The organism is Cecembia rubra (genome assembly GCF_003014575.1).
Classification (GTDB): Bacteria; Bacteroidota; Bacteroidia; order Cytophagales; family Cyclobacteriaceae; genus Cecembia_A; species Cecembia_A rubra.
Map to the genome: position 1 here is coordinate 230,687 of NZ_PYGF01000007.1, position 45,893 is coordinate 276,579.

General features: G+C 42.7%; 33 protein-coding genes (1 of these 33 cut by a window edge). 16 read left to right on the plus strand and 17 right to left on the minus strand.

All coding sequences use genetic code 11. The features are described 5' to 3' along the window. Nucleotides 1-220: the 5' portion of a hypothetical protein gene (locus CLV48_RS13740; RefSeq protein ID WP_106567863.1), read on the minus strand. The gene continues 446 nt to the left of window position 1, outside the view; only the first 220 of its 666 coding nucleotides appear in the window; its start codon is at nt 218-220; its stop codon lies off the left edge, out of view. 163 nt (nt 221-383) lie between these two features. On the opposite strand from CLV48_RS13740, the gene wecB reads away from it, so the two are divergent. The 6 genes from wecB to CLV48_RS13770 all read left to right on the plus strand — a co-directional run bounded on the left by wecB (nt 384) and on the right by CLV48_RS13770 (nt 7,259). After that, nucleotides 384-1,478 carry a non-hydrolyzing UDP-N-acetylglucosamine 2-epimerase gene (gene wecB / locus CLV48_RS13745; RefSeq protein ID WP_106567864.1) on the plus strand — a complete coding sequence of 365 codons (1,095 nt, stop codon included), beginning with the start codon at nt 384-386 and terminating at the stop codon, nt 1,476-1,478. Next, a complete protein-coding gene (locus tag CLV48_RS13750) occupies nt 1,478-1,957 on the plus strand; it encodes a cupin domain-containing protein (RefSeq protein WP_106567865.1) in 480 nt (159 codons plus the stop codon). Before wecB ends, CLV48_RS13750 begins: the two co-directional genes overlap by 1 nt. A 27-nt stretch (nt 1,958-1,984) precedes the next feature. Next, nucleotides 1,985-2,677 carry a response regulator transcription factor gene (locus CLV48_RS13755; RefSeq protein WP_106567866.1) on the plus strand — a complete coding sequence of 231 codons (693 nt, stop codon included), beginning with the start codon at nt 1,985-1,987 and terminating at the stop codon, nt 2,675-2,677. Then, on the plus strand, nt 2,674-4,050 hold the full coding sequence (locus CLV48_RS13760) for a HAMP domain-containing sensor histidine kinase (protein ID WP_106567867.1): 1,377 nt from the start codon (nt 2,674-2,676) through the stop codon (nt 4,048-4,050). The genes CLV48_RS13755 and CLV48_RS13760 overlap by 4 nt, the downstream gene beginning before the upstream one ends. Before the next feature lie 186 nt (nt 4,051-4,236). Beyond that, entirely contained in the window at nt 4,237-5,721 is a 1,485-nt protein-coding gene (gene omp85, locus CLV48_RS13765; protein WP_106567906.1) for an Omp85 family outer membrane protein, read from the plus strand. Between the two features lie 110 nt (nt 5,722-5,831). Further along, nucleotides 5,832-7,259: a pyruvate kinase gene (locus CLV48_RS13770; RefSeq protein ID WP_245889561.1), complete on the plus strand. Its 1,428-nt coding sequence runs from the start codon at nt 5,832-5,834 to the stop codon at nt 7,257-7,259. A 48-nt stretch (nt 7,260-7,307) separates the two neighbouring features. Here CLV48_RS13770 and CLV48_RS13775 read toward each other — a convergent pair whose 3' ends face one another. Then, nucleotides 7,308-8,081 (minus strand): polyphosphate kinase 2 family protein, encoded by a 774-nt coding sequence (locus CLV48_RS13775; RefSeq protein ID WP_106567869.1) that lies wholly within the window; start codon nt 8,079-8,081, stop codon nt 7,308-7,310. 2 nt (nt 8,082-8,083) lie between these two features. Further along, nucleotides 8,084-8,929: a polyphosphate kinase 2 gene (ppk2, locus tag CLV48_RS13780; RefSeq protein ID WP_106567870.1), complete on the minus strand. Its 846-nt coding sequence runs from the start codon at nt 8,927-8,929 to the stop codon at nt 8,084-8,086. 220 nt (nt 8,930-9,149) lie between these two features. On the opposite strand from ppk2, the gene CLV48_RS13785 reads away from it, so the two are divergent. The 5 genes from CLV48_RS13785 (at nt 9,150) to CLV48_RS13805 (ending at nt 16,156) form a co-directional block, all read left to right on the plus strand. Then, on the plus strand, nt 9,150-9,509 hold the full coding sequence (locus CLV48_RS13785; RefSeq protein WP_146140104.1) for a hypothetical protein: 360 nt from the start codon (nt 9,150-9,152) through the stop codon (nt 9,507-9,509). Nucleotides 9,510-9,659: 150 nt separating this feature from the next. Next, nucleotides 9,660-10,118 (plus strand): hypothetical protein, encoded by a 459-nt coding sequence (locus CLV48_RS13790; RefSeq protein WP_106567872.1) that lies wholly within the window; start codon nt 9,660-9,662, stop codon nt 10,116-10,118. Nucleotides 10,119-10,140: 22 nt separating this feature from the next. After that, nucleotides 10,141-12,636, plus strand: coding sequence for a YbcC family protein (locus CLV48_RS13795; RefSeq protein WP_106567873.1), 2,496 nt, complete (start codon nt 10,141-10,143; stop codon nt 12,634-12,636). A gap of 3 nt (nt 12,637-12,639) precedes the next feature. Next, nucleotides 12,640-14,517, plus strand: coding sequence for a proton-conducting transporter transmembrane domain-containing protein (locus tag CLV48_RS13800; RefSeq protein WP_106567874.1), 1,878 nt, complete (start codon nt 12,640-12,642; stop codon nt 14,515-14,517). A gap of 13 nt (nt 14,518-14,530) precedes the next feature. Then, nucleotides 14,531-16,156 (plus strand): SulP family inorganic anion transporter, encoded by a 1,626-nt coding sequence (locus tag CLV48_RS13805; RefSeq protein WP_106567875.1) that lies wholly within the window; start codon nt 14,531-14,533, stop codon nt 16,154-16,156. Here CLV48_RS13805 and CLV48_RS13810 read toward each other — a convergent pair. The 14 genes from CLV48_RS13810 to CLV48_RS13870 all read right to left on the minus strand — a co-directional run bounded on the left by CLV48_RS13810 (nt 16,153) and on the right by CLV48_RS13870 (nt 38,800). Continuing rightward, on the minus strand, nt 16,153-16,422 hold the full coding sequence (locus CLV48_RS13810) for a hypothetical protein (RefSeq protein ID WP_106567876.1): 270 nt from the start codon (nt 16,420-16,422) through the stop codon (nt 16,153-16,155). The genes CLV48_RS13805 and CLV48_RS13810 overlap by 4 nt on opposite strands. Nucleotides 16,423-16,490: 68 nt before the next feature. Beyond that, nucleotides 16,491-17,657, minus strand: a complete 1,167-nt coding sequence (locus tag CLV48_RS13815) for an MFS transporter (RefSeq protein WP_106567877.1) — start codon at nt 17,655-17,657, stop codon at nt 16,491-16,493. A 34-nt stretch (nt 17,658-17,691) separates the two neighbouring features. Further along, a complete protein-coding gene (locus tag CLV48_RS13820; RefSeq protein WP_106567878.1) occupies nt 17,692-20,172 on the minus strand; it encodes a cation-translocating P-type ATPase in 2,481 nt (826 codons plus the stop codon). A gap of 6 nt (nt 20,173-20,178) precedes the next feature. Continuing rightward, entirely contained in the window at nt 20,179-20,895 is a 717-nt protein-coding gene (locus CLV48_RS13825; protein ID WP_106567879.1) for a VIT1/CCC1 transporter family protein, read from the minus strand. Nucleotides 20,896-20,953: 58 nt separating this feature from the next. Next, nucleotides 20,954-22,087, minus strand: coding sequence for an efflux RND transporter periplasmic adaptor subunit (locus tag CLV48_RS13830; RefSeq protein WP_106567880.1), 1,134 nt, complete (start codon nt 22,085-22,087; stop codon nt 20,954-20,956). A gap of 2 nt (nt 22,088-22,089) precedes the next feature. Continuing rightward, nucleotides 22,090-23,298 (minus strand): TolC family protein, encoded by a 1,209-nt coding sequence (locus CLV48_RS20770; RefSeq protein ID WP_106567881.1) that lies wholly within the window; start codon nt 23,296-23,298, stop codon nt 22,090-22,092. Then, nucleotides 23,291-26,419 carry an efflux RND transporter permease subunit gene (locus tag CLV48_RS13840; RefSeq protein WP_106567882.1) on the minus strand — a complete coding sequence of 1,043 codons (3,129 nt, stop codon included), beginning with the start codon at nt 26,417-26,419 and terminating at the stop codon, nt 23,291-23,293. The genes CLV48_RS20770 and CLV48_RS13840 overlap by 8 nt, the downstream gene beginning before the upstream one ends. Before the next feature lie 382 nt (nt 26,420-26,801). After that, nucleotides 26,802-28,634, minus strand: a complete 1,833-nt coding sequence (locus tag CLV48_RS13845) for an alpha/beta hydrolase-fold protein (protein ID WP_106567883.1) — start codon at nt 28,632-28,634, stop codon at nt 26,802-26,804. Between the two features lie 297 nt (nt 28,635-28,931). After that, the gene (locus CLV48_RS20775; RefSeq protein WP_245889562.1) at nt 28,932-29,855 is read right to left on the minus strand and encodes an OmpA family protein; all 924 of its coding nucleotides are present in this window, start codon (nt 29,853-29,855) and stop codon (nt 28,932-28,934) included. After that, on the minus strand, nt 29,852-31,342 hold the full coding sequence (locus tag CLV48_RS20780) for a tetratricopeptide repeat protein (protein WP_245889563.1): 1,491 nt from the start codon (nt 31,340-31,342) through the stop codon (nt 29,852-29,854). The genes CLV48_RS20775 and CLV48_RS20780 overlap by 4 nt, the downstream gene beginning before the upstream one ends. A gap of 464 nt (nt 31,343-31,806) precedes the next feature. Continuing rightward, nucleotides 31,807-32,661 (minus strand): formyltetrahydrofolate deformylase, encoded by an 855-nt coding sequence (gene purU, locus CLV48_RS13855; protein WP_106567884.1) that lies wholly within the window; start codon nt 32,659-32,661, stop codon nt 31,807-31,809. 77 nt (nt 32,662-32,738) lie between these two features. Continuing rightward, nucleotides 32,739-35,669 (minus strand): DEAD/DEAH box helicase, encoded by a 2,931-nt coding sequence (locus CLV48_RS13860; RefSeq protein ID WP_106567885.1) that lies wholly within the window; start codon nt 35,667-35,669, stop codon nt 32,739-32,741. 157 nt (nt 35,670-35,826) lie between these two features. Beyond that, entirely contained in the window at nt 35,827-38,079 is a 2,253-nt protein-coding gene (locus CLV48_RS13865) for a lipid-A-disaccharide synthase N-terminal domain-containing protein (protein WP_106567886.1), read from the minus strand. Beyond that, nucleotides 38,072-38,800: a glycosyltransferase gene (locus CLV48_RS13870; protein WP_106567887.1), complete on the minus strand. Its 729-nt coding sequence runs from the start codon at nt 38,798-38,800 to the stop codon at nt 38,072-38,074. Before CLV48_RS13870 ends, CLV48_RS13865 begins: the two co-directional genes overlap by 8 nt. A 184-nt stretch (nt 38,801-38,984) precedes the next feature. On the opposite strand from CLV48_RS13870, the gene CLV48_RS13875 reads away from it, so the two are divergent. The 5 genes from CLV48_RS13875 to CLV48_RS13895 all read left to right on the plus strand — a co-directional run bounded on the left by CLV48_RS13875 (nt 38,985) and on the right by CLV48_RS13895 (nt 45,239). Then, entirely contained in the window at nt 38,985-39,848 is an 864-nt protein-coding gene (locus tag CLV48_RS13875) for a LytTR family DNA-binding domain-containing protein (protein WP_245889564.1), read from the plus strand. Between the two features lie 85 nt (nt 39,849-39,933). Next, nucleotides 39,934-40,617: a DUF2306 domain-containing protein gene (locus CLV48_RS13880; protein WP_106567889.1), complete on the plus strand. Its 684-nt coding sequence runs from the start codon at nt 39,934-39,936 to the stop codon at nt 40,615-40,617. Nucleotides 40,618-40,723: 106 nt separating this feature from the next. Further along, nucleotides 40,724-42,202: an APC family permease gene (locus CLV48_RS13885; RefSeq protein WP_106567907.1), complete on the plus strand. Its 1,479-nt coding sequence runs from the start codon at nt 40,724-40,726 to the stop codon at nt 42,200-42,202. Next, on the plus strand, nt 42,199-43,659 hold the full coding sequence (locus CLV48_RS13890; protein WP_106567890.1) for an aldo/keto reductase: 1,461 nt from the start codon (nt 42,199-42,201) through the stop codon (nt 43,657-43,659). The genes CLV48_RS13885 and CLV48_RS13890 overlap by 4 nt, the downstream gene beginning before the upstream one ends. Nucleotides 43,660-43,736: 77 nt before the next feature. Next, nucleotides 43,737-45,239: a S10 family peptidase gene (locus tag CLV48_RS13895; protein WP_106567891.1), complete on the plus strand. Its 1,503-nt coding sequence runs from the start codon at nt 43,737-43,739 to the stop codon at nt 45,237-45,239. Nucleotides 45,240-45,893 lie beyond the last annotated feature (654 nt).

Below are 45,893 nucleotides of genomic sequence, written 5' to 3' on the forward strand. Positions count from 1 at the left end.
TAGTCACCGAAACTTCCTCATTGTTATAAAAACCTAATAATGTATCGCCATAGAAAATAAAAAGTCTTCCGTTTTCAAAGCCAGCAAGATCTAACTGGCCAAAATTATTGGAATAAACCACTACTTGGGATTCTATTTCATCAGAGCAGGATGAATAGATTAATACAGTACATGAAAAGATCAGAACAAACAATAAATTCCTTAAATAACTGAAAAGCATTGCGATGATACTTAAATAACCAATAAATATATGAGCCAAAACTACCTAATCTCTACAAATAAACGAAATTATCTGAGAAAATGCCCAGGATGTTGATCATGGGAATAATTGGCTATCCTGATTGGAATGTGTAACTTGCCGTAGTTTTAATTAAGACTTTTCCATGATAAAGATCACTTTGGTGGCTGGTGCCCGCCCAAATTTCATGAAAATTGCTCCCATTGTCCACGCAGTTCAGTCCAAACAAAAAGAAGGCTTCCCTATTTCATACAGGCTTGTTCATACAGGACAACATTATGATAAAAAAATGTCCGGGGATTTCTTTGAGCAGCTGAATATCCCTGAACCAGATGCCAATCTTGGAGGAGGCGGTGGCACCCAAGCTGAGCAAACCGCGTCCATTATGGTAGCATTTGAAAAAGAATTGATGGCCAACAGGCCTGATTTGGTGATAGTGGTCGGTGATGTGACCTCCACTTTGGCATGTTCGATTGCAGCAAAAAAACTGGTGATTGATGTAGCCCATGTAGAAGGAGGCATCCGATCAGGGGATTTAAGCATGCCTGAAGAGATCAACAGAATGGTAACAGACAGCATTACGGATCACTTCTTTACAACTTCTGAGATAGCCAATAATAACCTGAGAAAACTAGGGTTTTCTGAAAATCAAATCCATTTTGTAGGAAATACTATGATTGATACCCTCATGGCCAATATGGAAAAATTAAAAAGGCCTGAAGGGGAAGTCTTTGATGGATTAATTCCTGGCCAATACTTTGTAATGACCATGCACAGACCTGCCAATGTAGATCAGGAAGAAAAATTAAAGGAAATGATCAATGCCATTATGGAAGGCACCCAAGGTCTTCCGGTCATTTTCCCGGTTCATCCAAGGACTGCCAAAAATCTCCAGAATTTGGGTATAAATGACCCTAAATTGTACATGACAGAACCGCTGCCCTACCTGGAGTTTAATTATTTGGTTAAACATGCCAAGGGGGTAATTACCGATTCGGGAGGGATAACCGAAGAAGCTTCTGTCATGGATGTACCCTGCATTACCCTTAGGAATAATACTGAAAGAGCGGAAACAATTGAATTGGGCACAAATGAATTGGTAGGTACCAATCCCCAAAATCTTCAACCCTATTTGGAAAAGCTGATGCGTGATGAATGGAAAAAGTACAAAGGTATTCCTTATTGGGATGGAAAGACGGCTGAAAGAATTGTGGATAAAATCATTGAAATTTATAGCTAATGCACAAGAGGATAAAAGAATTGGTGGAGCAACTTCAGTTGAAACCCCATCCAGAGGGGGGTTATTATGCTGAAACTTACAGGTCTGAATGGGAAGTTTCTACAGATCATGGAGGCAGGAGCCTGATGACCTGTATCTATTTTTTGTTGACCTCCGATAACTCCTCCAAATTCCATCAGATCAAAAGTGATGAAATGTGGTTTTTCCATGAGGGAAGCCCCCTTACCGTTCATGTGCTTTCTGACAATGGCTATGAAAAACTATTGGTCGGGCCATCCGATAAGGAGGGTCACCTGCCCTATCAATTGGTAAAATCGGGAGTCATTTTTGGTTCCACAGTGGATAAGGAGGAAAGCTACAGTTTGGTTTCCTGTGTGGTAGCCCCTGGGTTTGATTTCGAAGATTTCAAATTGTTTACGGCTGAGGATCTTTTGGAGAAATGGCCGGAAGAGGCGGACATTATCTATAAATTGACTTAATTGGATTACATCCGCAGCCAGAACCCTATGTCCAGAGCACAGATTTTACTGATTGAAGATGACGAGAGGTTATCCACAGTCCTTAAAAAAGGTCTGGAGGAGAAGGGATATGCAGTGACCCAAGCTTTTGATGGGGAGATGGGGCTCCGATTGTATGAAAAGGGAGGTTTTGAACTGGTCATTACAGATCTGATATTGCCCAAAGTCAATGGCCTGGATGTCTCCAAATCCATCAGGCAGAAAGATACCCATATTCCTATCATCATGTTGACGGCTTTAGGAGCTACAGACGATAAGGTAGAGGGTTTTGATGCAGGGGCCGACGATTACCTGGTAAAGCCTTTTGACTTTAGGGAATTGCATGCCCGTATCAAAACCTTGCTGAAAAGATCTGGTAGGGTTGCAGCCAAAGATGAAAAATCCACCTATGTTTATGCTGATCTGGAAATAGACAGCCAATTGAAAATGGCCAGCCGTGCAGGAATCAGCCTGAACCTGACGCCCAAAGAGTACAGTCTTTTGGAGTACATGGTAAAAAACCCGGAGAGGGTTCTTTCCAGGGAGGAGATTGCCAGGGAGGTCTGGGGGGTTAATTTCGATACCGGTACGAACTTCATTGATGTCTACATCAACTATATCCGAAAAAAGGTGGATAAACCTTTTGAGGATAAGTTGATACACACAAGGCCAGGGATGGGCTTTTTATTACAGAAAACATGAGGATACAACAGCAGATATCGCTCATGTTTACAGCGCTGGCAGCGGGAATTCTTCTGGTATTTATGGGCATTGTCTATTTTTCGGCTTACACCAATAGAATCAATGAATTCTATAACATATTGGAGAAAGAGGCCATTACAAAGGCGAATCTTTTATTGGAAACCCAGTTGGATGCTGGTACCCTTCAGACCATTTACCGAAACAACAGAGAAATTCTCTATGAAGTGGAGGTGGCCATTTATGACGCAGGTCAGAAGCTTATCTATCACGATGCGGTGGATATTGATTTTGTGAAAGAAACCCCTGAAATGCTTCTGGAGATTGGGAGAAAAAAGAAAATAAATTTCATCCAGGACAAATGGCAGGTCATTGGTTTTGTATATCAGCAGGCAGAGCAGCAGTATTTCATTACTGCTGCAGCCTATGATTTTTATGGTTTTAGTAAGTTGGAAAACTTGAGAGACACCATGTTGGTGAGTTTTTTCTTCGGCCTTGCTATCATTTTCCTGATAGGGAAGTATTTTTCAAGAAAAACATTAGCCCCTATAGCAGGGATTATCAAGGAAGCCCAAAATATATCTGCCTCTAACCTTGATCTTAGGATCCAGGAATACAATTCAAAGGATGAACTAGGACAATTGGCTCAAACTTTTAACCAAATGCTGGAAAGACTGGAAAAGTCTTTTGATTCCCAAAAGCAATTTGTGTCCTATGTGGCCCATGAATTGAGAACCCCACTTTCGGCTATTATTGCCGATCTAGAATTAAGTCTGGATAAGGAAAGGACTGCACAAGAGTATCAGGCAACCATAAAGGACGTCTTATCGGACAGCCAAAAAGTGGCAAGATTGGCCAGTACCTTATTGGACTTTGCCAAAGCGAGTTATGACAGGACGGAAATTACTTTTAAACCTGTAAGAGTAGATGAGATTCTTTTGGAAGCGAGCCATCAATTGCAGGCAAAAAACCCCGGATATAAAATCCAACTCGACTTTGTAGGTGATTTGGAGGAAGAGGACATTACGGTGAAGGGCAATAATTATCTTCTTGGAATAGCTTTCTCCAATCTGATGGAAAATGCCTGTAAGTTTTCAGAGGATAAATGCTGTGATGTTTCCATTTCTTCATTCCTTTCCGGTGTCATGATCAAATTCAAGGACAGAGGCATTGGAATTTCTGAAGAGGATCAGGAAGAAATTTTCAATCCTTTTTTCAGGGGAAAAAACAAAGACTATTCTAATGGAACCGGAATCGGACTTACCTTAGTACAGAAGATTATCCATCAGCATGATGGAGAGATAAGATTAGATTCTAAAACAGGACAGGGCTCAATTTTTTCCATTATTCTGCCCAAGGCGGAACAGCCAATCTAATGGTTTTCTAATTTTTTTCTAAGAACATTCTAAAATCAGGAGGCTCTCTGGTCCTCTACCTTTGTACCCATAAAGAAAATGCTTATGGATTATTGTCCCTATGGTTATTTATCCACAATCTGATTTTTACCATGACCTTTCCAGGCGATGGTAAAATCATCACCAACTATTAAGAAAGGAGTTGTCATGAAAAAATTACTGGTTCTTTTTATAACTGTTATTATCCATAGTTTCCTTTTGGCTCAGACAGATGGCTTAAAAAATGCTGATAGACTGGCCATTTTGGACACAATTTCCCTGCCCTTCGAAATTTCAGAAGAAAAAAGACTCTCCAAAGAAGACATCCTTACAAAGAAAGAAGGTTTTTTTGTCACCGGTCTTCCCAGGTTCGAGTTTGACCCTATCCGAGGATTTGGTGTGGGTGGAAATGTGTTCTTTTTTCAAAATAAGACCAAAGAAGATCCTTTCTTCTATTATACCCCTTACCGCTACAGTGTCAATACGGAGTTTTTTGTCTTCCAAAACGGCAGGGTGAAAGCAGCCATCAACTTAGACGTGCCCTATGTCTTCAATTCCAAATGGAGATTCAGGGCAGATGCGGTTTTCTGGGAGGATCCCAATGCACAATACTGGGGTATTGGAAGGCAATTCTTAGATAGGTTGAGTTTCGCAGACAAGTCAGAAGAACAGGATGGCCCGGTCCGTCAGTTCAACAGGGTGAATGCATACGAGGACAATCTTAAAATAGCCGTTCCAGGTAATGGCGGAAGATTGCAGACAGACACCCATTTCAACCAGTTTATCCAGAGGGAAAAGCTGTTCAATTTCTTGGGAGAACGTGTGGAGATGGGAGGAAAACTGAGACTGATGTTCGGTTATGAAATGTTATTTACTGCCTTTGAGGACTACACAGGAAGAATAGCAGAGACGGCATTTCTGCCCAACGGAACAGAGGTAGAGGCTGTCCAAAGGGAAACACTGGTCAACCGTCAAAAAAATGATGGTACCTGGGACCGTTTCAATTTGGCGGGCTTTGAAGACAGGTTCCAGTTTACCAGCATGCTTGCCGGTGCCATCATCTATGACACCAGAGACCTGGAACCTGATCCTTCAAAAGGAGTCTTCCTACAATATTCCCATGAATATTCAGCTCCTTGGCTGGGGTCCCAGTTCAATTTCAACAAATTTATGCTGCAGGGCCAGTTTATCCACACCTTTCACCGATGGAAAAATGACCGCAACAGACTGACTTTTGCAGGACTGGCAGCTTTTGGGCATATCTTCGGTTCCAGGATTAACTTTATTGAAATGTGGGATCTGTCTTCTCAGGCCGAGGCTGGTGGTATCCTGGTGCTGGGAGGAGGGAGATCTGTACGTGGATTCAGGGAGGCCAGGTTTCTGGCGCCCACCGTCGGATTGGTCAATTTGGAAATGCGTGCTAGGCTCCATGATTTCAATGCCTTCAACCAGCACTTTGCCCTTGGTCTTACGCCCTTCTATGATTTTGGTACCGTATGGGAAGGTTTAAGAGATGTGCAACTGAACAATTTCAGAGGTGCACCAGGAATCGGAGGTAGGATTGCCTGGAACCAGTCCACCATTTTGAGACTGGATTATGCCCAGAGTAGGGAAGGTGGACAGTTCTTCTTCGGATTTGGGCATATTTTCTAAAAACATAACAAGGTTTTTTTCATGGGAAGTCCAAATATGGGTACCTTAGTACATGCTATTTATCCTCCATGGACTCCCAACCTGATTTAGATTATATCAAAGCACAAATCATGCACTTGGAAAGTAGCATGAATGAATTTGTTGACTCCAAAGCAAGTCTCTTGAAAGCCTTGCACGAGGAACAGGTTGTTTCCGCAAGAAACCTTTTATCCTACCTTGCCCTTCGCAATCAGGACATCAGGGAATTGCAGGACCTGCTGCATATCTATGGGCTTTCTTCTTTGGCAAGTTCAGAAGGACATGTCCTGAGACAGGTTCAGGCCATAAGGGAGAGGTTGGGTCATATTTACCAAAAGGAAGAACTGGATCATTGTACTTTTGCCTTCAGCAAACTGAAAATGGGAGAGAAAAGCCGTCTGCTTTTTGGACAAAAGGCCGAAGCCAATATGCCCTATCTGATGGTCACTTTTGATGCCGAATTTGCAGATGATTATGCCAAGGTGAAAAGTCTCCTCCAAAACGGGATGAATGTGGCCAGAATCAATTGTGCCCATGATGATGAGGATACATGGTCCAGAATGATCAATCAGGTACGAATTGCTTCTGAGCAGACGGGGATTCCCTGCAAGATTTATATGGACCTCGCAGGGCCAAAAATCAGGACCCAGATTCTTGGCAAAGGCAGGGATAAGGGTAAAGTGAAAATCAGGGAAGGGCAGCTCATTTGGATGATTGAAGATGATTTGGATGTGGATAAATCCGAGACGGTCATCAGTCCCAATGAGTCAGGAATTATCCAACAGTTAAGAAAGGGTGACCGGGTTTTTATAGACGATGGGGCAATCCGATGCATTGTGGAAAAAGTTAAGAAGGAAAAAATTGGGTTAAGAATAGTAAGGATTTCTTCCAAAAAGGATTTGCTGAAAGAAGGGAAGGGGATCAATTTTCCTGATTCTTTTTTACAGGTTCCATCTCTGACAGATTTTGACAGAGCGTGCCTTCCGTTTATCTGTGAAAATGCCGATTTGGTGGGATATTCATTTGTCAAAACAGCAGGGGATATTGCAGTCCTACGGCAGGCACTTCAGGAAAAATCCGAAAGTTATCCACAGTTGATAATTAAAATAGAGACATTGGAGGCTGTGGAAAACCTCCCTTCCCTATTGCTTGAGGGCATGAAGGAACAGGCATTCGGTGTGATGATTGCAAGGGGAGATCTGGCTGTGGAAATCGGTTTTGAGCGATTGGGAGAAATACAGGAGGAAATCTTGTGGATATGTGAATCGGGGCATGTGCCTGTAGTATGGGCTACCCAGGTTTTGGAGACTTTGCATAAATCCGGGATGGCTACCCGATCGGAGATCACAGATGCAGGACATGCGGCTATGGCAGAATGTGTCATGATCAATAAGGGTGATTATACCATAGAGGTCATGGAAACCCTTCGTGATGTTATCCATAGGACCTCCACGCATAGGGTCAAAAAGCGTTTTACCCTGAGGCCATTGAAAATTGCCCAAAAGTTTCTTTTAGGTTGAAATATTCACAATTTGCAATATTAGTACTTTCATGAATTTTTTGGAAAATCAACCCTTGTCATAAGGGATGAGCTGAAGGAGCTGTCTTGCTGCTTCTATCATTTCCTCTTCTCTTTTCTCTTTATTGATTTCTATCCAAGGTGTCAATTCGGTATGGGTGTGGGCAATCATTTTCTCCTTGTAGGATTTATAATCTGCCCATAGTTCTTTGGATTGTTCGTCAAATGGGGTCATTTTCCATTTGGTCAATGGACTTGATTTGACATCTTCTAATCTTTTGGTCTGTTCCTTCATGCTGATATTCAGGTAAAATTTGATCAACTGAATCCCTGACTCATGAAGCATTCTTTCAAAATCATTGACCTGACCCATAAATTGATCATATTCTTCCTGGGTGCATAGACCATGCACAGGCTCAATGATGGCCCTGTTGTACCAGCTTCTGTCCCAAAATACCATTTCTCCCCCTTGGGGAAGTTTTTCCACAAATTTTTTAAAATACCACTCCCCATTGTTGCTGCTTTCCTGATGGGGAAGATTCACTTCAACCCTGTAATGTCTTGGGTTGTTATGAGAAAGGATTTTTCGGATGACCCCACTCTTTTCAGAGGAATCGCCCCCATGGAAGAGCACCATTACTTTTTTTTGGTTTGCAATTATCCACAATTGCATTTTGACCAATTCAGCCTGGATTTCCCTCAAGGCCAATTCGTACTTTGCCCCCGACAGGGCTTTTTCCAGGTTGATTTTTTTATGGGCAAGCAAGTGCTTGAGGCCTATATTCGAGTTTAAAATTTTCAGATCTTCTTTGGAGAGTTCCATGGCTACAGGTCAAGGTTTTTGTTCTTTCTAAAATAACGGTAGACCACATTTGGGTCGGTGTGTAGATTGGCCCCTGAACTCCCCTTTCCTTCATAATCAAATTGAGAAAGGACGTGCCGGAGACTTTCCAGCCTGGCAGTTTCTTTATCATTCGTTTCTACGATAATCCAAGGGCAAAAAGCAGTGTGGGTATTAGTAAACATTTTTTCCTTGTACTTGGTATTATCTTCCCACATTTCCTGGGCCTTCATGTCTACAGGGCTGAATTTCCACTCTTTAAGAGGATTATTTTTTCTGGCATCAAAACGCTTCCTCTGTTCTTCTTTGGTGATGTCAAACCAAAACTTGATGATTTGTATTCCGTCCTCGTACAGCATATGCTCAAAATTGGGAACCTGAGCCATAAATGTATTATACTGATGAGTGGTACAAAATCCCATCACAGGTTCCACCACAGCTCTATTGTACCAGCTCCTATCAAAAAATCTGATTTCTCCTCTATTTGGAAGAACCTCAATATACCTTTGAAAATACCACTGCCCGCGTTCTACTTCAGTGGGCTTGTTAAGTGCTACCACTGCGGAAGTATGGGGGTTTAGGTGCTCTACAAAGCGCTTTATGGATCCTCCCTTTCCCGCTGCATCTCTTCCTTCAAAAAGAATGGCCACCCTTAATTGATTTTTTTCAATATGCTTTTGAAGGTAAGCCAATTCGATTTGAAGCAGCTTCAATTCATCTTCATATTCAGCTCTTTTGATGGATTTTTTGATTTTTATTTTTTTCTTTTTGGCCAGAGCCACCAGTTCCTTTCTGGTCTGTACTTGTAAGAGGTCTTCTTTGGTAAACATGGGCTTTTAATAAAGCGAAAAACAAAATTCAATTCCTTTTTAAGTTAAGGATTTAGCCAATATGAAGTGTAGTAAATAGAAAAATTTTAAGCAAAACCCCGTTTTATAATTTTATTTTGATGTTTTGAAATTCTTTTGGGTATAAAACTTGTTTAAGTTATTATTGAATTAACTTTGTATTGTATTTGACATCAAAATGAATGATCAATCCAGATTTCTGATGAATAGGCAGATTGTCCAAATGTTCATTTTGGTACTTTTTTTCTCCTATAATTATTTATCTGCTCCAAACAATGAGCTCTTTACTCAGGTCTTTTTTGGATCTGATACCAAGATCGATATACCACATCATGATTTTTTAAAGGATTTTGCACCATCCAACGCCCTGATTACAGAGGAGGTTAAAGAAACTGAGGAAAAATCAGATTTTCCAAGCAGCCCTGGATTCCAAAAAAGCGCAGCAAATCCTTTATCAAATGGCTTATGCCTTCCTATTTCAGTTCCATCTTTTGAAGTTTTCTTTCAAAAAGTCCCGGGTTTTATTTTGTACCATAACCTGAAAATACCCCTTTCTATTTAATATTTCCCCTATATCTCCTCTAGTCCTCTCCGGAGAACAAGAATAGATATGGGCTGATTTCCTGAAAGATTGAGCCTTCAGGATAAAATTCATAATGGGCTTCCATTAATGTCCCAACTAGAATTTTGGATTTATTAAATGAAACATACAATGATTAGCATATATAACATCTCTCTTAAAAAATACCTTGAGAATATAAAAGAGAAAAGCCTGTTATTGATACTCGAAGATCAAAATGGGTTTAGTCTACCAATCAAAAACCGAAACCTTGTCCTAACACGTGAAAAAATTGCCATTGACTTGGTTCTTTGCAATGAGTTCTTAAACAGAATTGCCCTGGGTATTGAAATATTTAAGTACGACTCTTTGGTGATTTATCCAGCGTTTTTTTATTCAAGGGCGTTCCCTTTACCTGATAAAAATTCTTCTAAAGTCAGGGAAGAAATGGTTGAAATAGGAAAAGAGTTGATATTCCAGGTAAGGAAATACCTTGAGTCCTATAGTCCCCAATTTATATTTAATCTTCCTGAAGTAATGGCCGTATTTGAAGATCCATCAGGAAAGTTAACGGAATTGAAGAAGCTTACTGTTGATTTTAGTCTAAACTGAACACTTCTAAGCGGTAAGCATCATGAGGAGTAATTCCACTGATGACAGTATTCATGTTGTTTTGCATGAACTGTCACATTATTTGCCTGCACAGTCTCCTTTGAAGGATTTTGTGCACCACAATACGCTACATGCTTTTCAACACATGCCGTTTCATGAGGCATTGCAACAGGCATCCGAAAATTTCGGTTACAAAGTTTACTGGAACCTCCAAACCTTCAGAGGTCTTTACCACCAGAAAAAAATCAACTCTGACATCCTGGAGAGGGTCATTGATGAACATAAGGGAACAGAGCAACGCGCTTATTGGAAAAGCTTGCTTTTGGATCTTCCCATAGAGGATTATCCAGAACCAAAGATCGGGCATATCCGAAAGCTTTGGAGAAAAGCATACAACCTTAACTTGGACAAGGAAGTGCACCAAACACTTTTCCGTCTGATCTCTGCCTACTTGGACCAAGGGATAGCTATCTGGAAATTTCCTTTAGAGGGCAAAGGCATACTGAGCAGCCTTAGGACCTTGGAAAAAAACAGTTTCAGCACCCTGATCAAAAGCGAAAGGGCAAGAGAACTTCTGATGGATAAATCCACCTTTTTGGAAGACCTGCTCCAATTATTGGTAGGAGACCCCAAATGGTACGGGCAATACCTCTTTGACCAGCAATTTGCCCATCCGGGTTGGTCGGGCATGGTCGCTGTCCTCGAGCATCAGGAAGTTTCGCTGCTCGACAAGAGAAAGGTCTCCCTTCATGACCTGGTCTTTGTGGAATGTATCCTGGAGATCGATGCCTTGGACCGCAGAAGGGATGGCAACTGGTCTGCATTGGCGCCCCATATTCCAGCTGATCTTCCACGACTCTTGGAGCAAAGCAGCTATTCGCAATGGTTTGACATCCATCGTCTCTGGCAGGAAGCCATGGAATGGACCTATTACGATCAGGTGGTCAGGGGGCTTCAACTCAGCCATGCAGAGGACTTTAGCAAAAGAAGGCCCTCTTTCCAGGCCATGTTTTGTATTGATGACCGTTCCTGTTCCATCCGCCGCTATGTAGAGCGTTTTGCGCCGGATGCACAGACCTTTGGTACTGCAGGCTTTTTCAACCTCCCCTTCTATTTCCAACCTGAGCATGGGAAGTTTATGACCAAAGTATGTCCCGCTCCTGTTACGCCCAAGCATGTGATCAAAGAGACGGAATCCAAAATCAGACATGAAAAAGATGCCCATTTCAGCAAGCACAGCAAAGGCGTATTTAGGGCTTGGGCCATCTCCCAGACCATGGGCTTTTGGTCTGCACTGAAAATGGCCAAGAGCATTTTCTACCCCTCCGAAACCCCTGCCATGGTGTCTTCCTTCAAGCACATGGATCCCAAGGGAAAATTGAGCATTGTCTGTCACCATCCGGAGCATACGCATCATGGTCTTCAGGTTGGCTTTACCCTGACCGAGATGGCCGATGCGATGGAGGGTTTGCTGAAAAGTATCGGGCTTGTCAAAGACTTTGCTCCTTTGGTCTATGTCCTGGGTCATGGGGCAAGCTCGGTGAATAATACCCACTACGCGGGCTATGACTGCGGAGCCTGCAGTGGACGTTCGGGTTCAGTCAATGCCCGTGTGGCAGCATCCATAGCCAACAATCCTGAAGTCCGCCAATTGCTGTCCGGGCGAGGGCTGCCCATTCCGGCAGACACCCATTTCGTGGGAGGCCTCCACGATACTACCCGGGATGAGATGGAGTTTTACGACCTGGACCAACTGGATGAGTCCCATCGCCTGCTGCATGAAAGGAATGTGCAGACCTTTGAAATTGCCCTGGCTTACAATGCCAAAGAGAGATCCAGAAGGTTCCACACCATTGATTCCTGCCAAGAGCCGCAGAAGGTCCATGAGCAGATCAAAAAAAGGGCACTGTCCCTTTTCGTGACGCGTCCCGAATGGAACCATGCCACCAATGCGCTTTGCGTCGTGGGCAAAAGGGAAAACAACAGACACCTTTTCTTGGACAAGAGGGCTTTTCTCAATTCCTATGATTACAGCATAGATCCTGACGGCAGATACCTCTTTGGCATCCTAAAAGCAGTAGCGCCTGTCTGTGGAGGGATCAATTTGGAGTACTATTTCTCCAAAGTGGACAATGACCGCCTGGGTGCGGGAAGTAAATTGCCCCATAATGTCATGGGCCTGATCGGGGTAGCCAATGGAATGGACGGAGACCTGCGTACCGGACTGCCCTTGCAGATGGTGAATATCCATGACCCTTTGCGCATCCTGATTACAGTGGAACATTATCCAGAGGTGGTCCTGCAGACCATACAGTCCCATGCACCAACTTACGAATGGTTTGCAAATGATTGGGTGAAACTGGTCTGTATCCATCCCGAAAATAAGGAGGCTTATGTTTTTAAGCAGGGATCTTTTATGCCTTATGTGCCACTGACAAGGCATATCGAGTACGTGCATAACCTGGAGGCCATCTTGGAGGCCAGTTCAGAAAATCTACCCGTTTACATCATTGCTTAAGCCATGGGAAATCAATTGATCATCAGTGCTTTCGTCCTTTTGCCTTTCCTGGCTTTTGCAATTTCCCTGCTGCTTCCCGAAAAAAAGGAGACAGGTTTTTCCAACCTGGCCTTTGGGACAGCCACTGTGCAATTGCTGGCCATCACAGGCTTTATTGGGTATTGGATATGGGAAGGGATGAACCCCCTCAACATCCCCGAACTGGAAATCTACAACAATAGACATTACCGGTTTCTGCTGGATTTCTATTTCGACAAAACAACAGCCGTTTTTCTCTGGGTGGGAGCCTTTGTGACCTTCCTGATCACCCGCTACAGCAGGTTTTACATGCATATGGAGGAGGGCTATAAGCGATTCTTCAATACCTTGCTGTTCTTCTTTCTGGCCTATAACCTGACAGTATTGGCAGGTAATTTCGAAACCCTTTTTCTGGGCTGGGAGATGTTGGGGATTTCCTCTTTCCTCCTTATCGCCTTTTACAGGGAAAGGTATCTTCCTGTGAGAAATGCTGTGAAGGTATTTACCGTGTACCGTATTGGGGATATCGGGATTATCCTTGCCATGTGGGCGAGCCATCATCTCTGGCATGAAAACATTACATTCATCAAGCTGTTGGATGAGCAACTGGTATCTGAACAATTGGCAAGCCATAGCGGAATAGGGCTGTTCATTGCCATCAGTCTACTGATTGCAGCAGCTGCCAAATCCGCCCAGTTGCCCTTCTCCTCCTGGCTACCCCGTGCCATGGAAGGGCCTACTCCTTCCTCGGCCATCTTCTACGGTTCCCTATCGGTGCATTTCGGGGTATTTCTCTTGCTGAGGACCTATCCCTTTTGGGAGCATCAGCTGGCGGCCAGGATCTTGATAGGTTTGACAGGTATGTTGACCGTGTTGATCGCTTATCCTATCGCCCGGGTACAGTCCACGATCAAGACGCAGATAGCCTACGCTTCCATCGCACAGATAGGCATCATGTTCATCGAAGTGGCCTTGGGCCTGGAGACCTTGGCCCTGATACATTTTGCAGGCAATGCCTTCTTGAGGACATACCAGCTTTTGGTTTCCCCATCGGTGGTGGCCTACATGATCCGGGACCAGTTTTACCACTTCAAACCCCAGCAGGTGACGGTGGAGGATACCCTGCCCAAGCGATTGGAATATAGCCTGTACCTGCTTTCCCTGAAAGAATGGAACACGGATTATTTCCTCAACAGGTATGTCTTCCATCCTATCAAAAAGCTGGGCAGAAAGCTGGATTTCCTTACCCCAAAAAACCTTTTGCTTTACTTCCTTCCTGTGTATGCTTTGGGGCTTTACCTGTATTTTCAGCAGGAACTGATTCCTGAAGGACTAAAGGAATGGCTGCCCGAGATATTTGGTTTGATGGGCCTGCTCATGGTATTCAAGGCATTTTCTGAAAGGATTTACCCAAGATTGGCGCTGATGCTGGTCATGGCCAACCATTTCTGGATTGCTTTGGCAGTATCTTTCAATGAGACCTTTGATTACAGCGAAACGCTCATCTACTTGAGTGGGGTGTCGGTCGCAGGGATTATCGGATATGCGGTTTTGGAGCGTTTGAGAAGGAGGGAACCTGCTTTTTTCGACCTGAACAAATACTATGGACATGTCTATGAGCATCCCAGGTTGGCCATGATATTCCTCTTGGCAGCATTAGGGGTGATGGGATTTCCTATTTCTCCCACCTTTATTGGGGTGGATCTCCTCTTCAGCCATATCCATGAGGACCAATACTTGCTTGCAGCATTTAATGCCATCAGTTTCATTTTCAGGGGCATTGCCCTTATCAGAATCTATGCGAGGCTTTTCTTGGGCCCCCATATAAAAAATTATCATCCTACTGCTATACAATCTTCTTAATCATAACTGGATTATGAAAACAAAAAAAATTGAAGTTCCACAGGCTGGCCTGTCCGGACTTCGACAATACTGGAAAGCTGATCTTATTTCCGGCTTTTTGGTATTCCTTATCGCCCTTCCTTTATGTCTCGGTATATCTATGGCCTCAGGCTTCCCGCCTGTGGCAGGAATTTTCACAGCCATTATTGGCGGAATAGTGGTGAGTTTCTTTGGAGGGTCCCAATTGACCATTAAGGGTCCGGCGGCAGGTCTAATTGTGATCGCTTTAGGGGCAGTGACCGAATTGGGCCAAGGTGATCCTATGTTGGGTTATAAACTGACTTTGGCGGTGATTGTGGTTGCAGGTATTCTGCAGATGATCTTTGGCTGGGTAAAGTCCGGAATCTTGGCCGATTTCTTTCCTTCCGCTGCTGTGCATGGGATGTTGGCGGCCATTGGGGTCATCATTGCCGCCAAGCAGTTGTTTACGCTTATAGGGGTTAAACCTGAGGCCCATGAGACCTTGGATCTATTGGCGGAACTCCCTTCAGGATTTGCCCAGCTCAATCCGGAGATTGCTTTGATCGGGCTGATCAGTTTGCTGATCATGTTCAGCTTTCCGCTAATCAAGCATCCTTTGTTAAAAAAAATACCTGCTCCCTTGGTGGTTATTTTGGTAGCCATTCCATTGGGTAGGATCTTTGACCTGGAGCATGAACATACTTATTTGTTTTTGGACGGACATGAATACAGCATTGGGCCCAAATTTCTGGTGACTTTGCCCGACAGCTTGTTGGCTGCGGTTACTTTCCCAGATTTTTCCCAGCTGTTTTCTGGTACCTCTATCAAATACATCATCATGTTTGCGTTGGTGGGAAGCCTGGAATCGCTATTAAGTTCCAAGGCTATTGATTCCCTGGATCCTTACAAAAGAAAATCCAATATGAACAGGGATCTCTTGGGTGTAGGTGTCGGCAATACATTAGCAGGCTTGATTGGTGGGCTTCCGATGATTTCAGAAATCGTGAGGAGCTCTTCCAATATCAACAACGGCGGGAAAACCTGGTGGTCCAATGTCTTCCATGGCCTGTTTCTTTTGATTTTCGTGGCTTTCTTCCCTTTTCTGATACATCAGATTCCGTTAGCTGCTTTGGCCGCTATGTTGATTTATACTGGCTACAGGTTGGCCTCGCCCAAGGAGTTTTATAAAACTTACCAGATCGGGAAAGAGCAGTTGGCCATTTTCCTGATCACCATTGTCGTCACTTTGGGAACTGACCTGCTGTTAGGCATTGCTGCGGGGATCCTTACAAAAATTATCATGCATCTCAAAAATGGTCTGCCCTTGAAAAACATCTTTAAGCCTCTTTTCACAGTAACGGTAGAAGGTGATTCTTATGTGGTAGATGTTTTTCACTCCGCAGTTTTCAGCAATTACATTTTGCTGAAAAAATCCCTTGATGCTTTACCGCGTGGCAAGCACCTGATCTTGGATTTTACCAATGCCAACCTGGTGGACCATACGGTGATGGAAAACCTTCACCATTACCAACACGATTATGAACATGAGGGAGGGAAATTTGATATGAGGGGTATGGAGCACCTGGAGAAGCGGAGCAGCCATATTTTGGCTGCAAGAAAAGCCAAGAAAACCGCTTAAGCACACGTGCCAGTATAAGTTTGTAATAAAGCAATGGTCCCCGATTCGGGAACCATTGCTGCTTTTTCAAAGGGCTGGTCAGCATGTAGGGGTTCATCTGCTGCAAACCGCTCATTACCTTCCAGCAAAAAGTCCAACACATATTCTTGGGGCACTTCTTCAGCCGATGGAACTACAGACGCTTTTTTGTATCCAAACAGGAAAATGAGTAGCCCGATAGGTATCAACCAGATCAATTGGGTGTATTTTTTGGTATACCTGATCATTAGGGTGCAGTTTATTATAAAACTGTCCATTTCATTAAGGAAATCTTCGGGAGAAATATCAATTGGGGTTACATTTTGGAGAAATTTAGATAAAGGCCTATCAGTAATGCTACAGTTCCTGAAACCAAAAATAAAAACTCCGGACCAAGACTGTACCAGACAAATCCGGCAAAGGAGCTGGCCATCAATGCCGCTATACTTTGGAAGGCTGTGTAGGTTCCTATGGCGGTTGCAGTGTCTTTTGGCTGACTGATATTGGTAACCCAGGCTTTAGCCACCCCTTCGGTTGCCGCTGAAAACAAACCGTACAAGAGAAACAATGCGATAAACATCCAGAAATGGTCCGCGTAACCCATCCCCAAATACACCGCTGCAAAGATGAATAGACCAAAAGCAAAGACCCTTTTCATCCCCCATCTGTCGGCCAATGAACCCAAGGGATAAGCAAACAGCGCATACACCAAATTGAAAAAAATATAAAGACCGATGACATGGGTATCCCCCAGACCCGCTTCTTTAAGCTTGAGCAAAAGAAAAACATCAGAATGGTTGAAAAGTGAAAATATCAGCAGGGGAACAAGCAGTTTCCTATAGGCAGCAGGACTTTCTTTCCAATACCGGATAAAATCAAGAAAACTTGTTTTTGAGATTTGCTGTGGTTTTTCCCGCTTCTTTTCCCGGATAATAAATGTAAAACTTATGGCCAGAATGCCTGGAAGAAAAGCCAGCAGGAACAGCATTTTATAATCCTCGGGACGATAGGCTAAGTACAGCAACGCCAACAAGGGACCTACCACAGCCCCTAGGGTATCCATAGCCCTGTGAAATCCAAAGACACGGCCTTTGGTAGCATTAGTGGCTTCATCGGACAAAAGCGCATCCCGGGCACCTGTTCTTAGTCCTTTACCAAACCTGTCCAAAGTCCTTGCAAAAAACACCCAAAGCGGAAAAACATAGGCCACCAACAAGGGTTTGGAAATAGCGCTGAGCGTATAGCCCAACTGAACAAAAGGCAACCGCTTTCCTTGATTGTCACTGAGTTTGCCAAAGTATCCCTTGCTCATACCTGCTGTTGCTTCAGCCACCCCCTCTAGGATCCCTATCAAAAGGACAGAAAATCCTATACTGCTCAAATAAATCGGCATGACCGGATACAGCATCTCACTGGCCACATCTGTGAAGAAACTGACCAAGGAGAGGATGATAACGTTTTTTGTCAGGAGGGAGGATTTCATTTGAAACAACCTAAAGATTACTGTCCAAAATCTCTTAACTATTTACCGGCTTCTGTCTGATTATTTTTATTAATTCCAATAAGATAAGCATCAATACTCCCCCAAGTAATGAAGGTATAAAATGATAGTAACCAGGGAAATCAAAACTGAAAATCTTTTGCAACCAGGTAATCTTAATGGTCAACAACAACATGGTAAATGCAGTCAGTGAAATGATCCAGATTGCCACATTTTTTTCAAAAATTACGGACAAAAAGTTCCTCGAATCAGACAATGAAGTAAGTATCAGAAACACATTTCCCATAATCAACAAAGAAAAAGCGATGGCCCTTACCTCTCCGTCGGAATGCCCTTCGTTGATGGAAAAAAAATAAACAATGACTACCATAGCCAAGAGTAATAAACCTTTGAGCAAACTGAATAATATTTTTCCCCATCCGAAAAACAGTTCATCTGGATTTCTTGGTGGCCGATTCATGATTCCTTTCTCTTCCTGCTCTGATTCAAAAGCAATAGAACATACCGGATCAATGATTAACTCCATAAATACTATATGAATAGGCATCAAAAGAATGGGTAGGGAAGGGAAAAAGGCAGGGAGAAGGACCAGGCCAATGATTGGAATATGAATAGCAATGATATATGACATTGCTTTTTGCAGATTGTCAAAAATCTTTCTTCCCAAACGTATTGCGCTTACTATTGAAGCAAAATTATCATCAAGCAATACTAAAGATGATGCTTCGCGGGCTACATCTGTGCCCTTTAAGCCCATGGCTACGCCAATATCCGCTGCCTTGAGGGCAGGGGCATCATTGACCCCATCTCCTGTCATAGCGACTATTTCGCCATTTGCTTTAAGAGCCTGAACAATTTGTAGTTTTTGCTCGGGAACAATTCTCGCAAATACGCTGGTATGTTTTATTCTTTCTTTTAACTCAGCCGTATCCATATCCCGCAGTTCCGTACCCGTTAACACATTATCATTATGAATTAAACCTATTTGGCTGGCAATGCTTTTTGCAGTTGCCGGATAATCACCGGTAATCATGATGACTTTTATCCCTGCTTCATTACAATCTTTGATGGCTTGTGGAACCTCAGGGCGTATGGGGTCCTCAAAGGCTACTAAACCGGTAAATTCAAAATCAAAACCGCTCTGCTTGTCAGGTAAGGCAGCACCTGAAGAACAAATGCTTCTTGCTGCAGCAAGAACCCTATACCCCTTTTCGGCCAGTTTTTGTACAAGTTGTTTTTTTCCGGCCGTTACAGCCTCTGAAAATCCGCACAATTGAAAAACCGTTTCGGGAGCCCCTTTGCAATAAGCCGTAACAATCTGGTTATTTTCAGACCCCAAGACCCTTGTCATGGCAATAAACTCTTTGGATATTGGATATTCTTTCAAAATTTTACCTTCATCCAAATGGATTTCCAAATCATTCAAAGTGCTGTTGATCGCTTTTTCCATCGGGTCAATGGAGTTGCTGGGTGAAGCGAGATACAGGATCCTTAATAATTCTTCGATTTCTTTTCCTTGGGTCTTAAAATCTGGTTTATAAGAGATAATATCATTATAGGCCAAAGCTGCTATTTCCATTTTGTTCTGTGTAATGGTACCCGTTTTGTCCGAGCATAATACTGTGGCAGAACCGAGGGTTTCAATGGCCGATGGTTTTCTGGTCAGTACTTTATTTTTCGATAAACGCCATCCCCCTAAAGCAAGAAAAATAGTCAGTACTACAGGAAACTCTTCTGGCAGCAAAGCCATGGCAGCGGCAAGTCCATTGAGAAGTGAGAATAAAAAATTGCCTCTTGTAAAGTAAAATGCCAAAATCACTCCAGCACTGATGATTGCACCTCCTAAAAATAGGTTTCGGATCAGTGTTTTCATCTCCCGCTGTAAACGTGTGCTTTCTTGCTGAATAGTCTGTAAAGAAACGCCGATTTTCCCAAACTGGGTTTTGGTTCCGGTAAGGACCACTTTGGCAACTCCTGTTCCCTGAACCACTAATGAGCCACTAAAAACCTGAGTATCGGAATGCTCAGTCTTAATGACGGGAATAGATTCCCCGGTTAATAGTGATTCGTCTACAGTTAGGTTGTTGCTTTCAATAACCAAAGCATCTGCAGGAACCCGGTCTCCTTCATGAAGGATAACGATGTCCTCTAGTACCACCTCCCTGCCTGCAATACGGATCTCTATTCCATCGCGGATCACTAAAGCACGGGGAGAGGAAAGCTGCCTCAATGCCGCTAAAGATTTTTCAGTCTTCCGGTGTTGGTAGAAAGTGATAAAAATGATGATGAATACCCAACAAAAAAGTATTGTCCCCTCAGAATAGTCCCCTAAAACAAAGTAAACCAAACTACAACTGATCAGTAAAAGAAACAAGGGCTCTCTGATTACCTCAAGGGCAATCTGCCAAACATTTTTCGGCTTAGCAGAGGGCAATTCGTTGTAGCCGTGATTTTTAAGTTTTTCAGAAGCTTCTGCACTTGTTAATCCTTTTACCATTTTGCTTTACACGCTTACCCCAAACAGATATCCGACCAGTCCGGAAAGCACCATGGCTATAGTTCCCCAAACGGTAATTCTTAGGATAGCTTTTTTGATGCCCGAGCCACCTGTCCTGGCGGAAACAGCTCCCAAAATGACAAGGAAAAGGATAGTGAATCCATAAAGGAAATACTCCAGGTTGGTCACAGGGAGCAGCAGGATCACCAAGAGTGGTAAAATCCCTCCGGCAGTGAATGCGGCTCCAGAAGCCAGTGCTGCCTGAATGGGGTTGGCCTGACTGATTTCATTGATACCCAACTCATCCCTTATATGGGTCCCCAGGGCATCTGCCGCCGTGAGCTCTTTGGCTACCTGCTTGGCAGTGGCTTTGGTCAGGCCCCTTTTTTGATAGATCTGTGCCAGGATTTTTTCCTCTTCCTCAGGCATATCCTGAAGTTCCTGTATCTCCCTTTCTATGTCGGACTTTTCAATATCCGTCTGGGAACTTACCGACACGTATTCTCCTGCCGCCATGGATAATGCCCCTGCTACTAAGCCTGCCACCGTAGCCAAAACGATGGGGTCTTTGGTAGTACTGGCGGCAGTGACACCTATGGCAAGGCTGGAAATGGAAATAATACCATCATTGGCGCCCAATACCGCTGCCCTTAGCCAATTGCTGCGGTGGATATAGTGGCTTTCCAAATAGTTTTCTATGGTGAGCTTTTTGTTATTTTCCATGGAGAATGAGGTCTTGTGGTTTATTGGTTTTTAAATGTTTTTATCGAATACAGCATTTTTACTTGACAATCTGAAAGCCTCCTTTGGAGAGGAATTGACTTCCTTTGGGGAATTTTTCGGGATTGGCAATGGCAGACATTCCCTCATCCTGTGAAAGTAACTCTACTTCCATTTTCCTGAAATGGTAGGTATCTGCTTCTTTTTTCTCCAGAAGGAGTACATAGTTTTTACTGTCCGCATTGAGAACTGCAGTGTTGGGAAGGGCTGATTGGGTACTGGAAGTCTGCCCGATTTTGGCTTCCACAAACATTCCCGGCACTAGTGCCTGTCCTTCCTTTTCATCTTTCAAATGGACATGGATTGCCAACATTCTCTTTTCGTTGATGGATTGCCCAAGAAGGAAAATCTCTCCCTCAAAGACTTTCGACTTGTTGTCGGGCAGGTAGAAGGTCACGGGCTGCCCGATTTCCAGGGCAATGGCATCTTTTTCAAATACGTTCAGCTCGATGTGCAGATGGGCTTTGTTCACCAGGGTCAAAGCTACATCCGATGCATTGAGGTAGGTGCCCTGATTGACTTTGATGGATTCTATATAGCCGGAAATCGGTGCAAAAACAGCCGCTTTGGAACTGATGTTGGAAGCCGTGGTTTTGTCAGCAGCGATATTGATCAAGGCCAGCTTTTTTTTCAAACTCTCCGCTTTGGCCAACATGCTTTTGTAATCGGATTCTGCTTTCAGAAAATTCTTCTGAGAAGTGACATTTTCCTCATATAGGGCCTTTTGCCTTTCATAATCGGATTTCAGATAGCTAAGTTGGCTTGAAGCGTCCAGATAGTCCTGCTGCATCTGCACGAATTCCGGGTTTTCCATGACAAAAAGAACCTGCCCCTTGTTGACTTTCTGTCCTACCAAAAGATCAAATTGGACAATATTGCCCCCGAAATAGCAGCTTACTTCAAAGCGTCCTTCTGCAGGGATGTTGACAATTCCATTGGAAAGGATGAAGGTGGTAAAAGGATACTCCTGAAGACTTGTCATTTCCATATTGGATTTGTCGTACTGCTCCTGTGTGATGAGGATGACATCAACATCAGCTGCTTCCTCATTGCGCTGTGTCTTTTGTTCTTTGGAGCCACAAGCCACAAAAATTCCCAAGAGGACAATCGAAAGGATATAGGATAGTATTTTCATAATCAGGGTTGGATCAGGTAATTGATTTCCAGGACAGTCATGTTGTAACCTTGTAAATTGAACAGGTAGTCCAACTCGATATTTCTGGAACTTTCAATCAGGAGTACATATTGAAGGAAGTCTATTTCCCCGTTCTGAAATGCCAAGGTTCCCTGGTTGATCAGCTGACGGCTGAGGTTCTTTCCCTCGTTTTGATAGAATGAAATGGCTTCTTGGAATTTTTGTAACTCTATTTCCAATTGATGCCTTCTGTTCTCCAGCTGGAAACTGTAGTTTTCCAACGCAAAGGTTGCTTGGTTCCACTCAAGTCTGGAGGCCTGGATTTTGGCTTTCTGCGGCGCAAACCACAGGGGAACCGCTACACCAAACTGTACACCGGGATATACTTTTGCATTCATACCATTGTTTGTTCCTCTGAACACCTCTGCGCTCAGATCGGGCAGCAAGCGGTTTTTTTCCAGTTGCATGTTGTCTTTCCTCAGCTCCAGGTTCTTTTGGAAAAGGCCTAACCCTGGATGATTGGTCCAGATGGCATCCTGAACAGGCAAAGGCTCCAAGGGAATGCGTTTGATCACAAAATTGCTTTCGGTCTGTATAAGCTGTTCCAGTCTTTGGTAGGTCTGTCTCTTACTTTCTGAAGCTTGGGCCAACTTGACGGCCATTTCCCTTTTTTTGGTTTCTGCGGTAACCTTTTCGAGGTAGTTGGTCTCTCCTGTCGTAAACCTGAGATTGGCTGCTTTGGAAAACTGGGCATATAGGCTGTCCAGAAAGCGGAAGTTATTTTCCATTTCTTCCCAATAGAGGATGGTATAATAGGTTTGGGAAACTTCCTTGAGCAACTGGGTTTTTTCCATTTCAAATTCCTGATAGCGGACTTCAGATATATCACTTAGTACCCGCTTTTGAAGTCCATAAACGGTTGGGAACTGCGCACTTTGGCTCAGGCCCCATACCCTGTTGGAAATGCCGTTTTCAGCAATGTCATTTTGATCATGCCGGTAAAAAACCTGTGTTTTTTCAATGTTGACTCCCGCACCCACCATAGCACGGGTAGCTTCCAGGTTTTGGTAGGAGGCTTTCAGCCCGCGGTTGTTTTCTATGGCAGCCTGCATGGCGGTTTCCAGATCGATGACTGTTGTCTGAGACTTTCCCACCAAAGGGAAAAGACCGATAAAGGCGATAAGTATCCCTATTTTAAGGATATTATTCATGGGAACTTGATTTAGAATGGAACATGCTGTACAGGACAGGCAAAACCACCAGGGTCAATAAGGTAGCAGATACCAATCCTCCGACCACTACTGTGGCCAAAGGCCTTTGCACTTCCGCACCGGCAGAGGTAGAGATGGCCATGGGCAAAAAGCCCAGTGCTGCAGCGGCAGCGGTAAGCAATACCGGCCTCAGCCGTTCTTTTGTGCCTTTTAAAATCAGGGACTGAAGATCACCAGTGTGTATGTGTTTTAGCTCTTTGAAGTGCTCAATCAAAACGATCCCGTTGAGAACTGCGATACCAAAAAGTGCAATGAAGCCTACTCCTGCCGAGATACTGAAGGGCATGCCTCGGATAAACAGCAACAGAATACCGCCTACTGCAGAAAAAGGAATGGCCGTATAGATCATCAGGGCTTCCTTGATGGAGGAAAGGGCAAAAAAGAGCAAGAGGAAAATCAGGGCCAGGGCAATAGGAACAGCGATCATCAGCCTGGCCTTGGCCATGTTCAGGTTTTCAAATTGGCCCCCGTAATCCAGGTAGTAGCCTTCGGGGAGTTTGACTTTTTCGGTCAATCTGGTCTGAATGTCATCTACCACGGATTGAAGATCCCTGTTTCTGACATTGACCCCGATCACCACCCTCCGTTTGGAAGCGTCCCTGGATATTTTGGCAGGTCCACGGTCCATGTAAATTTCCGCAAATTCACTTAATGGAAGGGAGCTCCCATCCGGTAGACCTACAGCGGCCAAGCGTATATTGTCCAAGTTGACCCGGTATTCTTTATCAAAACGGATGACCAGGTCAAACTGCTTTTCACCTTCGAATACGACTCCTGTTTTCATTCCTGCAAAACCCATGGTGATGATGTCGTTCAAAGTAGAAATGTTGACCCCGTATTTGGCTATTTTCTCCCTGTCATAGCGGATTTTCATTTGGGGGAGTCCGGCGGTTTTTTCCACAATGATATCAGCTGCCCCTTCCACTCCTTGGATGGCCGCCTCAATTTCCCTGGCTTTTTGGTTGAGGATCTCCAGGTCCTCACCGAACAGCTTGATGGCCAGATCTGCACGTACCCCGGTTATCAGTTCGTTGAAACGCATTTCTATGGGCTGGGTAAATTCAAACTCCAGTCCGGGGATCACAGAAAGCGCCTTTTTGAAAGCATCCGCCAGTTCATCTTTTGTGCTGACCGTCTGCCATTCTTTGGGAGGCTTCAAGGTTACGATGATATCACTTTCCTCCATGGACATGGGATCAGTGGGTATTTCAGCCGCACCAATCCTACTCACTACCTGATCCACTTCCGGGAATCCAATGAGGATTTTTTCGATCTCTGTGGTCATTTCTATGGTATTACTCAAGGTGGTACCTGTTTTTAGGACGGGCTGGATCACAAAGTCACCCTCGTCCAGGGTGGGAATAAACTCTGCACCCATTCTGGAAAATATTCCGAAAGCGAAAATCAGAATTCCCACAGCAAGTCCGAGCACTGTTTTTTTATGTTCTAGGGCCCATTGGAGTGTAGGTTGATAAAAGCTGTAGATAGCATCAAGTAAGCGGGAGGTAATGTTTTTCTTTTCAGGATCTGTGGCTTTTAGAAACAGGGAGGAGACTACAGGCACATAGGTTAATCCAAGGATCATGGTGCCGATTAGCGCAAAGCTGAACACCTGGGCCATGGGCCGGAACATTTTGCCTTCCACACCTGATAGGGAAAGTATGGGAATAAATACGATAATGATGATGATCTGTCCAAAGACAGCGGAATGCATCATTTTGGAGGCGGCATCAATGGCAATATGGTCCCTCTTCTCTTTTATCTGGGTTTTGGATAGCCCGGAAAACTCGGTGAATCCTTTGGACAACTGAAAAGCGATGAATTCTACAATAATCACCGCTCCGTCGATGATGATACCGAAGTCGATTGCACCTAAACTCATCAGGTTGGCATCCACCCCAAAAATGTTCATCATGGAAAGGGCAAATAGCAAGCTTAAGGGAATCACCGAAGACACCACGAGGCCTGATCTGATATTTCCCAAAAGCAAGACCACCACAAATATCACGATCAAACAACCCAAAATCAGGTTTTCGGCAATGGTGAAAGTGGTCTTTCCGATCAGGTCGCTTCTGTCCAAAAAGCCGTTGATGACAATTCCTTCAGGTAAGGTGGGTTCGATTTGGGCCAGTTTTTCCTTGACTCGGTCTATAGTGGCTTTGGAATCTGCCCCTCTCAGCATCATGACCTGGCCCAACACTTTTTCGCCTTGTCCATTGGCGGTGATGGCGCCAAAGCGGTTGGCATGGCCAAATCCCACCGTGCCCAAATCCCGCACATAAATGGGCGTTCCCTGCCTGACATCCACCACTATGTAGCCAATCTCTTCCAAGGTTTTGACCTGTCCTTCTGCGCGGATGAAATAGGATTCATCGGTCTTTTCTATGTAGCCTCCCCCGGCGATGGAGTTGTTTTCTTCAAGAGCACGGTACACTTGACTTAGATCAATTTGTAGGGATTTGAGGCGCTCGGGGTTGACCGCTACTTCATATTGTTTCAAAAATCCTCCCCAGGTATTGACCTCCACCACTCCCTGAATTCCAGACAACTGTCTTTTGACTAGCCAATCCTGGATCGTTCTCAGGTCGGTCAGGCTGTATTTGTCCTCATAACCGGGTTTGACATCGATGATGTACTGGAATATTTCTCCCAGTCCAGTGGTGATAGGACCCATAAATGGGGAACCAAAGCCTTGGGGGATATTTTCCTGTGCACTTTGGATTTTCTCAGCGATCAGTTGCCTGGGCAGGAAGGAACCCATGTTGTCCTCAAAGACAATGGTGACTACAGAAAGCCCAAACTTGGAGACCGAGCGGATTTCTTTCACACCGGGTAAGTTGACCATCTCAAGTTCAATAGGGTAGGTCAGGTACCTTTCCACATCTTCTGTGGAAAGGTTTCTGGAGGTGGTGATTACCTGCACCTGATTGTTGGTGACATCAGGAACCGCCCCTATGGGAATCTGGGTAAGGGAATAAATACCATATCCAATCAGACCGATGACCAGGAGGAAAACGATGATTTTGTTTCCGACACTCCATCTGATGATTTTTTCTAACATAAGCCGGGGGAAAAATAAACTTATGGACTTGCTCGAGAAATAATGGAAACCTTAGGTTTTTTCCTGGCTTACCGTCCAGCCTCTTTGTTTATCCACACCTCCCATTGACCAAATTCATTAATGAAATTTACGCTTTTTGCAGCGCTTTTTGATTGATTTTTAAAATTATTTCCCGTCAATGCAGAAAAAATTCGGAGGAAAAATCCCAGGGTTTGCGAGGTGCTGAAATGAGTTTTGCAAACAGGGCAGACTTAGGTTTTGGGAAAGGCTTTAATGAGGAAATATTATCCGTCTCCTTTCTTTTATTTTGGTCAAAATTGAAAAAATATCCCGCTCAGTCCAGTAATAAACTGATCTCTAAACAATCTAACTGGGAGAAGATTCAATCCATATTTTTCTTGGCCACTAGCCAGCCTTTAGCTTTAGAAAGTCCTGGCGTTTTTCCGGTAAAGAGCTTCCCCGCTTTTTTGTCCTCTTTGAGTTGCCACTTATACCAGTGGGTAGCTACCCGTGCAAATTCACCTCCATAAGGCTGACCATAGGTGCCGCCATGCCCTACATCGAGATTGCCAACGAAAATGGGCACATGGTTGATCCGTTCAAAATCGTCCATGCCATTGCCATAGGCTATGTCGGACTTTCCTCCCAAAAGATAAAGTGTGGGAACTTTGATATTGCTCAGTTGCTCTTTGGTCACTTGGGGCATTCCTGGCCTTCCTTCACCCGGATTGCCCAAAACGCCACTGTTGAAAACCCCAATGGTGCTAATCCGTGGATCCCCGGCAACTTCAAGCGTTTGAAGACCACCGCAGGACATCCCGCTCACGGCTATTTTTTCAGTATCCAGTTTTCGGAAGTAAGGGCTTTTTGGATCATTGTTCTGGGCAATGGCCCAGTCAATGGCGTCCAAAAGTTTATGCGACTTAGAACGGACATCTGATTGTTTGGGCATGGTGCCGATGGCAATAACCAAAAAACCATGAGAGGCTACTTCATTTAGGAAATTGATATGCTCCCAAGGAGAATCAAAACAGGCACCATTTCCCCAAGCGATGATGGGGAGTTTATTTTTTTCGCCAAACTTGCTTAGATCCTGAGGTTTAAATACTGTATGGGTAGGAAGGCTGGTTTCAGACACCATGATAGCAGGGAATTCTCCTGTACCACCATTTTCTATGATTTCAGAGAGGGTATTCTGGAAAACCAGATTTTCCGAGAAAAAGGGAAGGGCCTTGGTTTGGATACGTTCCGCAATCCGATTCAGATGATCCCCTTCATAGCTTTCATAGAAATGTGGGATTTGGTAAGATTCCAAAAGCTCATGAAGGGATTTGGTGGCCTCACTGATTCCCCGGTCCTGTAAGCCGGCATCCAATGCGATAGCCTTTAGTTTTTTGAGATTGATGATGTATTGGTCTACAATATTGAGGGTTCTGTTGGCGATGATCTTGTTGATAACCTCCTGTCGGTGCTCCCCGTTCTTTGCAGGAAGGTCAAGATAAAAGGGAGGATTTTGGGGATTAGGAGCAAAGGCAGCTGAAGTGGCCAGCGTCGCAATTTCGAAGAAATTGGCTCCTTCCAATTGATCCGGAGTAAATTTCTCCAGTTTGGCCATCAGTTCTCCATTGGTATTGGCCCCACCATCCATGCAGCAAGGGCTGAGGGCATAAATGGCAGAAAAGACCTCGGGATACTTCATCCCCAAGCGCAAGGTGCCATAACCTCCCATAGAATGCCCGGCCAGTCCGCGGCTTCTTTTGTCAGCTAAAGTGCGGTAGTTGGTATCAATATATTCCACGAGTTCCTTGGTGACGAAAGTTTCCCAATCACCGATGGTAGCTGAATTCGCATACATACTGCCTTTGAAGCGGTTATAGGCATTGGGCATCACCACGATCATTTCTTTGGAAAGTCCTTCGGCAAGGGACTGCTCGATGACGGTTTGCAGATTGATCCAATGTTTTTCCCAACCAAACCATTGTGAGTCGGTGTCTGTAAAACCATGAAGCATGTACAGCACTGGGTAACGGTTTTCTGGGTTAGATTGGTAAGAGGTGGGCAAATAAACAGTCACATCCCTCTCTGTCGGATCTCCGATCAGGTTGCCCTCCAATGCAGCGCTGTAGACTTTGATGCGTTCCTTGCTGCCTTTTTGGGCAAATGTTGAGTTTATACTCAGGCACATTAAAAGGATTAAAAGAAGGTGCTTTTTCATAGGTCAATGGGTTTATGCATTAATTTTCAGAGGAGCGTAAATCAGTTTCAATAACCTCCTGTAGTGATCAGTGATTTGAACAGCGGATGTAATTCCCTGTTGGTAAGGGGATCTATTATCAAAAATAGGAATCTCAAATGGTAAATAGTGATGGAGGTAAAAAAAGTTTTGGCAATATCCCATGTGGATAACTCTCAGATTTAAAGTTGGGGACAGGAAAATTACTAAAAAGAAAAAGGTAGTGAAATTAAGCCTCTCACTACCTTTTATACCTGTTTTGTTGATATCCTAAATTTTTCAAGGTCCCTTATTGCTCCACCTTAAGGTGGTCCGCCTATTTTCCTGGTGCTGTGCATTGGAACAAGACCTGGAGTTGCAATCATGAATAGGACGGGTTTTTCCAAAGTAAGCATATTCAATCCTGTCTGATTCAATGCCTTTGCTTATTAAATAATCCACAACAGCTTTTGCTCTTTTTTCGGACAGGTATTCATTATAGACTTCATTTCCCCTTTGGTCTGTATGCCCTTCTATGGTAATCTTCAGATCAGGATTGTTTTTCATCTGATTGGCCACATTATCCAATTCAACCCTGTGCTGTTCTCTGATGTTGCTTTTGTCAAAATCAAAATAAAGGGTAGGTAAATCCTGGGACTTATCCACATTGATTTCCTCCGAAACAGTTGGGGCAAGTACCAGATCGCAAGGATCTGTTGTTCCCGCAGGTAACTTGTATTGTTTTTGCTGATCAGTAAATGCGGCCAGGATCAATTCACTTCTTCTGTTCATTTGATGATTTACTTCAGCGCATGGAACACCATCTCCGCAGTTGTTAACCAATCTTTCTTCTCCGAACCATTCCGTGCTGATGCGATCTGCCGCCAAGCCTAGACCTGTTAAATATTCTTTGACGGACTCGGCTCTCTTTTCGCTGAGTTTCTCATTGTATTCATTCGCACCTCTTGAATCGGTATGTGAATTGACATAAAGAACTGTATGAGGATTATCCACCATCAATGCTGCAATTTTATTGAGCGTTTGTCTTTCACTTTCCCTTATGTCCGATTTATCAAAATCATAGTAAATGTTATCCACATACATTTTGGAGTTATAAGGAATCGGAGCCAGCTTGTATGTCATCATAAGCGTATCACCTTCAAATCCAACTGTACTGAAAGACTTGTCTTCCAAATCAAAAAATCCATTTTTAGAAATTTTCAAGCGATAATCTGAATCAGGATCCAAGCTTGCATGTAAGATACCTTCCTTGGTAAGTTCTGTTTGAAGAGGATTGCCCAAGTTATCCACAATGTTAGATTCAAATTCCGTGATGGATTCTCCATACAGTCCTCCACTGTAACTTTCAACACTTTGAACATTTCCCTTAGGGTATAGATATCATCCAGGCCCATACCATCTTTTCTATCGGAAGTAAAATACCTTTTGCCGTTCTCTGCTACTACAAAAAAGAAATCATCCCGGGTACTGTTGTAGGGAGCTCCCATGTTGCGTAAGTTATCCACACGGCCATTGACGATGTCTGCTGCAAAAATGTCCATACCCCCAAAACCTACATGTCCCCTAGAGGAAAAGAATAGCTGGTTGTCGTGGATAAAGGGATGGCTTTCACTGTGTGGTGTATTGATAATTGGACCTAGGTTTACCGGTTTTGAAAAATTAAAATTGTCATCAAAAGCTGAATAGTAAAGATCAAAACCACCATGTCCACCAGGCATATCTGAGGCAAAATAGAGTCTTTTAGAAGACTTATCCACAAAAGGGTTCATGACCCCATAAGACAAGTGGTCATTGTATTTAAATGGTTTGCTATTCGTGATATTCCCCGAATCATCAATTTTGCCAAAATAAATCCCGGCATGATTGACTATGTTCTTGCTTCCTTTAACCTTTGTTTTTGCAACAAATGCTGTGTAAAAAATAATGTCCTTTTCTGAAAAATAATGCGGATCGCTGACGTGAAAGACATTTTTTAAATCGGTGTTCACTGCTGCAACTTCACCTTCGGCGTTTTTCCTGTAAATTTTGTAAAACTCACGCTCATTGTAATTGCTTTTCTCTTGGCTAAAAATCTCATTTTTGGCATCCAGCCTAAATGTTGGAATGGATTGGCTATTTCCCACAGGACCCCGGTCGCTGGAGAAAAGTAAATGGCCGTTTTTTTCAAATGTAATTCCCAATTCAGAGGCATCGGAATTAATTTCTTCAAGGGAAGCCAGCTTTAAGTTCGATTTTTTGTGCAGTTTTCTAATTCCATCAATATTCAATTCCGGGAAATCAGCTGAGACATATCCTCCCTTTTCCAAAAGGGTATCAATTTCTTCCCAATTGTGGATCTTCAGGGCAGCAATCAAATAATCTTGATAGTCCTGCTTGGTTGATTCAGAGTAAGCAATCGCTTTTTTCCGCCATTCATAGGCTTCATCGTAAGATCCAAATTTTTCTAATGTATTGGCTAATTTGACTGCTGTTTCATATTTTTCCTTCTTGTTGTAAGCCTTTTTGTAAGCATTGGCGGCTTTATAGTAATTTTCCAAATTAAATTGCGTGTCCGCATATCTCAAGATAGCACTCTGCGCCTGGGAATCGATTTGAATAAAAAGCAAACAAAGAAGAGAGAGCGCAAATAGTGTAATTGCCTTTCTGCCTGAATGAAAAATAAATGATTTAAAAAGTCCGAACTTGATCATAATCATTTTTTTAACAGCCTGTTTTTCCAGTTTTTGATAGCCATGGCACATAGTACTGATAAAATCCACTAGAGTTTTCGCAACTGCTAAGTGCTTGATGTAACTTTCCAGAAATGTGGATAACTTTATTGTTGGTGATTAATTTTTTTATTTATCGAGATTTTTCAGTCAAGAAAAACAGTAACTCTATCTTCGATGAAATGAATAACTTTACGCTTATGGCAAGCAGAATTTCACAAAATATTATACACAAAATTGGTGATATTTTGACAATTTCAAAATTTATTTGATAAAAAATTAGCAAAAACAAAACAAAAATTTATAAGATGTGTTTTTTTGCTATTGAGATGCAAAAAAATAGTGGTGCAATACTTTGGATACAGTTAGCTGTTTATTGAAAAACTTAGGCTATCAAGGAAATGATTGAAATTAATCAGTTTGAATTTGACCAAAATACTTCCCGATCAATAGAAAATGATGGTTTTATTCCCATAGGCCAGTACTTTCCTGTCCAAATGGTACTTGATGGCTTTTGACAATACGACTTTTTCCACATCCTGACCAATTTGTACCAAATCAGAAGGCGTGTTATGGTGTCTGACACGGGCCACTTCCTGTTCGATGATGGGTCCTGCATCCAATTCCTCTGTAACATAATGTGCAGTGGCCCCAATGATTTTAACGCCACGTTCATATGCCGCATGGTAAGGTTTTGCCCCTACGAAAGCAGGTAAAAAAGAATGATGAATGTTGATAACTTGATTTGGATATTGATTGATGAAGTCGCTGGACAGTATCTGCATGTACCTGGCCAAAACAATAAAATCAACATTAAACTCCTTTAATAACGCGATTTGTTGCTGTTCCACCTCCGTTTTATTTGACTTATCCACAGGCAGGTGATAGAAAGGAATATTGAACGCTTTAACTACTCCTTGCAAATCCATGTGGTTGGATATCACCAAAGGGATATCCACATCAAACTGTCCCGAATATACCCTGCTAAGGATATCAAATAAGCAGTGGGAAAGTTTTGATACAAACAGTGCCATCCTTGGTTTTGGAAAGTTGAAGTATAAATCGAATTTCATCCCGAATTTGACGGCCACTTCTTTTTCGAAGGAAGGTCTGATCTCATCTTTATGAAGTCCAAAGCTTTCCAACTCCCATGCTGCCCGCATAAAAAACATTCCGATTTCCTCGTCAACATGCTGGTCTACTTCTAAAATATTGCCCTGATATTTGTACAAAAAATCAGAAATATGGGCTACAATGCCTTTTTGGTCCGGGCATTGGATAATCAAAATTGCCTTGTTCATAGGTATATAGGTTTGATTTTAAAAATAATCCAAAAAATTGATGATTGCCAAAGGTCTTGCCGATGGAAACCATCAATTTAGGCCAGTAAAGCCTCGATATCATCTTTGCTAAGGCTCTTCATAAAGCTTTCTTCGGTACTGATCAATTCGCCTGCTAAAGCCATTTTTCTTTCCTGAAGGGCCATGATTTTTTCCTCAACTGTATTGTGGGTAATGAATTTGTAAATCATGACTTTGTTCTCCTGCCCGATACGGTGTGCCCTGTCTATGGCCTGTGCCTCAACTGCCGGGTTCCACCAAGGGTCCAAAAGGAAGACATACTCTGCCTTGGTAAGGTTAAGCCCGACTCCACCAGCCTTAAGGGAAATCAGGAAAATTTTGATCTTTTCATTTTCCTGGAAGGCCTTAACTTGAGCCTGTCGGTCTTTGGTGGTACCATCGAGGTAGGCATAAGGAATATTTTCTTCATTCAGATATTCCCTGACAATGGCCAAATGTCTTACAAATTGGCTGAAAACAAGGACTTTGTGCCCTTCACTTGCCGTAGCTTCCAGCATGTGGATAACATCCTCGAGTTTTCCTGAATCACCCGTATAATGTTTATCCACAAGCTTGGGATGGTTGGCTATCTGCCTCAACTGGGTCAGACCCCTCAATAAAGTAAACTGTTGGTTTTTTAGCCCAGGAAGGGTCATTTCACTGATAATTTTTTCCCTGTAATAGCTTTTTACCTCTTCATAGGCTTTTTCCTGTTCAGGGGTCATCGTGGCGTATTTGACACTGATTACCTTTTCAGGCAGGTCCGTTGCCACCTGACTTTTGAGTCGGCGCATGATGAAAGGTTTGATCATGGCATGCAGTTTAGCGGCCTTGTCCATATCGTTTTTCTTTTCGATAGGTTGCAAAAACTGCTTTTTGAACATGCCCTGTGTACCCAATAGCCCCTTGTTGATAAAGTTCATCTGGGACCAAAGATCCATGGTGCCGTTTTCCACAGGGGTACCTGTGAGGATCAGTTTTTGCCTGCAATTAAGCTCACAGACAGCTTTGGAAATGATACTTCCCGGATTTTTGATGGCCTGGGATTCATCCAAGATGATGTAATTAAAGTAGAATTCCTTTAAGATATCCACATCCATACGCGCAATACCATAAGAAGTGAGCACCAGGTCGTACTTAGCGAACCTGCTGCTGTCCTTGATTCTTTGGGTTCCTGTATAGGTAAGAATCTTCAATCCTGGGGTAAACTTTTTTGCTTCAAGTTCCCAGTTGTAAATCAGGGAAGTCGGCATGACCAACAATGATGTCGCTGCAGGATTGGCTTCTTTCTCATGTGCCAACAAAGCCAAGGCCTGTACGGTTTTTCCCAAACCCATATCATCTGCAAGACATCCGCCAAAGCGGTATTCATTTAGGAACCTCAGCCAATTGTAGCCCGCTTTTTGGTAAGGGCGAAGCTCTCCTTTAAAGGTAAAAGGCAAATCATAATCTTCGATCTGACTAAAATCCCGCAACTTTTCCAGTTTTCTGCTCAAGGTCAACTGTAACAGATTCCCTTCTTGGAGTTCCTGAGCAAGGGCTATGTGATGCTTTTTCAGAACCAACCCTGAAGATTTTTCATCCTCCTGCTCTTCCAGAAAAGCAAACATTTCTGAATAATCCACAAACCATGAATTCGGGATTACCGCTATCTCCCCATTTGGCAGTTCAAATTCTGATTTGCCCTGAAGCAATAATTTCCGCAGCTTATGGAAGGGTACTTCAAAGGAACCAAACTTGATTATGGCATGCACATCAAACCAGTCAATGTTTTCCTTGACCTCTACAGAGATTCTGGCATTTCCAAGAAAATATTTTTTACCTTTTATGGTACTTGTCTGGTGAATAGCGATATTCTTTGCTTCTAATGCTTCCCTATTGCTATTGATCCATCCAAAGGCCATGGATTTAAAAAGTGAATACTTCCCGGATTTGACCGGCAGATTGAGATCTTTTAGGAAGTCCCCATAATACTTTTCCTTTTCCGGATTCCTGATTACTTTATGAAAAACATAATTGTCTCCAATTATTTCCAGCTCTACATTATTGTCTCGACGGTCTTCCGAACGAAAAGAATAAGGCCCATATTGGAAATGAAGATCAAATACAATTTTTTCTTCCTCTACATCTTCTAAAAAATTACCAAAAAGATCCGTTTTGGGGGTAGATGGAAGGTCACTTAAGTAAAGAATTGCCTGTGGTTCACTTCTTTCTACTTTTATGTCAAAGCCAACAGCATAGACATCGAAAGAGGCAAGCAATTGGGTTACAAATTTACGATAGTATTGCTCCTCAACTTTTTTGGGGATAACTATGAATTTTTTATTCAGAAATGGCTGTAGCTTTTTCCCGTCTACCCCTTTTTTGAAACTATACAACCTATAATCCACAACAAGCCAGGCAGGTTCATTGCAGACCAAATAGGCATTTCTATATTGCCATTCCAGCTTTTCACCCTCATATTTGATGGTGGGAAAATAATGGGTATTCTCTTCATTCCTTCTGAAATGAAAAAGCACAGATGCTTTTTGAGGCATGATTTCTATTTCTCTCCAAATAGGATTGCCATCATTTCCCATTTCAAAAAGTCGTTTACCATGTAGGTTCTCCAAAACTTTTGACCTTAACCCTTCCAGTTTGAGTTCAATCAATTCTTGAATGGTTTTATTCTCAGTTTTTGGGTCATAGATTTTTCTGAGAAACTCTTTAGGCTTCAGCTTCTTTTGGTTGAACTTTTTAACAACCGCATCCTGCTGCATTTCATCCATCCATTTGATGAGTTTGTAATCTGTTTCATCAAGGCCAGACGCAAATTCTGGCGCATTGATGGAAGAAATGTTCTGATGGGCAAAAGAGAATCTTCCTTTTTCATCGAGTTGTACTACAAAAGATTCAAACAAAAGTCCAAGGAACTCATGGCTGAATAATGAATAAACAAGCTGAAATGGCTGTTCTGCAGAAACTTTCATGGTGCTGAAATAAATCACCAATAAAAATCAATTAGTGACTTAATTTTTGAAATCAAATTAGTTGGAAAAATACTGAAAAAAATTCTCATTAAAAAGATTGCGGAAGGGAAAATGCCCTTCCCTGTCTTTTTAGCTTCATTTTCAATGGACTTAATTGTCAATAATAAATTACCCAACCATCCAGTTCATGTTGCCTGGAAAAACGGTCTTTGGGTATTTCCACCATAGGTTTTTTCAGCCGGCTTTTCTTCACTAGTAAAACCGAAGATTCTGGACATTCATGGATAAACCATTCCGGATTTTCCTTTAAGTTGATCAGGTTTTTTTTCCAATTGTTGGTCTTTTCAAACTGGGTTTCCCTGTTCAGGTCATCCGAACCATCATAGAGTGAAATGATATTTTTATCTGACAAAAATGAAATTGAGGGCATCCTTCTGTCATATACCAATACATTTTTCCTTTCCGACAGGTTTTCATTCAAAAAGCTGACAATGTTTCTGGCATCATTGACCATTCCCGCATTGTTGATAAACACATAGCTGGAAGCTGCTGTGATTCCCATAATAAAAAGATAGGCATTGATAACAGTCCTGTCTTTCACCCTCATTGGCAAAAGCCTGATGGTTAGGATCACGGTAGTTGTCAACACCAAAACAAAGTAAAATTTATAATTTAGGACAAGATCTGGTTCTATGAAACTACTTATCCCCAGACCGATAAGGATAAGCATTTGAAAAATAAACAAAGCCTTGTCCCATTTTTCCTGAGTTTTCTTTTTCATATTCAGCCAGGTAGCCGCACCTACAATGGCAATTCCTGGATAGATTGGCAAGATGTACAACACCAATTTGGATTGACTTAAGGAAAAAAACAGCAGGGGCACTAATACCCAGCTCATGAGGCTGAGTAATTCTTTGTTTTTTTCTTGCCAAGCTTCCTTTACTTTGGAGAGAATCACTAAAAACCAAGGGAAAGCAGTGGCAATTACAATAGGGATATAAAACCAAAAAGGTTGGCTTCTTTTGAAGGTGTCAGTGGCAAAGCGCTCCAACGTATGCTTGAAGAGAAAATAATCCAAAAACTGTCTGTCTTCTAAAAATAATAAGATAAACCAGCTGAAGCCGAGAAGAAGAAACATTGAAATTCCTAAAACATGTGTGGATAACTTCCCTAAGGACAGTTTAAGGAAGGATTTTTGGGCAAGAAGCAGCACTACAGGAATAATCAGTACTACCGGTCCTTTGGTAAGGAAGCCAAGACCCAATAAAAAATAATACATTAACAGGTCCTTTTGTTGATAACTTTTCAGGTACCTGAACCAAAACAGCAATGCAGATAGAACAAAAGTCGCCAAATAGGCATCCGTAGTCAGACCTCTTCCAGCTATTATTACTGTGGGCAAAGAAGCATAGATTAAAGCAGCGTAAAATGCCCCGTTTTCCTCATTAAAGATCAATTTCCAAATCCTGAAGACCAGCCAAATCTGTAATAGAATGGCCAGCTGTAAAAAAAACCTTGCTGACCAAGGGGATATTCCAAATAATTTATAGGATAAAGCTGTGATCCAATAAGTAACTGGAGGCTTATGATAATGGTAAATGCCCATCAACTGGGGATGGAGATAATCTCCGGTTTCCAACATCTCTTTAGGGATTTGGGCGTAGCGTGCCTCGCTGCTTTCGGTAACGCCCCATCCTCCAAGGTTGAAAAAAAGGACCATTGCAGTGAAAACCAACAAGGCCGAAAGCCTGTAAGGCTTGAATTTTTGAAAAAGGGAGATGGATCTTTTCACGTTATGGTGGAAATTGAGATGGAGGTTTCTGAAATATACTACCAGTCCAAAAGACTGGCCAATAAATAATACAGCATCTTTCCTGAAAATCGCATAAACCGCGATAATCAAAGAACCTACTATACTGATATACCAGAATGAGGTAGGAAATACGGAATCTTTGATTTTTTCGGAATGGATCCATTGGACCACAAATCTGGAAGTGAAAATAAGCTGACCCAATGTGCCCCATGTCAGTAGCATACTTTCAATTTCGGGATTCTCCAGTAGCCTTTCCCAGTTGTAATCCAATCCAAAAACCAAGAAGGCAAATAAGGAAAATGGTAGTAAATAGGCAAAATACCTTAAAGCCATGGGGAGCTTATTCCATTCTCCTTTCAGCTGTAGGTTACGGATATATATCAGGTAACCGACCAATTGGCCTCCAACAATCACGATATCACTTCTGAAAAACCCGTAAAGAATCAGTAGAAGGGAGGCAAAGAGACTTAGCTGCCAAAAAACAGATGGCGATACGACCCGATTGGCTTTTTCAGACTGGAGTAGTTGGACTATAAATCGTGCCGCAAAAAGTGCTTGGGCGATAAGCCCCATTCCTATTAGCAAAAAACTATTCATTGATGAAGGGTTTATGAACTATTTCCGTTTGGAAAGGTACATTCCTTTTTTTGAGACGGTAAACCAGCAGTGTGTCCAAAAAGGGCTGCACCATGCGATTAAAAGCATTGAATTTGGATTGACCCTCTACTCTTGGATAATGGTTAATGGGTATGATTTTAATTTTTCCACCATAAATCTGGGAAAGTGCCGGGAAAAAACGGTGAAAACCATTGAAAAAGGGTAGCCTGACTGCAAAGTCCCTTTGAAAAATCTTCAATGGACATCCTGTATCTTTCACACCATCATTGAGGAAGCTGTTTCTCACCCAATTGGCAAATCCTGAGGAAATTTTTTTACCTAAACCATCCTTGCGGCCCTGCCTTTCTCCGGCAACCAATTGAAAATCCTCTATAAAAGGCTCAAATTTGAGGAAATCCATGGCTGAAGTCTGAAGATCTGCATCAATATAAGCCACCCAATCAGTCTGAGACTGGTCAAATCCTGCCTTGATTGCGGCGCTGAGACCAAAATTTCTTGAAAAAGAAATAAAACCATACCGTGAGTTTTCCTTACATACTTCCTGGATTTTTTCCAATGAACTGTCTGAGGATCCATCATTTACAAATAGGACAAACACCCTATATGCGGATTGCGCAATATATTCATCAAGTGCCTGCTTGACTCTTAAAATATTTCCCTCCTCATTGTATACAGGGACAATTACAGTAATTGACTTCATGAAATATGCTTCAAAAGTTGGGTTGCCTTTTCTGGTACTTGGATGCTCGAATATGAATTCTGAACATTATTCTTTATCACGGCTTTTGTCCTATTTGGAACCGAAATGTAAAATTGTACCAAATCAAGCTGTAAATTTAGGAATAAATAGCAATCAAAAAATTTAAGGCAATAACCTTATCCCTATGGCTGGATTTTTAAACCAACCCTATCCCTGTGAAATGCCATCATTTGGTAGAAGTTTCCAGCTTGGCTTATTCATTGGCTTCTTTATTTTTCTTTTTCTATTGGTATTTCAGCCCTTTGGATTGGAACAGATTCCCAAGTCCCAGCGTCCCTGGTTGATTTTAGGTTATGGGCTGATTACCTTTTTTTCCGTTCTTATTTTCCAACAGGGTATTCAAAAATTGTTTCCTGGCTTCTTTCAAGAAAAGTACTGGACCACAGGAAGGGAAATTGTGGAAAACTTATCTATTCTTATATTGATCGGCATAGGTAATTATTTCTACACCATCTATATTGGTGGGGCAGATTGGTCTTTATCGCGCTTTTTATTCTTATTGGGTGCTACCTTTGCTGTAGGTGTTTTCCCTATAATTGGTTTGGTTTTTTTGAACTACACAAAAAGACTGAAAGAAAACCTGAAAGTCGCCTATGAACTGGAAAGTTCCCTTTCCTTAAAACATGAAAAGCCTACAGGATACCAAAGTATGGTTACTATTCCTTCCCAATACCGGCAGGAAGACCTTCAACTTCATCTTGATGATCTGTTGTGGATCTGTTCTGCGGACAATTATGTTGAGGTTTATTTTAAACAAAAAGGACAGCTCAAAAAAACCTTAGTAAGGAACAACCTTGCCGCACTTGAGGAGGAGTTATCCACAATGGGTCTGCTTCGTACCCACCGCTCTTTTATCGCCAATTTGAAGCTTGTTTCACACATTGAGGGTAACGCTCAGGGATACCAATTGATCTTTGAAGGACTGAAAGAGGTAGTCCCTGTCTCTAGAAAATATGCGCCTCAAATCAGAAATTGGCTGAACAGTTAGCTTGTCATTTATCCCTAAACCTTGTCCAAAAGCCCTATTTCAATCATATCAAGTGGGATTCTGCTATGTTTGAAATAAAAAAGCCATGGAGAAATTTTTGCAAACCCTATTAGTTATCCACATTGCTGCGGGAAGTGCCGCATTGCTTTCAGGAATAGCGGCCATCATTTTCAAAAAAGGTAAGAAGGGCCATAACCTAAGTGGGAAAATGTATTATTGGTCGATGTTGATCATTGGTATTACTGCTTTTGGTATTGCTATACCGAAGGGAAATATGTTTCTCCTCATGATCGGTGGATTCAGTACCTATATGACTTTGACAGGATATAGGTTTTTGCAGTTCAGGAGGAATCAGGGCTTAAAGTTTGGGTTTTGGGATTATGTTTTCATTGTGACTGGATTCGTCACCCTGATTATTCCTACCCTTTATTTCACCCAGGTTGGATGGCACAAGATTGGGGGATTTGGGGTGGTATTTGTTGTTTTTGGTTTGATGTTGGCAGGTATGCTTCTTGGTGACTTGAGAATAGGCAGAAAGTTAACCACATATCCTAGGGCTTGGTTTTTGAATATGCACATCAGCAGGATGATGGGGGCATTTATAGCTACTTGTACTGCTTTTCTGGTACAAAACTGGCATACTGATCCGGTATTTATTGCCTGGCTTTTGCCTACTGTTGTTTTCACTCCTGTGATCATTTATTATCAGAGGAAGTACAAAGTAAGCTCCAGCCAATTGAAGGCGAAGACTGTGGTGGGTAAGTATTGAATGGGAAGAATCGAAGGTAAAATACCAATGCCTTTTAGATAAAAAAAATTACACTTTGAATTGACTGAAATAAATGAGATTTTGCTTGTCTGCAAATTCAAAACAGATGAGCAATTCTTCACTCAGCAGGCAATTGGGACTGATGGGCCTAATCGCAACGGGAGTTTGTTCCATGTTGGGAGCTTCCATTAATGTTGTGCCCTTTATGATCCAAAGGCACGTGCCTGGCATAGGTCCATATGTACTGCCAGCATTCGTTTTCGCCGCCATACCGGCTATTCTTGCTGCCTTGGCGTATAGTATGTTGGCCACCGCCATGCCAAGAGCCGGCGGAAGCTATATTTATGCCAGTAGGGGGCTTAATCCCTATCTGGGTTTTGTGGCAAGTTTTTCTCAATGGTTTGGTCTTTCTATTGTTATAGGGGTAGTGGCCTATGTTACAATTCCTTTTTTAAGGGATATTGCTCTTGCTTTACAATGGGAAGAGTTGGCCTTGGCAATGAATACAGGTTGGATAAGGGTGATCCTCGCATTGATCCTGGTCTGGGTTTTTGTCTGGGTCAATATTAAAGGTGCAAAATCCTATGAAAAAACAGTTATACCATTGATGATATTGATGTTTTTAATGGGAGGAGTAGTTATCATTGCTGGTTTTAATTTTACCCCAATAGATTTTGCACAAAGTGTTTTTGAGAAAACAGGGCAAGAAATTATTCCATTTGAAACGCAAACATTCAACCTAGCCACTTTTTTATCAGCCGGAGCTTTGTTATTTGCCAGCTTTATTGGTTTTGACAGTATAGCCCAAGCTGGAGGTGAAGCAAAAGAGCCCACAAAAAAACTGCCTTTAGCGATTGGTTTGACCATACTGGTTGTGGGAGGATATTATATGTTATTTACTGCGGCTGTTTACCATACTGTTCCTTGGTCATTTGTAGCTGAAGAAGCCATGAAAGGGGATATAACCGCTCCTGGACTTTTGGCTTACCTCTTACCTTCCTGGCTTACAGTGGTTATAGTAGGAGGTGCCGCGATTGCACTGATCAACGACCTTCCGGCGATGCTGCTTTCAGTTTCCCGTTTGATGTTTGCTTGGGCTGAGGATGGCATTTTTCCGAGCAGGATCACCAAAATCCACCCAAAATTCCAAACGCCTTATCTGGCCATCATCCTAAGTGGTTTTATGGCAAGTGTCGGCATTTTGGGGAGTCATTTTGCAGGAAATTTCTTTCTGGGAATTGACATTATGGTGACTTCTATGATGGTCAATTTCCTGCTAATGTGTCTTACATTATTGACTGTAGAAAAAGTAAATCCCCTCCTGGCCAACGAGATCAATATCTTTAAAAGTAGAATCATAAGACGTTTGATCGGCTATAGCGGAACTTTGGTTTTATTGTTTTTCCTCCTAATACATACCTTTAAAGACCTTCAAAGTGAAACAGATGCATGGTATTTTCACTCAACACCCATTTGGCTGATCGTCATGGCCTTGGCTTCTCTATTATTCTACAGTAAATTCAGGGCTATGAAGAAAAACGGTGTAGATACAGATAAACTTTTCCAACAATTACCTTCAGAATGAAAACAATACAATATACGGAATTGGCCCCTGGTCTAAGAATTTCAAAAGCACTTACTGGATTATGGCAGATTGCCGATATGGAAAGGGATGGAAATGAACTTGATCCGAACAAGACTGCCGAGGCAATGCTGCCTTATGTCAGGGCTGGCTTGACAACTTTTGATATGGCAGACCATTATGGTTCGGCCGAGGTCATTGCCGGCACTTTTCAAAAAAAGTTTGGATCAGATTATCCCAGTCAAATGCTGACCAAGTGGGTTCCGAAACCTGGAAGATCCAACAAGGATGAAGTCAGGGCAGCTGTTCAACATTCGCTCAGCCGGCTTCAGGCAGAAAAGCTGGATTTGCTGCAATTTCATGCCTGGAATTACCTGGATCCGGTTTGGCTGGACCAATTGTTTTGGTTGAATGAATTGAGAGAAGAAGGGCTGATCGGACATTTGGGCCTGACTAATTTTGATGCTGCGCATTTGAGGATGGTGTGTGCTTCGGGAATCCCCATAGTATCCAATCAGGTCTGCCATTCTTTGGTTGATGGCAGGGCAGCAGGAGATATGGCAGAAGTCTGTAGAGCGTTCGGTGTAAAGGTACTTGCATTCGGCACATTGGCAGGAGGCTTTCTTTCCAAAAAATGGCTAGGTAGGCCGGAACCGACCATTGATAATGGGGCCACTTGGTCGCAGATGAAGTACAAGCGTTTTATTGATGCTGCCGGAGGTTGGGATAAATTTCAGGAACTTCTGCATGATGTTGAGAAGGTTGCCAGAAAACATGGGGTTTCATTGGCCAATATTGCTACCAAGTACATCATGGATCAGGACTTTGTTGGAGGTGTTATTATTGGGGCAAGACTTGGCCAAAGCGTTCATATAGATGATACTTCGCAATTATTTTCATTTGAGTTGGATGAGGAGGATAAAAAAGTTATCCACAGTGCCTGTCAAACACTGGCCCCAATACCTGGGGATTGTGGGGATGAATACCGAAAACCCCCATTTTTGACAGCTTCAGGAGATTTAAGCCATCATTTGGATGCCATGCCCAAGCCTTATGAAGTGGTCCAAGGTCCAAATGGTTCTTTAAAAGTTTTCAGTGGGACACCCTGGGAGGGGATGGCTGGATATTGCAGGGCAGTAAGAAAAGGGAACCGCATTTCAGTATCAGGAACCACCGCCACGCATGGTAACAAAATGATAGGAGGAAATGATCCTGCATCACAGGCAACTTTTGTATTGGATAAAATCGAAGGGGCAATATTATCTTTAGGTGGAAAACTAGAGGATGTTGTGCGGACCAGAATTTTCGTCAATAATGTGGATAACTGGGAGCCTGTTGCCCGTGCACATGGAAGGCGCTTTGAAGGAATTCAGCCAGCCAATACCCTAGTGGAAGCTAAATTGGTAGGAGAAGGTTACCTGGTGGAGATTGAGGCCGAGGCAGAGCTAAGTGACAATTAAGTTTTAAATTTCTAGTCAAGAGAATAATATCGAAAAGCCATCAATAAACATACCCTTAAAGACTTATCCACATAACCATGATCAGAAAAAACATCACATTTCCCATGCTATTGGCACTATTGATATTTTGCTTCAGTGCAAAGGCTCAGGAGGAGAAAAAGGATATCCCGGAAGCGTTGGTATTTGAAACCCTTCACGAAGGAACCTTCCATGGTGTCAAACTGCGCTACAAGGCCATTGCGGGAGAGACACATCTGAAAAATGCAGATGGAGAGCCTGTAGCGTCCATTTGGTCAACTTCATACCTTAAGGAGGATCCTAATCCTTCTAGAAGGCCTGTGACTTTTATTTTTAATGGAGGACCTGGATCGGCATCCGTTTGGTTACATATGGGTGTTTTTGGTCCAAAAGTAGTCCATGTGGATTCAGATGCTCGTATAGACGATGGTGCTGCGCCTTTTGAAGTTATAGACAATGATCTGGCCTTACTGGATATTACTGACCTTGTATTTGTGGACCCGGTGGGAACAGGTTATTCCAAGGTAATCGGCAAAGGAAAGAATGAAGATTTCTGGGGTTTGACAGAAGATGCCAGATCCATTGCCCAATTTATGCGCTTGTGGATAACCCGTAACCAACGTTGGCAATCACCAAAGTATCTGGCAGGAGAAAGCTTTGGTACTACCCGGGCTGTTGCCGTAACAGCCGCTTTGGAAGGTGGGGGACAGACCATGGCATTGAATGGTTTGATCCTTATTTCCCAGGCATTGGATTACCAGGGAAGCACATCCGTACATGATAATATTGCTTCTTATTTTACCTATTTTCCCACCATGGCAGCCACCGCCTGGTATCATGGTAAAGCCGGTCAGGGTAAAAAATTAGAGGATTTTTTACAAGAAGCCAGAGAATTTGCCTACCAGATATATTTGCAGGCACTTTACCAGGGAAATCAGTTATCCACAGAGAATAAAAAAACCTTGGCAAGCAGGATTTCATACTTTCTTGGCCTTGACCCTGAATATGTGCTTTTGTCTGACAATAGAATACTTACCTCCCGCTTCAAAAAAGAGTTAATGAGAAGGGAGGGCAAAACTATCGGTACTTTGGATGGACGGTATCTGGGTGAAGAAGGAGATCAGGCTGCAGACCGGCCCACCTTGGGAGACCCTTCCAGTTATGGCATCGATGCAGCTTACACAGCGGCCTTGAATGATTATTTTGCCAGGACGCTTAAGGTGAAAATTGAACAACCATACCTTACATCCAATGGAAGTATTGGAGGCAAATGGAACTGGAGACCAGTACCAGAAGGGGCTTATTGGGAGCCCTCTTATGTGAATGTGGCAAGGAGTCTTGGAGAATCGATGAGGAGGAATAAAGACCTGAAAGTCCTTGTAGCCAATGGCTATTATGACCTGATTACCCCTTTCTTGGATGCTGAATATACCTTTGCCCGTCATGATATTCCCATGGAAAGGGTGAGAATGACTTATTACGAAGCAGGGCATATGATGTACAACCATAGGCCTGATTTTGAAAAACTTGTTAAGGATATTCGGGAGTTTATGGGAAGGTAATGGTAAGGCTGAGGTCGATTTTCGAGACAAGTGGTGGATCATATTAAAATCGCCACAAAGGCTCGAAGGTTAATTGTGGATAAAGAGCGACCCTGGCGAAAAACCTTGCGCTCTCTGCGGAAAAAACCAGGTTTTCAAGCAGAGATGATTGTACAAGCGAATTAAAAATTTGCATTATCACTTCTCGAAATTGCAAATTTCAAGAAGCCTGTGCGCCCTTAGCGAAAACCCTTTGCGCTCTTTGCGGTAAAAACAAATCAGTCAATACCACAATATCCCCATTTATCCCGCTTTGCGGAACTAGTTCAGCGGAAAAAACCAGGTTTTCAAGCAGAGATGATTGTACAAGCGAATTAAAAATCCGCTGTATCACTTCTCGAAATTGCAAATTTCAAGAAGCCTGTGCGCCCCTCGCGAAAACCCTTTGCGCTCTTTGCGGTAAAAACAAATCAGTCAATACCACAATATCCCCATTTATCCCGCTTTGAGGGACAAGTTCAGCGGAAAAAACCAGGTTTTCAAGCAGAGATGATTGTACAAGCGAATTAAAAATTTGCATTATCACTTCTCGAAATTGCAAATTTCAAGAAGCCTGTGCGCCCCTCGCGAAAACCCTTTGCGCTCTTTGCGGTAAAAACAAATCAGTCAATACCA

Excerpts from the sequence above, each read along its gene's own strand:
- CLV48_RS13755 (WP_106567866.1), top strand. The coding sequence starts at position 1,985 with ATGTCCAGAGCACAGATTTTACTGATTGAAGATGACGAGAGGTTATCC.
- CLV48_RS13790 (WP_106567872.1), top strand. The coding sequence starts at position 9,660 with ATGATTAGCATATATAACATCTCTCTTAAAAAATACCTTGAGAATATA.
- CLV48_RS13860 (WP_106567885.1), bottom strand. The coding sequence starts at position 35,669 with ATGAAAGTTTCTGCAGAACAGCCATTTCAGCTTGTTTATTCATTATTC.
- wecB (WP_106567864.1), top strand. The coding sequence starts at position 384 with ATGATAAAGATCACTTTGGTGGCTGGTGCCCGCCCAAATTTCATGAAA.
- CLV48_RS13760 (WP_106567867.1), top strand. The coding sequence starts at position 2,674 with ATGAGGATACAACAGCAGATATCGCTCATGTTTACAGCGCTGGCAGCG.
- CLV48_RS13825 (WP_106567879.1), bottom strand. The coding sequence starts at position 20,895 with ATGGAAAATAACAAAAAGCTCACCATAGAAAACTATTTGGAAAGCCAC.
- CLV48_RS13865 (WP_106567886.1), bottom strand. The coding sequence starts at position 38,079 with ATGAATAGTTTTTTGCTAATAGGAATGGGGCTTATCGCCCAAGCACTT.
- CLV48_RS13875 (WP_245889564.1), top strand. The coding sequence starts at position 38,985 with ATGGCTGGATTTTTAAACCAACCCTATCCCTGTGAAATGCCATCATTT.
- CLV48_RS20780 (WP_245889563.1), bottom strand. The coding sequence starts at position 31,342 with ATGATCAAGTTCGGACTTTTTAAATCATTTATTTTTCATTCAGGCAGA.
- CLV48_RS13845 (WP_106567883.1), bottom strand. The coding sequence starts at position 28,634 with ATGAAAAAGCACCTTCTTTTAATCCTTTTAATGTGCCTGAGTATAAAC.
- CLV48_RS13885 (WP_106567907.1), top strand. The coding sequence starts at position 40,724 with ATGAGCAATTCTTCACTCAGCAGGCAATTGGGACTGATGGGCCTAATC.
- CLV48_RS13800 (WP_106567874.1), top strand. The coding sequence starts at position 12,640 with ATGGGAAATCAATTGATCATCAGTGCTTTCGTCCTTTTGCCTTTCCTG.
- CLV48_RS13770 (WP_245889561.1), top strand. The coding sequence starts at position 5,832 with ATGCACTTGGAAAGTAGCATGAATGAATTTGTTGACTCCAAAGCAAGT.
- CLV48_RS13810 (WP_106567876.1), bottom strand. The coding sequence starts at position 16,422 with ATGATCAGGTATACCAAAAAATACACCCAATTGATCTGGTTGATACCT.
- CLV48_RS13890 (WP_106567890.1), top strand. The coding sequence starts at position 42,199 with ATGAAAACAATACAATATACGGAATTGGCCCCTGGTCTAAGAATTTCA.
- CLV48_RS13880 (WP_106567889.1), top strand. The coding sequence starts at position 39,934 with ATGGAGAAATTTTTGCAAACCCTATTAGTTATCCACATTGCTGCGGGA.
- CLV48_RS13820 (WP_106567878.1), bottom strand. The coding sequence starts at position 20,172 with ATGGTAAAAGGATTAACAAGTGCAGAAGCTTCTGAAAAACTTAAAAAT.
- CLV48_RS13775 (WP_106567869.1), bottom strand. The coding sequence starts at position 8,081 with ATGGAACTCTCCAAAGAAGATCTGAAAATTTTAAACTCGAATATAGGC.
- purU (WP_106567884.1), bottom strand. The coding sequence starts at position 32,661 with ATGAACAAGGCAATTTTGATTATCCAATGCCCGGACCAAAAAGGCATT.
- CLV48_RS13870 (WP_106567887.1), bottom strand. The coding sequence starts at position 38,800 with ATGAAGTCAATTACTGTAATTGTCCCTGTATACAATGAGGAGGGAAAT.
- CLV48_RS13795 (WP_106567873.1), top strand. The coding sequence starts at position 10,141 with ATGAGGAGTAATTCCACTGATGACAGTATTCATGTTGTTTTGCATGAA.
- CLV48_RS13895 (WP_106567891.1), top strand. The coding sequence starts at position 43,737 with ATGATCAGAAAAAACATCACATTTCCCATGCTATTGGCACTATTGATA.
- CLV48_RS13785 (WP_146140104.1), top strand. The coding sequence starts at position 9,150 with ATGAATAGGCAGATTGTCCAAATGTTCATTTTGGTACTTTTTTTCTCC.
- CLV48_RS20770 (WP_106567881.1), bottom strand. The coding sequence starts at position 23,298 with ATGAATAATATCCTTAAAATAGGGATACTTATCGCCTTTATCGGTCTT.
- CLV48_RS13805 (WP_106567875.1), top strand. The coding sequence starts at position 14,531 with ATGAAAACAAAAAAAATTGAAGTTCCACAGGCTGGCCTGTCCGGACTT.
- ppk2 (WP_106567870.1), bottom strand. The coding sequence starts at position 8,929 with ATGTTTACCAAAGAAGACCTCTTACAAGTACAGACCAGAAAGGAACTG.
- CLV48_RS13840 (WP_106567882.1), bottom strand. The coding sequence starts at position 26,419 with ATGTTAGAAAAAATCATCAGATGGAGTGTCGGAAACAAAATCATCGTT.
- CLV48_RS13750 (WP_106567865.1), top strand. The coding sequence starts at position 1,478 with ATGCACAAGAGGATAAAAGAATTGGTGGAGCAACTTCAGTTGAAACCC.
- omp85 (WP_106567906.1), top strand. The coding sequence starts at position 4,237 with ATGAAAAAATTACTGGTTCTTTTTATAACTGTTATTATCCATAGTTTC.
- CLV48_RS13815 (WP_106567877.1), bottom strand. The coding sequence starts at position 17,657 with ATGAAATCCTCCCTCCTGACAAAAAACGTTATCATCCTCTCCTTGGTC.
- CLV48_RS13830 (WP_106567880.1), bottom strand. The coding sequence starts at position 22,087 with ATGAAAATACTATCCTATATCCTTTCGATTGTCCTCTTGGGAATTTTT.